General features: G+C 74.6%; 51 protein-coding genes and 4 pseudogenes (2 of these 55 only partly in view). 37 read left to right on the forward strand and 18 right to left on the reverse strand.

The annotated features are described in order from the left end of the window. Positions 1-647, forward strand: partial view of an NADH-quinone oxidoreductase subunit N gene (locus FB457_RS17820; protein ID WP_047020569.1) — the end only. The gene continues 763 nt to the left of window position 1, outside the view; only the last 647 of its 1,410 coding nucleotides appear in the window; its start codon lies beyond the left edge, outside the window; its stop codon occupies positions 645-647. Between the two features lie 81 nt (positions 648-728). Here the strand turns inward: FB457_RS17820 and FB457_RS17825 are convergent, their stop codons facing one another. The 4 genes from FB457_RS17825 to FB457_RS17840 form a co-directional block, all read right to left on the reverse strand. Beyond that, the gene (locus FB457_RS17825; protein ID WP_047019054.1) at positions 729-2,465 is read right to left on the reverse strand and encodes a VanW family protein; all 1,737 of its coding nucleotides are present in this window, start codon (positions 2,463-2,465) and stop codon (positions 729-731) included. A gap of 123 nt (positions 2,466-2,588) precedes the next feature. Next, positions 2,589-3,503, reverse strand: a complete 915-nt coding sequence (locus FB457_RS17830) for a M48 family metalloprotease (protein ID WP_145782387.1) — start codon at positions 3,501-3,503, stop codon at positions 2,589-2,591. Then, positions 3,500-3,868, reverse strand: a complete 369-nt coding sequence (locus FB457_RS17835; protein ID WP_047019056.1) for a BlaI/MecI/CopY family transcriptional regulator — start codon at positions 3,866-3,868, stop codon at positions 3,500-3,502. Before FB457_RS17835 ends, FB457_RS17830 begins: the two co-directional genes overlap by 4 nt. Before the next feature lie 221 nt (positions 3,869-4,089). Beyond that, a complete protein-coding gene (locus tag FB457_RS17840) occupies positions 4,090-4,374 on the reverse strand; it encodes a cation transporter (protein ID WP_145782388.1) in 285 nt (94 codons plus the stop codon). A 307-nt stretch (positions 4,375-4,681) separates the two neighbouring features. On the opposite strand from FB457_RS17840, the gene FB457_RS17845 reads away from it, so the two are divergent. The 3 genes and pseudogenes from FB457_RS17845 to FB457_RS17855 form a co-directional block, all read left to right on the forward strand. After that, on the forward strand, positions 4,682-7,846 hold the full coding sequence (locus FB457_RS17845; protein ID WP_145782389.1) for an amidohydrolase family protein: 3,165 nt from the start codon (positions 4,682-4,684) through the stop codon (positions 7,844-7,846). Positions 7,847-7,949: 103 nt separating this feature from the next. Beyond that, positions 7,950-8,528 (forward strand): riboflavin biosynthesis intermediates N-glycosidase, encoded by a 579-nt coding sequence (gene ybiA / locus FB457_RS17850; RefSeq protein WP_186462000.1) that lies wholly within the window; start codon positions 7,950-7,952, stop codon positions 8,526-8,528. 402 nt (positions 8,529-8,930) lie between these two features. Then, positions 8,931-9,113: pseudogene (locus FB457_RS17855) on the forward strand (4-hydroxy-2-oxovalerate aldolase); the annotation flags it as partial. A gap of 56 nt (positions 9,114-9,169) precedes the next feature. Here the strand turns inward: FB457_RS17855 and FB457_RS17860 are convergent. Both FB457_RS17860 and FB457_RS17865 read right to left on the reverse strand, forming a co-directional pair. Beyond that, positions 9,170-11,023, reverse strand: coding sequence for an alpha-L-fucosidase (locus tag FB457_RS17860; protein WP_145782391.1), 1,854 nt, complete (start codon positions 11,021-11,023; stop codon positions 9,170-9,172). Between the two features lie 160 nt (positions 11,024-11,183). Next, on the reverse strand, positions 11,184-12,596 hold the full coding sequence (locus FB457_RS17865; RefSeq protein WP_047019062.1) for a hypothetical protein: 1,413 nt from the start codon (positions 12,594-12,596) through the stop codon (positions 11,184-11,186). A gap of 151 nt (positions 12,597-12,747) precedes the next feature. Here FB457_RS17865 and FB457_RS17870 point away from each other — a divergent pair, with 151 nt between their 5' ends. After that, positions 12,748-13,203, forward strand: a complete 456-nt coding sequence (locus FB457_RS17870; protein ID WP_047019063.1) for a PaaI family thioesterase — start codon at positions 12,748-12,750, stop codon at positions 13,201-13,203. 39 nt (positions 13,204-13,242) lie between these two features. Beyond that, complete coding sequence (locus FB457_RS17875) at positions 13,243-13,626, forward strand: hypothetical protein (RefSeq protein WP_145782392.1); 384 nt, start codon at positions 13,243-13,245, stop codon at positions 13,624-13,626. A gap of 30 nt (positions 13,627-13,656) precedes the next feature. Here the strand turns inward: FB457_RS17875 and FB457_RS17880 are convergent, their stop codons facing one another. Further along, positions 13,657-14,184 carry a LuxR C-terminal-related transcriptional regulator gene (locus FB457_RS17880; RefSeq protein WP_347615127.1) on the reverse strand — a complete coding sequence of 176 codons (528 nt, stop codon included), beginning with the start codon at positions 14,182-14,184 and terminating at the stop codon, positions 13,657-13,659. Between FB457_RS17880 and FB457_RS17885 the strand changes: the two genes are divergently transcribed. The 4 genes from FB457_RS17885 (at position 14,122) to FB457_RS17900 (ending at position 17,704) form a co-directional block, all read left to right on the forward strand. Continuing rightward, on the forward strand, positions 14,122-15,258 hold the full coding sequence (locus FB457_RS17885) for an MMPL family transporter (RefSeq protein ID WP_145782393.1): 1,137 nt from the start codon (positions 14,122-14,124) through the stop codon (positions 15,256-15,258). The two genes, FB457_RS17880 and FB457_RS17885, sit on opposite strands and share 63 nt — an antisense overlap. 189 nt (positions 15,259-15,447) lie before the next feature. After that, entirely contained in the window at positions 15,448-16,077 is a 630-nt protein-coding gene (locus FB457_RS17890) for a dihydrofolate reductase family protein (protein ID WP_486589057.1), read from the forward strand. A 74-nt stretch (positions 16,078-16,151) separates the two neighbouring features. Beyond that, positions 16,152-16,475 (forward strand): YciI family protein, encoded by a 324-nt coding sequence (locus tag FB457_RS17895; RefSeq protein ID WP_047019065.1) that lies wholly within the window; start codon positions 16,152-16,154, stop codon positions 16,473-16,475. Next, positions 16,472-17,704, forward strand: a complete 1,233-nt coding sequence (locus FB457_RS17900) for an RNA polymerase sigma factor (protein WP_047019066.1) — start codon at positions 16,472-16,474, stop codon at positions 17,702-17,704. The genes FB457_RS17895 and FB457_RS17900 overlap by 4 nt, the downstream gene beginning before the upstream one ends. Positions 17,705-17,893: 189 nt before the next feature. Here the strand turns inward: FB457_RS17900 and FB457_RS17905 are convergent, their stop codons facing one another. The 3 genes from FB457_RS17905 to FB457_RS17915 form a co-directional block, all read right to left on the reverse strand. After that, a complete protein-coding gene (locus FB457_RS17905; protein ID WP_047019067.1) occupies positions 17,894-18,460 on the reverse strand; it encodes a hypothetical protein in 567 nt (188 codons plus the stop codon). Then, positions 18,448-18,909 carry a hypothetical protein gene (locus FB457_RS17910; protein WP_047019068.1) on the reverse strand — a complete coding sequence of 154 codons (462 nt, stop codon included), beginning with the start codon at positions 18,907-18,909 and terminating at the stop codon, positions 18,448-18,450. The genes FB457_RS17905 and FB457_RS17910 overlap by 13 nt, the downstream gene beginning before the upstream one ends. Before the next feature lie 259 nt (positions 18,910-19,168). After that, on the reverse strand, positions 19,169-20,614 hold the full coding sequence (locus tag FB457_RS17915; protein ID WP_145782394.1) for an MFS transporter: 1,446 nt from the start codon (positions 20,612-20,614) through the stop codon (positions 19,169-19,171). Between the two features lie 470 nt (positions 20,615-21,084). Here FB457_RS17915 and FB457_RS17920 point away from each other — a divergent pair, with 470 nt between their 5' ends. The 4 genes from FB457_RS17920 to FB457_RS17935 all read left to right on the forward strand — a co-directional run bounded on the left by FB457_RS17920 (position 21,085) and on the right by FB457_RS17935 (position 28,401). Beyond that, on the forward strand, positions 21,085-22,944 hold the full coding sequence (locus tag FB457_RS17920; protein ID WP_078898542.1) for a serine/threonine-protein kinase: 1,860 nt from the start codon (positions 21,085-21,087) through the stop codon (positions 22,942-22,944). Next, entirely contained in the window at positions 22,941-24,905 is a 1,965-nt protein-coding gene (locus tag FB457_RS17925; RefSeq protein WP_145782395.1) for a serine/threonine-protein kinase, read from the forward strand. Before FB457_RS17920 ends, FB457_RS17925 begins: the two co-directional genes overlap by 4 nt. A gap of 65 nt (positions 24,906-24,970) precedes the next feature. Beyond that, positions 24,971-26,428, forward strand: coding sequence for a DUF2201 family putative metallopeptidase (locus FB457_RS17930; protein WP_145782396.1), 1,458 nt, complete (start codon positions 24,971-24,973; stop codon positions 26,426-26,428). Beyond that, complete coding sequence (locus tag FB457_RS17935) at positions 26,428-28,401, forward strand: AAA family ATPase (protein WP_145782398.1); 1,974 nt, start codon at positions 26,428-26,430, stop codon at positions 28,399-28,401. The genes FB457_RS17930 and FB457_RS17935 overlap by 1 nt, the downstream gene beginning before the upstream one ends. On the opposite strand, the gene FB457_RS17940 is transcribed toward FB457_RS17935, so the two are convergent. Then, positions 28,323-30,227, reverse strand: a complete 1,905-nt coding sequence (locus FB457_RS17940) for a hypothetical protein (RefSeq protein ID WP_145782399.1) — start codon at positions 30,225-30,227, stop codon at positions 28,323-28,325. The two genes, FB457_RS17935 and FB457_RS17940, sit on opposite strands and share 79 nt — an antisense overlap. After that, positions 30,224-31,177 (reverse strand): TIGR02996 domain-containing protein, encoded by a 954-nt coding sequence (locus tag FB457_RS17945; protein ID WP_145782400.1) that lies wholly within the window; start codon positions 31,175-31,177, stop codon positions 30,224-30,226. The genes FB457_RS17940 and FB457_RS17945 overlap by 4 nt, the downstream gene beginning before the upstream one ends. A gap of 118 nt (positions 31,178-31,295) precedes the next feature. On the opposite strand from FB457_RS17945, the gene FB457_RS17950 reads away from it, so the two are divergent. The 3 genes from FB457_RS17950 (at position 31,296) to FB457_RS17960 (ending at position 33,834) form a co-directional block, all read left to right on the forward strand. Next, a complete protein-coding gene (locus tag FB457_RS17950; protein ID WP_145782401.1) occupies positions 31,296-32,369 on the forward strand; it encodes an NAD(P)/FAD-dependent oxidoreductase in 1,074 nt (357 codons plus the stop codon). A 112-nt stretch (positions 32,370-32,481) separates the two neighbouring features. After that, positions 32,482-32,736: a hypothetical protein gene (locus FB457_RS17955; protein ID WP_145782403.1), complete on the forward strand. Its 255-nt coding sequence runs from the start codon at positions 32,482-32,484 to the stop codon at positions 32,734-32,736. A 168-nt stretch (positions 32,737-32,904) separates the two neighbouring features. Then, on the forward strand, positions 32,905-33,834 hold the full coding sequence (locus tag FB457_RS17960; protein WP_145782404.1) for an NmrA family NAD(P)-binding protein: 930 nt from the start codon (positions 32,905-32,907) through the stop codon (positions 33,832-33,834). On the opposite strand, the gene FB457_RS17965 is transcribed toward FB457_RS17960, so the two are convergent. Next, a complete protein-coding gene (locus FB457_RS17965) occupies positions 33,770-35,275 on the reverse strand; it encodes an MFS transporter (protein WP_145782485.1) in 1,506 nt (501 codons plus the stop codon). The two genes, FB457_RS17960 and FB457_RS17965, sit on opposite strands and share 65 nt — an antisense overlap. Positions 35,276-35,383: 108 nt before the next feature. Here FB457_RS17965 and FB457_RS17970 point away from each other — a divergent pair, with 108 nt between their 5' ends. From FB457_RS17970 to FB457_RS17980, 3 genes are all read left to right on the forward strand, one after another. After that, the gene (locus FB457_RS17970) at positions 35,384-36,241 is read left to right on the forward strand and encodes a helix-turn-helix domain-containing protein (protein WP_047019076.1); all 858 of its coding nucleotides are present in this window, start codon (positions 35,384-35,386) and stop codon (positions 36,239-36,241) included. Between the two features lie 12 nt (positions 36,242-36,253). Beyond that, positions 36,254-37,036, forward strand: a complete 783-nt coding sequence (locus FB457_RS17975) for a class I SAM-dependent methyltransferase (protein WP_145782405.1) — start codon at positions 36,254-36,256, stop codon at positions 37,034-37,036. A 63-nt stretch (positions 37,037-37,099) separates the two neighbouring features. Then, positions 37,100-37,786 carry a DUF899 domain-containing protein gene (locus FB457_RS17980; RefSeq protein WP_047019078.1) on the forward strand — a complete coding sequence of 229 codons (687 nt, stop codon included), beginning with the start codon at positions 37,100-37,102 and terminating at the stop codon, positions 37,784-37,786. 10 nt (positions 37,787-37,796) lie between these two features. On the opposite strand, the gene FB457_RS17985 is transcribed toward FB457_RS17980, so the two are convergent. Both FB457_RS17985 and FB457_RS17990 read right to left on the reverse strand, forming a co-directional pair. Next, on the reverse strand, positions 37,797-38,324 hold the full coding sequence (locus tag FB457_RS17985; protein ID WP_145782406.1) for a universal stress protein: 528 nt from the start codon (positions 38,322-38,324) through the stop codon (positions 37,797-37,799). Positions 38,325-38,327: 3 nt separating this feature from the next. Then, positions 38,328-39,094, reverse strand: a pseudogene (locus FB457_RS17990) (SLC13 family permease). 76 nt (positions 39,095-39,170) lie between these two features. Between FB457_RS17990 and FB457_RS17995 the strand changes: the two are divergent. The 5 genes from FB457_RS17995 (at position 39,171) to FB457_RS18015 (ending at position 44,308) form a co-directional block, all read left to right on the forward strand. Next, positions 39,171-39,959 carry an SDR family NAD(P)-dependent oxidoreductase gene (locus FB457_RS17995; protein ID WP_047019079.1) on the forward strand — a complete coding sequence of 263 codons (789 nt, stop codon included), beginning with the start codon at positions 39,171-39,173 and terminating at the stop codon, positions 39,957-39,959. A gap of 124 nt (positions 39,960-40,083) precedes the next feature. After that, positions 40,084-40,896, forward strand: coding sequence for an SAM-dependent methyltransferase (locus tag FB457_RS18000; protein WP_047020576.1), 813 nt, complete (start codon positions 40,084-40,086; stop codon positions 40,894-40,896). A 156-nt stretch (positions 40,897-41,052) separates the two neighbouring features. Further along, positions 41,053-41,964, forward strand: coding sequence for a helix-turn-helix domain-containing protein (locus FB457_RS18005; RefSeq protein ID WP_047019080.1), 912 nt, complete (start codon positions 41,053-41,055; stop codon positions 41,962-41,964). Positions 41,965-42,060: 96 nt separating this feature from the next. Continuing rightward, positions 42,061-43,491, forward strand: coding sequence for a dihydrolipoyl dehydrogenase family protein (locus tag FB457_RS18010; protein WP_145782407.1), 1,431 nt, complete (start codon positions 42,061-42,063; stop codon positions 43,489-43,491). A 100-nt stretch (positions 43,492-43,591) separates the two neighbouring features. After that, the gene (locus tag FB457_RS18015; RefSeq protein WP_047019082.1) at positions 43,592-44,308 is read left to right on the forward strand and encodes a DinB family protein; all 717 of its coding nucleotides are present in this window, start codon (positions 43,592-43,594) and stop codon (positions 44,306-44,308) included. A 64-nt stretch (positions 44,309-44,372) separates the two neighbouring features. Here the strand turns inward: FB457_RS18015 and FB457_RS18020 are convergent, their stop codons facing one another. Beyond that, positions 44,373-44,909, reverse strand: a complete 537-nt coding sequence (locus tag FB457_RS18020; protein WP_486589071.1) for a tellurite resistance TerB family protein — start codon at positions 44,907-44,909, stop codon at positions 44,373-44,375. 205 nt (positions 44,910-45,114) lie between these two features. Between FB457_RS18020 and FB457_RS18025 the strand changes: the two genes are divergently transcribed. Further along, positions 45,115-46,014, forward strand: coding sequence for a hypothetical protein (locus FB457_RS18025; RefSeq protein ID WP_145782409.1), 900 nt, complete (start codon positions 45,115-45,117; stop codon positions 46,012-46,014). 205 nt (positions 46,015-46,219) lie between these two features. Then, a complete protein-coding gene (locus FB457_RS18030; protein WP_047019084.1) occupies positions 46,220-47,398 on the forward strand; it encodes an FUSC family protein in 1,179 nt (392 codons plus the stop codon). Between the two features lie 48 nt (positions 47,399-47,446). Here the strand turns inward: FB457_RS18030 and FB457_RS18035 are convergent, their stop codons facing one another. Next, positions 47,447-48,271, reverse strand: a complete 825-nt coding sequence (locus FB457_RS18035; protein ID WP_047019085.1) for an LLM class F420-dependent oxidoreductase — start codon at positions 48,269-48,271, stop codon at positions 47,447-47,449. A 217-nt stretch (positions 48,272-48,488) separates the two neighbouring features. Here FB457_RS18035 and FB457_RS18040 point away from each other — a divergent pair, with 217 nt between their 5' ends. From FB457_RS18040 to FB457_RS18055, 4 genes are all read left to right on the forward strand, one after another. Beyond that, positions 48,489-49,142: an HhH-GDP family DNA glycosylase gene (locus FB457_RS18040; RefSeq protein WP_145782410.1), complete on the forward strand. Its 654-nt coding sequence runs from the start codon at positions 48,489-48,491 to the stop codon at positions 49,140-49,142. A gap of 55 nt (positions 49,143-49,197) precedes the next feature. After that, positions 49,198-49,770, forward strand: a complete 573-nt coding sequence (locus FB457_RS18045; protein ID WP_047019087.1) for a GNAT family N-acetyltransferase — start codon at positions 49,198-49,200, stop codon at positions 49,768-49,770. Positions 49,771-49,851: 81 nt separating this feature from the next. Beyond that, a complete protein-coding gene (locus FB457_RS18050) occupies positions 49,852-50,886 on the forward strand; it encodes a Ppx/GppA family phosphatase (protein WP_253911503.1) in 1,035 nt (344 codons plus the stop codon). An 89-nt stretch (positions 50,887-50,975) separates the two neighbouring features. Beyond that, positions 50,976-52,523 (forward strand): MFS transporter, encoded by a 1,548-nt coding sequence (locus FB457_RS18055; RefSeq protein WP_145782411.1) that lies wholly within the window; start codon positions 50,976-50,978, stop codon positions 52,521-52,523. Positions 52,524-52,546: 23 nt separating this feature from the next. On the opposite strand, the gene FB457_RS18060 is transcribed toward FB457_RS18055, so the two are convergent. Next, positions 52,547-53,125, reverse strand: a complete 579-nt coding sequence (locus tag FB457_RS18060; protein ID WP_047019090.1) for a dihydrofolate reductase family protein — start codon at positions 53,123-53,125, stop codon at positions 52,547-52,549. Between the two features lie 164 nt (positions 53,126-53,289). On the opposite strand from FB457_RS18060, the gene FB457_RS18065 reads away from it, so the two are divergent. The 6 genes and pseudogenes from FB457_RS18065 to FB457_RS18085 form a co-directional block, all read left to right on the forward strand. Then, complete coding sequence (locus tag FB457_RS18065; RefSeq protein ID WP_047019091.1) at positions 53,290-53,967, forward strand: lytic polysaccharide monooxygenase auxiliary activity family 9 protein; 678 nt, start codon at positions 53,290-53,292, stop codon at positions 53,965-53,967. A 131-nt stretch (positions 53,968-54,098) separates the two neighbouring features. Beyond that, positions 54,099-54,616, forward strand: a pseudogene (locus FB457_RS18070) (GntR family transcriptional regulator); the annotation flags it as partial. A 75-nt stretch (positions 54,617-54,691) separates the two neighbouring features. Beyond that, a pseudogene (locus tag FB457_RS36235) lies at positions 54,692-54,844 on the forward strand (hypothetical protein); the annotation flags it as partial. A 146-nt stretch (positions 54,845-54,990) separates the two neighbouring features. After that, positions 54,991-55,260 carry a hypothetical protein gene (locus FB457_RS36240; RefSeq protein ID WP_253911681.1) on the forward strand — a complete coding sequence of 90 codons (270 nt, stop codon included), beginning with the start codon at positions 54,991-54,993 and terminating at the stop codon, positions 55,258-55,260. Between the two features lie 181 nt (positions 55,261-55,441). Continuing rightward, positions 55,442-56,638, forward strand: coding sequence for a hypothetical protein (locus FB457_RS18080; RefSeq protein ID WP_253911504.1), 1,197 nt, complete (start codon positions 55,442-55,444; stop codon positions 56,636-56,638). A gap of 29 nt (positions 56,639-56,667) precedes the next feature. Continuing rightward, a protein-coding gene (locus FB457_RS18085) for an SAM-dependent methyltransferase (protein ID WP_253911505.1) crosses the window boundary here: on the forward strand, positions 56,668-56,911 show its 5' portion. 572 nt of this gene lie beyond the right edge of the window; 244 of the gene's 816 nt are visible here — the first part of the coding sequence; it begins with the start codon at positions 56,668-56,670; its stop codon lies beyond the right edge, outside the window.

The following is a 56,911-nucleotide window of genomic DNA, read 5'->3' on the forward strand; positions in this document are numbered from 1 at the left end:
CCGTGCCGCTCGCCGGCACCGACGTGCCCTGGGACGAACTGGTCGCGGTGCTCGCCGCCGCGTCCATGACGCTCGGCAACCTCGCCGCGTTCTTCCAGACCGACGTCAAACGGCTGCTCGCCTACTCCACCGTCAGCCAGGTCGGCTACCTGCTCCTGCCCGTCGCCGTGGCCACCCGCGCCGACGGTGCCCAGCGGGCGCTGCTGTTCTACCTCGCCGGCTACGCGGTGACGAACCTCGGCGCCTTCGCCGTCGTCTGCGCGTTGCCGCACGCCCGCACCCTGGCGGACTACCGCGGCCTGCTGCGCGCCCACCCCGGCCTCGCGCTCAGCCTCGCCGTCTGCCTCCTCGGGCTCCTGGGCACCCCGCCCACCGCGGTCTTCCTCGGCAAGCTGGAAGTCCTCACCGCGGCCGTCGACGGCGGTTACCTCTGGCTCGCCGTCCTCGCCGCGGTCAACACCGTGGCGTCCCTCTTCTACTACCTGCGCTGGATCCGCCCGGCGTTCGCCGCCGCCGCAGGGTCCGGACCGCGGCCGCTCGTCAGGCCCGCCGCCCTGACCGCCTACGCCGCGGCCGCCGTCTCCGTCGCCCTCGGCGTCGCCGCAGGGCCGGTCCTGGACCTCCTCGGCGGACCGCTCACCCGCTGACCGGCCGCCCGCCGACCTGCCACCCGCCGACCTGCCACCCGACGGCCGGCCACCCGACGGCCGGCCGCGCCCGGCGCGGGCTCACTCGCAGGTGACGCTGTCGCGCGGGGTGTACGTCGTCTTGAACGACTCCCGGTCGACCTCCCGGCCGCCGGACTTGAAAATCCGCTCCACCTCGACGTCGAAGCCCTCCAGCGGGGTCTGCGGCTCGCAGGCGTCCGCGTCGCCCTTGCGGGTGCCCGCCTCCACCACGTTGGTCCGCGGGCCCTTGACCGACTCGATCTCGTCGTACTTCCGGGTGCCGAGGAAGGAGATCGTCACGGAGTCCTCCGTGGCGCTCGCCTCCACGTAGATGGCGTTGCCCGAGTCGTTCCGGAACGTGAGGTCGAGGCTGCCCCAGGCCACGGTCGCCTCCCGGCCCTCCGGGTAGCGCTCGATGTAGAACGAGTGGGCCCCGTACTCCTCGAAGTCGACGCCCGCGAAGAAGGCGGCGTTGAAGACGGTGGTCGCGACCGCCGAGACCCCGCCGCCGGTGGCCCGCGTGTACTTGCCGTCCAGGATGATGATCCCCTCGACGAACCCGTTGGCCTCCGTCCGCTCGCCCACGGTGTCGTTGAAGCTCCAGGTATCGTCCGGCATGACGACCGAGCCGTCGATCAGCTTCGCGGCCTGGCCGACGTTCTGCGTGCGGTACGGGGCCGGCGGGAACTCGACGGTGAAGGCCGACATCTGCTCCTTGATGCCCAGCCGGCCGGCGTTCTCGCCGGTGAGCTGCGGCTGGTCGACCCGGGTGGCCACCGGCCCCGTACGGGCGTCCGCACCCTCCCCGGGCAGCAGTTCCAGCACGGCCTTCGCCAGCGCCTCCTGCGTGATCTCGCGGCCCTCGGCTGCCTCGGTGGCCACCACGACCCGCTCGCCGTCCCAGCGCAGCCTGGCGTTCTCGGCCTCGCCGGAGACCTGCTCCACCTGGGCCGCCACCTCGGACGCGCGGAAGAGCCCGCGGCCGTCGAGCCGGGGCGTCAGCCGGTCCGAGCCGTCCGGCTCCATCGCGAGATGCTCGCCCAGCACCTCCGGGGCGATCTCGATCTCACCGCCGCCCCGGACGGTGAGCGTGACCGGCCCGGACATGGCCGGAGCGGCGAACCCGGCCATGGCGCGGTCGACTTCCTCCGCGCCGACCGCGGGCTCGACCTCGCGCACCGGGAGCGCCAGCGGGCCGTCCTCACGGTCCGGGGCCGCGGCCTGAAGTTCCGCCAGTGCCCCGTCCACGTCGAGCGACCTGCCGGCCCGCGGCTGCACGGCTGTGGGCTCGCCGCCGTGGAAGGTGATCGAGCCGTCGCGCACCTCACGGTCGTACGACTCGGCGAGGGAGGCGAGCGCCGCGCGGCTCTTCTCCCCGTCCACGCGGATCACCGGCTCGACGTCACCCCCGCCCCCGGAGAAGAGCCTGCCTATGACGGTGAACGGGCCGGAGCCGGACTGCGCGGCGTCGTCCACGGTCGCCTCGGCGTCCAGCGTGACGCCCGCCGCCCGGGAGCCGAGCTCGCCGGTCTCGTCGCCCATGCGCACGGGCAGGCGGTCCGGCACCAGCTCCGCCCAGTTCCGCTCCAGCTTCTCCGCCGCCTCCGCCCGGCTCATGCCGCCTATGTCGAGGTCGAGCACGCGGGTCCCCGAGGGTATGTCGTCACCGCCGACGAGCAGGCCGAGGACGTAGAGGAAGCCGAAGACGGCCGCGGCCGCGACGCCCGCCACCAGCGGGCGCCGGTAACGGCCGGCGGGCGGACTGTCGGGCGCCTCGCGACCCGGGGAAGGGAGCACGAACTCTCCTCTGCGTGGCTCGACCTCTGGCCGTCGGCTGTTTTCCGCTAATTACCTTAGCGGACGCCTGTGACACCTCGGCCCGGTGGGGTGGCGGTGGCCGGGGCTGCCGCCCCGCGCAGGTCAGCCCAGCGCCGGGGCGCAGGCGAGCAGCAGCGGCAGTAACGGTGCGGCGAGGGAGGCGGCGACCAGGCTCCAGCCGGTGACCCGGCGCGGCTTGTGCTGCGGGGCCAGCATCCGGCGCAGCCGGATCAGCGCCCCCGGGCCGCCGGCGCCGAACGCCGCCTCCGGGGCCTGGCCCGCCGCGACCTCGTACATCGCGGTCGCCAGGACGTCGCGCGGGTGCGACGACATCGCGCGGTCGTCCGCGATCATCTCCAGCAACAGCGCGGTCTGTTCGCGGCCCAGCCCGGCCAGCGGCAGACCCGGGAAGGCGCACCGGAATGCGCGGGTGGTGGCGTGCAGCAGGTGGTGGCGGCCGTCGAGGTGGGCGCGTTCGTGGGCCAGGACGGCGCGCAACTGCGCGTCGGTCAGCACGTCGAGGGCGCCCTGTGTCACCACGATGCGCCCGGACCTGCCGGGCAGGCAGTAGACGGCCGCGGCGGGGTGGTCCACCACCGTCACCCCGTACTCGGGGTCCTGGCGGCCGACGAGCGCGAGCATGTCGAGGGAGCGGCGCCGCACGCGCCCCGTCCGCCGGAGGCAGTGCAGCAGCCAGCCGGTCGGCATGAGGACGACGACGAGCGGCGGCAGCAGGAGCAGGGCGTCCGCCGTGGTCGGCGCGGGGCTGCCGGTGGCGGCCCGGGAGAGGCCGCAGACGCTGAGCAGTCCGACGAGGCCGTCGTGCATGTGCTGCTCGGCGAGGGCCAGTTGGTAGCCGGCGGACGCGGTGGTGACGACGAACGCCGCCATCAGCCCCTGCCAGACGACCACCGCGGCCTTCGGCGCCCGGTACGCCCACCGCGCCCCGGCCAGCGCGTACGGTGCCACCACCCCGGCGAGGGCGGCGTACGCGACCAGCGCGAGGACGGTGGTCAAGGACCGGCCCGCCGCTTCGCCGACCGCAGGGCGGAGCGCAGCGCGTCGACGTCCGCCGACGACATCTGCTCCACGAAGCTCATCAGGGCGCCCGCCGGGTCGGGGTTGCTGCCGAGCGCGTCCTGCATCAGCGCGGCGGTGTACTCCTGGCGGGTCAAAGTCGGCTCGTACACCCAGGCCCTGCCGTTCTTCGCGCGCCGGAGGACGCCCTTGCGGTGCAGGATGTCGGCGACTGTCTTGACCGTGCTGTAGGCGAGGGGCCGCGTCTTGTTCAGGTCCGCGAGGACGTCGCGCGCCGTCGCGGGCCGCCCCCAGCCCCAGAGGCGTTCCATGATCTCCGCCTCCAGCTCACCCAGACGTCGCACGCTCGCTCCCTTCGGGCCCGGCCCTGCGGTGGGCCGCGGCATCGGCGCGGCCTCATCGTACTCGTCGCGCCGGCAGGGAACCGGGCCGGCGCGTCGGCGGCCGTTAAGGAATTTAGCGTTTCGCGTGCGGGGGGCCGCGTCAAGCGGTCGCTCGTGCTCCGGTGTTGGGGGAGACGGCCGCGGGCCGGGCGGTGGGATCACCGCCCGGCCCGCGCCGCGGATCAGGCCCGGCCCACCAGTTCGTAGCCCGCCTCCTCGACCGCGCCGCGCACCTGCGCGTCGTCGAGCGCCGCTCCCGCCTGGACGGAGACCGTCCCGGTGGCGGCGTCGGCCTTGACGGAGGTCACGCCGGGGAGGGCGGAGATCTCCTTGGTGACGGACGCCTCGCAGTGCGCGCACGTCATGCCGCTGACGGTGAAGACGGTGCCGGTCTGCGGGGCGGCCTCGGTGGTGGCGCCGCCGCCGCAACTGCCGTCGGTGGAGCAGCAGGAGTTTCCTTCGCTCATGGTTCTTCCTCCGGAATGACAGGTGGAACGCGAGGGGCGTGTGCCGCACTCACTCGCCCGAGGCTAATACCCCTAGGGGGTATTAGCAAGTCGCTGTTCGATCTCCGCCGGAAGCCGGGAGCGGCCCCGCGCCCGGACACCATCCGCCCCACCGGCACCGGTGGCGGTCTACAACACCCGCGCTCCGCGGCGTACAACTGACGGACGGGCGTTCCGCAGGACCGCCCGCTCGATCGGTCCGTATCGACCTGAACTCCTCCGTAGCGTCCCGTACTGCTCCTGTACCGAACGAGTCCCGGGAGGACCCTTGGACGCCGAGCTCTTCGACCTCTCCCGCCGCCGCTTCCTCCAGGCCACGGCCGCCGCCACCGCGGCCACCGCCGGCGCCGTCCTCGACACCCCGGCCGCCGCCGCCCCGCGCGCCGCCGCCGGCACCCTCTCCTTCACCGCCGCCACCAACGGCTCCGCCACCCTCGCCCCGGCCGGCGACCGCCTCGTCGCCGAAGTGCAGAACGTCCTCTGGTCGATCCCTCGAAAGGGTGGCAAGGCGACCGCTCTGACCACCGCGGGACTGGAGCCCAACCGGCCGCAGTTCGCGCCCGACGGCAGCCGCTTGGTCGTGTGCGCCTACCGCGGCGGCGGCTTCCACCTGTGGACCCTGCGGCCCGACGGCTCCGGACTCACCCAGCTCACCGACGGGCCCCACGACGACCGCGCGCCCGCCTGGTCGCCCGACGGCGGCCGCCTCGCGTTCTGCTCGGAGCGCGGCGGCGACCCGGTGGCCGGCAGCCCGTACCGCATCTGGATCCTCACGGTCGCCACCGGCGAACTCACCCAGGTCACCGGCTTGCCCGACCAGCAGGGCCCCCACCAGGGCGGCGCCTGGGAGGACTTCGACCCGGCCTGGTCGCCGGACGGCGCGCGGGTGTTCTTCGTCCGCGCCGCGGTCGGCGACGGCGGGACGCTCGCGGCCCGCACCGTCGCCTCCGTGGCCGCGGACGGCACGGGTGAGGTGCGCACCGAGCACACGGAGAGCACCGGGGCGCAGGTGATGACCCCGGCGGTCGGCCCCGGCGGCCGGCTCGCGTACCTCCGTACGACGGCCGCACCTTCGGCATCGTGCACGCTCGTCGTCGACGGCGCGCCCGTCGACCTCGGCGACGCGGACGTGTCGCCCGTACCGCCCCGCTGGATCTCCGGCGACGCGCTGCTCCTCACCGCCGGCGGCCAGTTCCGCATCGTGAACCCCGCGGCCCCCGCCGGGCCGGAGACCATCCCCTTCGCCGCCGCACTGCCCGTCGACCGCCCGCGGTACCGCACCAAGGCGTACGACTTCGCCGACGGCGGCGTCCGCCCGGTACGCGCCGTCCACCTGCCCGCGCTGTCGCCCGACGGCCGCCGGCTGGCGTTCTGCGCCCTCGGCGCGCTCTGGACCGCGGACGTCACCGGCGGCGGCAGGCCGCGCAAGGTCCTCCAGGCGGAGAAGACCCGCTACGTGCTCGCCCCCGCCTGGACCCCCGACGGCCGCGGCCTTGTCTACGCCGACGACAGGGACGGCCTCTTCGCCGTCCGCCGCCGCGACCTCGACTCCGGCGAGGAGACCGTACTCGCCGAGGGCGGCCGGGTCTTCCCCGCACTCTCCCCGGACGGAACGCGGCTCGCGTGCATCGACATGACCGGCAACCTCGTCGTGACCGACCTCGCCTCCGGTACGGAGAAGGTGCTCGCCGCGCCGCTGGGTGCGGGCGGGCTGCCGGGCCGCCCGAGCTGGTCGCCGGACGGGCGCTCCCTCGCGCTCTGCGACCGCAACCGGCTCAACCAGCGCTTCCGCGAGGGCTACAACCTCATCCGCCTCGTCGACGCCGCCACCGGCGCCGCCCGCCTCCACCCCGTCTCCCCGCACACCTCGATCTCCGACCGCTACGACTCGGGCCCCGTCTGGTCGCCGGACGGCCGGTGGCTGGCGGTGGTCGCGGAGTCCGCGCTGTGGCTGCTGCCCGTACGGCCCGACGGCACCCCGGACGGCGACCCGCGGCAACTGACCGACGAGGCCGCCGACCATCCGTCGTTCTCCGGCGACGGCCGGCAGGTGGCGTACCTGTCGGCGGGGCGCGTCCGTATCGCCGACGTCGCCTCCGGCTCCGCCCGCACGGTCCGCATCCCGCTCGACTACCGCCGCCCCGTCGCACCCGACACCGTCGTGCACGCCGGGCGGCTCTGGGACGGCACCTCCGACGCCGTACGCGACGACGCCGATCTCGTCATCCGCCGCGGCCGCGTCACCGCAGTGGAACCGCACCGCGCCGGCCGCCCCGCGGAACGCCGCGTCGACGCCTCCGCACGCACCGTCATCCCCGGGCTCTGGGACGCCCACATCCACCCCTGGCAGTCCACCTACGGCGGCCGGCAGACCGCGCTGCAACTCGCGTACGGCATCACCACCGCCGTGTCGCTGGGCGGCTTCGCCTACGAACAGGCCCGCATCCGCGAGGCCGCCGACGCCGGCGAACTGGCGGGCCCCCGGCTGCTGGCCACCGGCGAACTGCTCGACGGCGCGCGCGTCGCGTACAGCATGGGCCGCGCCCACGGCACCCGGGCCGGGCTGCGGCGCTCGCTGGCGCGGGCGGAGGGGCTGGACTGGGACTTCGTCAAGACGTATGTGCGCGCGCCCGGTTGGGTGATGGCGGAGGCGGCGGCGTTCGCGCACGAGCGGCTGGGGGTACGCAGCGGCAGCCACCTGTGCTCGCCGGGCATACAGCTCGGCCAGGACCTGACGACCCATCTGCAGGCCACGCAGCGGCTGGAGTTCGGCCACGCGACGACGGCCTCGGGCCGCGCGTACGCCGATCTCGTCGACATCTACGCCGCCACCGGCGACTTCCACCTCATCGCCACCCCCTTCACCGCGCTCCCGCTCCTCGGCGCCGACCCGGCGCTGGCCGAGGACCCGCGGGTGACGGTGCTCATGCCGCCGTGGGACACCGCGGCGGTCACGCAGCGCGCCGGACAGCCGCCCAGCGAGGCGGAGTTGCGGACCCTGGCCACGGAGACGGACGTCTACCGCCGGATCCTGGCCGCGGACGGCACCGTCGCCCTCGGCACCGACCAGCCGCTCGTCCCCGTGGGCCTCCACCTCCACCTCGCCCTGCGCGCCCTGCACCGCGCGGGCCTCTCCGCGGCCGGGGCGCTCCGCACCGCCACGGTGCTCCCGGCCCGGGCCTTCGGCGCGGCGAAGGACCTCGGCACGCTGGAGCCGGGCAAGTACGCCGACGTGACGGTGATCGACGGCGACCCGTTCACGGACTTCGCCACCCTGGTACGCACCGAGTCGGTCCTGCGCGGCGGCAGGCAGTTCGCGCAGGAGGACCTGGTGCGCTCCTTCGAACCGCGGGCGACCCCGCGCGCCGGCCAGGACTGGCTGGACGTCGGCCGCCTCATGCGCCGCGACGGCTGCTGCGACACGGACCTGTAGCCCGGGCCGGAACCGGGCCCCGGCCCTCCCCGCGGGGAGGGCCGGGGCCCATCCTGGTGCGGGAACTCCGACGCGGGGTCGGGGACAGGGGAGGAGTGGGCCCGTGGGTGAACTGCCGGGCTCCGTCGCGGAGTTGCGTGCCGCTGCGGAGGAGGGGCGCAAGCTGAAGTACCTGTACTTCTGGGGGCACCGCCCCAAGCGCCAGGACGTGGTCGACGCGGCCTGCCTCAGCCAGTGGTGGCCGGTGGAGTTCGAGGTGGACGGCGTGGGGTACGCGACCGCCGAGCACTGGATGATGGCGGCCAAGGCGCGGCTGTTCGGTGACGAGGCGGCGGTGGCGCGGATACTCGCGACCCGCCACCCCGGGGCGGCGAAGGCCGAGGGCCGGAAGGTGCGGGGGTTCGACGAGGCGGTGTGGGAGGAGCACCGCTTCGCGGCGGTGGTACGCGGCAACCTGGCCAAGTTCGGCCGGCACCCCGGCCTCGGCGCGTACCTCCTCGGCACCGGCAGCCGGATCCTGGTGGAGGCGAGCCCGGTCGACCGCGTCTGGGGCATCGGCCTGGCCGCCACCGACGACCGGGCGCAGGACCCCGGTGCGTGGCGGGGGCTGAACCTGCTGGGCTTCGCACTCATGGAGGTACGGGCCACGCTCGCCGCGCGGGCCGCGGCAGCCGGGTCGTAGGCCGCCCTGACCGGGCCCTTTCCCGCTGCCGGCCGCCCGCGGGGGCGGGAGTGGGCCGCGGGACGCCGCTTCCGAGCAGCTCTCCGCGGGTGACGAGCGGGACTCTCCCGGGTGCCGGAGGTCCGGCAACGCCGTTGCAGCAGTCGGTGCCGAGCGTCTGCGCGGGCGGCGAGGCGGCGTGCACCGCCGCTGCCGTGAAAGGGCGCGGCCCCTGGAGGACCCGGGACGTCGGTTCCGCCGTGCCCGACGTGGTGCTCGTCGCGGTACGGTTCCGCCGCGGCCGGCCGGCGCCGGAGCCGTACCGCGCGGAACACCGCTGATCTGCAGGGGGAGTTGACGGAGCCGGAGGGAACGGCGCAGGGCCCCGGGCGGGCTGCGCGGGGTTGCGGAGCTGAAGCCCGCCGCGGCCCCCTGACCCTGGGCCACGCGGGCGTGTACTCCGGCTTCCTCCGCCACGCGGGGTCGGCGGCGGCCCGCTACGGCCTGGACACCCGCACGATCCTGGTGGAAGTGGGCCGCAGGGGGCTGGTCGGCGGCCAGGAGGACATGATCACCGACATCGCCCTGGACCTGGCCGGGACGTGACCGCGGGGGACGCCCCGCCGCAGCCGCGGCGGGGGCGTCCCTCTCGGCCGCGGCGGTCAGTTCGGATAGAGCTGCTGCCGCGGGATGATCTGCTGGTCCTGGCCCGGGCTGGACCAGAGGAGCTTCATGTGGGCGTCGCCCGTCTGCTCCGCGTACTCGACCCTGAGGGAGTGGCGGGTGCCCGCCTTGAGGTCGACCTGGGCCTTGTCGACGCTGACGCCGTGCGGCGTCCAGTTGTCGATGACCAGCTTGCCGTCGAGCCAGACGCGCACGTTGTCGTCCGAGACCGTGGTCAGGGTGTACGTCTCGGAGCGGCGAGGTTCGACGCTGCCGGTCCAGCGGACGCCGAAGCCGTCGGCCGGGATGTTCTTCGCCGGTGAACCGGTGTACTTCCAGCTGTGGTTGATGTCCGCGTCGGTGCGGGTGACCTTCGGCGTGCCGGTGAGCGCGGGGTTGTCGTAGACCTCCTGTTTCAGGCCGGTGCCGCGGCCCGGTGCGGCCGTCGGGCCGGGGTCGACGGTCAGCTCGATGACGGTGGCGGCCTCGTTGGTGGCGCTGCCGGCGGGGGTGAGGTCGTAGCCGTCGCCGGCCTCGGTGACCGTGACCTGCTGGCCGGAGCCGAGCACGCGGGCCGACTTCACGTCGATGTCCGTACGGGCCTTGAGGTGCAGGGCGCCGCCGCCGGCGGGCCACGTGGTGACGGAGGCGTAGAGCTTGTCGCCCTTGCGGCTCACGTATCCCCAGTCGGGCTGCTCGACCAGCCCGCCGAACCCGGCGCCGTAGACGGCGTCGCCCTGGCCGGCGGTGCGCAGCCAGTCGCCCATCTCGCCGAGCCGCTGGACCGAGGGCTCCGGAACGCGGCCGCGGGCGTCGGGGCCGACGTTGAGGAGGTAGTTGCCGCTGCGGGAGGCGGTGGAGAGCAGGTTGCGTACGAGCGAGGCGCTGGACTTCCAGTTCTCGTCGTAACGGGCGTACCCCCAGTGGCCGTTGAGGGTCATGCAGGACTCCCAGAGCTGCCCGTCGACGGGCGCGCCCGGGATCTCCTGCTCCGGGGTGCCGTAGTCGCCGTCGGTCACCCGGCGCTTGCCGACCCGGTTGTTGACGACGAGGTCGGGGTCGAGTCCGCGGAGGTACGTCTCCAGCCGCTCGCCGTCCTGCGCGGTCCAGGGGTTGTGCGGCCTGTCCGTCTCCCACTCGCCGTCGAACCACAGCAGCGCCGGATCGTAGTTGTCGACCAGCTCCTTGAGCTGGGCGTACATGCGCTTCTCGTACCGCGGGAAGGTCGCCGGGTCGGCGAAGTCCGGGTCGTGCCAGTCCCAGATCGAGTAGTAGAAGCCGAGCTTGATGCCGGCCTCCTTCGCGGCCTTCTTCAGCTCGGCCATGATGTCCCGGCGCTTGTCGAACGCCGAGTGGTCGCGCAGGTTCCACGAGTTGACCTTCGTCGGCCACATCGCGTAGCCGTCATGGTGCTTCGAGGTGATGACGATGTAGCGCATGCCGGCGTCCTTGGCCGCCCCGACGACGGCCTCGGCGTCGAAGTCGGCGGGGTCGAAGGTCGCCGCCTGCTTCTCGTACTCCTCGTTCGGGATGCTGCACTGCCGCTTGATCCACTCGGCGTCGCGGCAGACGCTGCCGTCGGGGCGGGTGTACTCGCCCTCCAGGTTGGAGTACGCGCCGAAGTGGATGAACATCCCGAACCGGTCCTGCCGGAACCAGCTCGTCCGCTCGGACGTGAAGGGGTCGTCCACGGCGTGATCGGTCCCGGGACCGCTCGCGGGCGGTGCGGCGGCGGGTGCGGCGGAGGGCGCGGCCGCCGCGCCGGCGGGCAGCGCGGCGGCGGCGAGTGCGGCGGCGACGAGCAGGGGCAGTGCGGTGACTCTCCGCGTGATGCGGGGGCGAGGGGTGTGCATCGCGGCTCCAATTCATCGGATGACCCGGAAGGTAGGAACCGATACATCGGATGTCAATGGGCGGCGCATCGATAATCTACTGGCAGGGGTGGAGAGTTGTGGGTGATAGATCCGATGTCTCGATCTGCGGGGGCCCGTTCAGGCCCCCGCAGTGCCCGGGCTACGTGAAGCGCAGCTTGTCCTTTCTGGCCAGGTGGAGGGTGAGGAACGCCTGGCCCGCCATCGCGCCGATGCGGTGCTCGCGGCCGTAGTACGTGTTCTCGCCGGACGGGCCGTACGTGCGGCCGTCGTCGAACCGGCCCATCATGGCGAGCTGCTCCTCGTTGTGGCGGCGCTCCCAGGAGGCGGCGGCCGGGTCGATGCCGGTGTCCTGGGCGGTGAGGGAGACCAGCAGGTCGAAGTTGCCGAAGTAGAAGGGGAAGTGGGTGCCCCAGTCGTTGCCCTCGGGGTAGTAGATCTCGCCGCTGCGCGGCTGGTAGATGGTCTTCATGGTGCCGTCGGGGGCCGGGAAGGGCAGGTCGACGAGGGCGGAGTAGACGCGGGTGATGTTGTGCAGGGCGGCGCGCGGTGCGGCGCGCCCCGCGAGGCCGTAGACGAAGCCCTCGTAGAGGCTCTGGTCGAACGCGACCATGTAGAGCGGGTGCAGGATGTGATGGTTGTCCAGGGTGCCGTCGTCGGCGATGTTCGTGCCCTGGAGCCAGGTGGACAGCTCGATGCCGTTGATCGTCTCGCCGCCGGTGAGGTCCGCGGGGCAGGCGGCGGCGGCCAGCAGGAGTTCGATGTTGCGCCGCGCCCAGACGGGGGCGCGCGGGTCGCCGGGCATCATGGCCTCGGCCAGCGAGAGGACGGCTGCGCTCCAGTTGTCCTCCTCCGCCTTGCTGTCGCCGGGGGTGACGGCGGTGCCGTCGCGGCGCTTCTCGTAGAGCTGTTCGCCGGAGGTGCCGATGAGGTGGACGTCGTTGCCGGTGGTGAGCCGGTCCGCCTCCCAGGCCGTCATCGCGGCGAGGTGGCCGCGCTCCTGGTCGTCCAGCTCGTCCCAGAAGAGCCAGCCGGCGAGGGCGGTGTAGTACGCCCACAGGGCGCTCTGCCAGGCGTTGCCCCAACGGGTGGCGGGATTGGTGTTGTTGGCCAGGTGGCGGGCCGCGATGGTGCGGATCAGGTTGCGGGTGCGGATGGTGGCGTTGGCGGCGGAGAGGGTGCGCGGGTCGTAGACGCCGGTGACCAGGGCGGTGGTGGCGGCGACCGCGGCCATGGCGGGCAGGCGGATGGCACGCTCGTCGGTGCCGCGGAGGTCGATGTAGCCGTCGGGGAGGTAGGAGCGGTAAGTCCCGGCGTACCAGGGGCCGATGAGATACCGCGCGCTGCCCGCCAGGATCGCCTTGACCCGCCGTCCGGCGTCGTCGTCGGCGCCGTACGAACCGATCCGGGCCCAGTCGATCGGCACCACCCCGCCGGGGGCGGCGGCCCTTCCGGCGGCCCGGGCGGCGGCCGGCAGCCCGAGGGCCGCGGCGGCGCCGGCGGCGGCGCCGGCGCCGAGGAGATGGCGGCGGGACAGACGGTGCGAAGAGGTCATGCGGCGCTCCTGCGGTCCGTGAGGTGAGTGTCTCTGTGGATTCTCACGTGGGAATGGCATCTGACAAGGGGCGGCGTCGATACGCTGCCCACCACTCGGGGCTGCCGGAGAGGAGCCGGCGGCCGCGCCGCGCCGCGTCGGGAGGAGATCCGTGGAGGACGAGTCGCAGTCGGGGGAAGCGAGCCCGGCGGTGCAGAAGCGCGTGCGGGAGAGCTTCGACCGGCAGGGGCTGATGCGCCATCTCGGGGCGCGGATCTCCCTGATCGCGCCGGGCCGCGTCCACATCGTGCTGCCGGCCCGGCCCGAAGTCACCCAGCAGCACGGCTACTTCCATGCGGGCGCCACGAGCGCGATCGCGGACAGCGCGGGCGGGTACGCCGGGTACACGCTCTTCCCCGAGGACGCCGACGTGCTCACCGTCGAGTACAAGATCAACCTCCTGGCGCCCGCGGTGGGCGAGTACCTGGAGGCGGTGGGGACGGTGCTGAAGTCCGGGCGCACCCTGACGGTGTGCGGTCTCGAGGTCTTCGGGCACCGCGCCGACGGCGTGCGCAAGCTCGTCGCCAACGGCCAGCAGACGCTGATCCGTGTGCCGCGGGAGCGATGACCCCGCGTAGGCTGGCCGTGACCTTGTGGGGGGTTCCCGATGCGCCGAGTCCCGGCGGGCTGTGCCGTTCTGATCGCTCTGCTGGCCGGGTGCTCCGGCTCCGGTGAACTCGACCCGGTCACCGGTGAGTGGGCGGCCGACGGCGCGCAGCCCGCGGGCTTCGCGCACTTCGCGGAGAACGCGACGATCAGCGTCGACGGAGGCAAGGCCACGCTCGGTACGCCGCCGTCGAGCCTGTGCGGCGGCGCGACCGTGGAGGCCGCCGGCGACGACGGCTTCCGGATCGCCTTCGCCGGGGCGAACTCGTGCGTCACGGTCAACGTGCCGGTGAGCCTGGACGTCCGGGTCGAAGGCGACACCCTCCGGGCCACCCCGACCGGCGCCCCGGGCGACGCGGTGTTCCGCTTCCGCCGCGCGGACTGAACGCGGCGCGGGAGGCGGCGGCGGTCCGCGTCAGTCGATGCGGCGGGCGAGGAGGGCCGCCTGGGCGCGGTCGCGGCAGCCGGTCTTGGCCAGGAGGCGGCTGACGTGGCTCTTCACGGTGTGCTCCGAGACGACGAGGCGGGCCGCGATCTCCGCGTTGCTCAGCCCCTTGCCGATCAGGGTGAGTACGTCGCGCTCGCGCGGGGTGAGGCCGGCGACGCGGTCCAGCTCCGTGCGGCGGGTGCGGCGGCCGGCGGCGTAGCTGCGGATGAGGCGGCGGGCGACGCTCGGGCTCAGCGCGCCGTCGCCGGCGGCCGTGGCCTCGACGGCGGCGGTGATCTGCTCGTACGACGCGCTCTTGAGCAGGAAGCCGCTGGCGCCGCCGGTGAGGGCCTCGTCCACGTACTCGTCCATGTCGAAGGTCGTGAGCATCAGCACCCTCGTACGGTCCAGGAGCCCGTGCTCCGCGAGCCGGGCCAGCACCCACAGCCCGTCGTGGCCCGGCATGCGCACGTCGAGCATGAGGACGTCGGGCGCGAGATCGCGGGCCAGCCGCAGGGCGTGGTCGCCGTCGCCCGCGGTGCCGACGACTTCGAAGCCGGGGCGGGTTTCAGCGACTCCTGGATCAGCCGGTACGCCGCGAGCTGCACGGGACGCGGCAGCGCGGCGGCCGGCTCGCCGGTCCTCACCACCCTGGCGCTGGCCGCCGGCGCGGCCGGCCTGACCGGGCTGCACACCTCCGCCGACCCGCTGGACAAGGTGCCGCCGTCCGCCGAGTCCGCCGCCGGGCAGCGGGTGCTCACCGCCCACTTCCCCGACGGGGTCTCCGCACCCCTGACCGTGGTCCTGCCCGCCGACGCCGCGCCCCGCACCCTCCCTGCCGCCGAACGCACCGCCGCCGCCCTGCCCGGGGTCGCCGCCGCCGAGGCCGGCGACCCGGTCGCCGGGCGGCCCACCGTGCGCGTGGAGCTGGACGCCGACCCGTACGGCGACGACGCCCGCGACACCATCCGCGGGCTCCGCGCCGACCTCGCCCGCGTCACCGACGGCGCCCTCGTCGGCGGCACCCCCGCCGTCCAGCTCGACTACCGCAGCGCGGCCCTGGACGACACCGGACGCATCGTCCCGCTCGTGCTGCTCGCCGTCGCCGCCATCCTCACCCTGCTGCTGCGCTCCCTGGTCGCCCCGCTGGTGCTGATGGCCGCGAACGTCCTGTCGTTCGCGGCCTCGCTGGGGCTGGCGGCGCTGGTCTTCGACCACGTGATGGGCTTCGGCGGCGTGGCCGCGGACCTGTTCGTCTACATCTTCGTCTTCCTCGTCGCCCTGGGAGTCGACTACACGATCTTCCTGATGGAGCGCGTCCGCGAGGAACGCCGCCACGCCCCCACCCGCGAGGCCGTCCACCGCGGCCTCACCGCCACCGGCGGCGTCATCACGGCCGCGGGTCTGGTCCTGGCCGGCACCTTCGCGGCCCTGGGCCAGATCCCGGACGTGACGGTCGCCGAGGTCGGCATAGCGGTGGCGATCGGCGTCACGATCGACACCTTCCTCGCACGCTCCCTGCTGATCCCGGCGGCGGTCACCCTCCTCGGCGAGAAGACCTGGTGGCCGTCCCGCCCACCAGGACGGTAGCCCCAGCCCCCGGCCCGGAACGGCCGGGCGCGGGCCCCGTGAAGGTGCGCTCGCGGCTGCGTGGTTTGTGTTCGTCGCGGCGGTAGCGTCGCTGGGCGGCAAGTCACGGCGGGATCGGTGTCGGATCCGGGCGGCCCCGTTCGTGGAAGAGGTGAGAGGGCGCCCGCGGGGCGGCCGGAGAAGGGAACGATGATGAAGCTGACGACCGTCACCAACGTCTCCGTCGACGGAGTGATGCAGGGCCTCGGCCGGGCGGACGAGGATCGCAGGGACGGGTTCGAGCGCGGCGGGTGGGCGCTGCCGTTGTTCGGGCAGGAGGCGGAGGCGTATCTCGGGGAGGTGTACCAGCGGGCCGACGCCTTTCTCTTCGGGCGCTGGACGTACGAGGTCTTCGCCGGCTCCTGGGGCGTGCTGCCCGACCCCGAGGACAACCCCATCGGCGGCCCGCTGAACCGGCAGCCCAAGTACGTGGTCTCGAACACGCTCGACGAGCCGCGGTGGGCCGGCACCCGCGTCCTCTCCGGCGACCCCGTGAGCGCCGTACGGGAGCTGAAGGCCGGCGCCGACGGCGAGGTGCAGGTGCACGGGAGCGGCAAGCTGCTGCGCTGCCTGCTCGCGAACGGCCTGGTCGACGAGATCACGCTCCTCACGTACCCCGTGGTCGTCGGCCAGGGCCGGCGGCTGTTCCCCTCCGACGGGCCCGACGCCGCGCTCGACCTGCTGGACTACCGGGCCTTCCCGGGCGGTATCACGGCACACGTCTACCGGCCCGCCGGCCGCCCGGAGTACGCCGGTGAGGACGTCGGCCCGGGGCGCTGACCGCACCGCCCCGGCTTCCCGCCACGAGCACCGTCCCCCGGCCGTACGCGGCCCGTACCCGAAAGGACCTCCCGATGCAGTACCTGATCTCCGTGATCGACGACAGGACCGCCTCCGCCACCGAGGCGGAGATGACCGCCATCGACGCCTTCAACGACCGGCTCCGCGCCGAGGGCAACTGGGTCTTCGCCGGCGGCCTCGCCGCACCCGACACCGCCACCGTCATCGACAACAGGGGCGAGCGGCCGCTGGTCACCGACGGGCCGTTCCTGGAGTCCAAGGAGTTCCTCGCCGGCTTCTGGGTCATGGAGGCGCCCGACTTCGACGTCGCCCTCGCGCTCGCCACCGAGGGGTCGAGGGCCTGCAACCGCCGGGTCGAGGTACGGCCGTTCCTGTGAGCGACGAGGGGGTACGGGACGCGGTCGCCCGCGCGCACCGCGCGGAGTGGGCGCGTATCGTCGCCGCGCTGACCCGGCGCTTCGGCGACCTCGACATCGCCGAGGAGGCCGCGGCCGAGGCGTTCGCCACCGCCGTCGAGCGCTGGCCGGCCGACGGCGTGCCGCCCGGTCCCGGCGCCTGGCTCACCACCACCGCCACCCGCAAGGCGATCGACCGGATCCGGCGCGAGAGCAAGCGCGACGACAAGCAGCGGGAGGCCCGGATGCTCCACGACGACACCCCGCCGGAGGCTGTCGGCGCCATCGACGACGACCGGCTCCGGCTGATCTTCACCTGCTGCCACCCGGCGCTCGCGCCGGAGGCCCGGGTGGCGCTGACGCTGCGGCTGGTCGGCGGGCTGACCGTGCCCGAGATCGCGCGCGCCTTCCTGGTGCGGGAGCCGGCGATGGGGCAGCGGATCACCCGCGCGAAGGCGAAGATCAAGGCGGCCGGCATCCCCTACCGGGTGCCGGCCGCGGAGGATCTGCCGGCGCGGGTCTCCGGCGTGCTCGCCGTGCTCTACCTGGTCTTCAACGAGGGCTATCTGCCGACCGGTCCGGAGGCGGGACCGGTGCGCCGCGACCTGACCGCCGAGGCGATCCGGCTCACCCGGCTCGTCCGCACCCTGCTCCCCGCGGACGGCGAGGTCGCCGGGTTGCTGGCGCTGATGCTCCTCACCGAGGCCCGCCGCCCCGTGCGGATCTCGGCGGCCGGCGAACTCGTGCCCCTCGGCGCGCAGGACCGCGGCGCCTGGGACGCCGCGCTGGTCGCCGAGGGCCACCGGCTGGTGCGCGAGCGGCTGGCCACCGGGCAGGCCCCCGGCCGCTACCAGATCCTCGCCGCGATCAACGCCGTGCACACCTCCGCGCGCGACGTGCGCGACACCGACTGGTCGCAGGTCGTCGCCCTCTACGACCAGCTCGTACGGATCGATCCCTCGCCGGTCGTCGCCCTCAACCGGGCCGTCGCGGTCGCCGAGACCGACGGCCCCGACGTCGCGCTGGCCGCCGTCGACCGGCTCGCGGACGGCCTCGCCGGCTATCACGCCTTCCACGCCACCCGCGCCGACCTGCTGCGCCGGCTGGGCCGCGGCGCCGCGGCGCGCGCGGCGTACGACCGGGCGATCGAGCTGGCGGGCAACACCGCCGAGACCGCGTATCTGGCCCGCCGCCGCGGCGAGTTGGGCTGAGGGAGGCGGGCGGTCAGCGGTCGTCCGTCTCCGCGAAGGTCTCGCTGACCATGCGGGTGGCGGAGCCGGGATCGTCTTGGCGTGGATGCTCGCGGGGAGGGGCGCGAACGGCGGTGTCAGCGCGGCTCGTTGAGGGCGCGAAGCTGCCGGCGGTACGACAGCACCGCGGTCACCGACTGAAGACAGACCCTAGCGCTGGAGCTTGCCGTCCTCGATGCGGGTCTGGCCGAGCGGCGTCGCGTCGCGGAACTCCGGCAGCGTCATCGGCTGGTCGTAGAGGAAGAAGCTCTGGTTGCTGCCGATGGTGAACTCCATGTACGCGCCCGTGGTGGCGTCGAAGCCGTAGTACGCGCTGCACTGGCCGCCCGAGTAGTAGACGCCGTCCATGCCGGGCGCCGTCTTCGTCACCATGCCGTTCTGGGAGGAGTCGACGTCCTCCGGCGGGGTGAGCATGGCGCAGTACGAGACCGGCAGCCCTTCGAGGACGAAGTAGCCGTACTCGCCGTTGGCGTTCTGCAGGTAGACGTACGACAGCTTCCCGGGCTTCTCCCAGTTGTCGACCCACTTGTTGATGGTCTCCCGCGTCGGGGAGTACCGCATCGCGTCCGCCGGCTGGCGTTGCACGAGCCGGTCGTAGCCGGACTGCTTGGTCCGCGACTCCTGGGCCTGGGAGGAGTCGTCCGTGCAGGCCGCGGCGGTGAACGCGAGGACGGCGGTGGCGGCGAGGGCGGTGAGGATACGGGTCAGGGGGCGCACGGGGTCTCCTTCGCGTCGGTGCTCAGCTCGGCGGGCAGCCCGGCGTCCTTGAACGCCTTGCGGTGTTCCTGCCGGGACTTGGCGTTGTAGTCGTTGACCAGCTCGGACCGGGCGGCGCGCAGCGCGGTGAGGGAGGTGGTGATCTGATCGGTGCGGTACTCGGACGGCTTGGTGTCCAGCTCGTCCCGGAGCGCGCCGATCTCGTCCTCCTTCGTCTGCACCGCCGCGCAGAGGTCGAAGAACTCCTCGTAGGTGGAGATGCGGAACTCGCCCGAGCCCACGGTGCGCTCGCGCGCTTCCGCCGCGCCGCGGAAGGGCGCGGTGGACCAGGCCGCCCCGCCCCAGGCGAAGACGCCGGCGACGTAGACGAGGGCGAGCAGCACGATCCCGGCGAGCGTGTAGCGCAGGGCGCGGCTGCCTTCGGCGAACACTCCTGAGTCGGTGGGCACGGGTCCTCCTCGCGGTCGGTGCGCGGCCGGGCCGGATGCCCGGTTCCGCGCGCGGCTGGCGCGGCTCGCCCCCCGCCGGTGCGGGTGGAGGGGATCCGGCCGGTACGGTCCGTGTCCGCCCGGTCACCGCCGCCTGCTCAGTTGTACTGCGCCGGTCCCGGGACTCCTCCCGAGCACGCGTGCGGGGCACGGGCCCGGCCCCGCCGTGCGGCGGGGAACCGTGACCCGTACCCCGGTGGTGCGGCGCGGTGGCCCGCCGTCAGACGCGTACCTCCTCGGCACCCGCACCCGCGTCCGCCCCGGCGGCGCCCGCCGCGGGACGGCTGCCGCGGCGGCCCATGAAGAGCGCGGTCAGCAGCGCACCCGCGGCCGCCACTCCGGCGGCCCCGGTGAACGCCGCGCTGAACCCGTCGGTGAGCGCCGGCAGGTCGCCGAGGCGGTCGGCGCCCTGAGAGGTGGCCAGCGCGGTCAGCGCCGCGAGGCCGAGGGCGGAGCCCACCTGGTACGTGGTGTTGACGATGCCGGACGCCAGCCCGGCCTGCTCCTGCGGGACGCCGGACATCGCCGCCATCAGCCCCGGGATGTACGCCAGCGACATGCCCAGCGCCGCGACGAGCGAGGCGGGCAGGACGTCGACCGCGAACGACCCGGTGGGCTCGACCGCCGACAGCCACAGCAGCCCGGCCGCCAGCGTCAGCAGCCCGCCGACCAGCAGTGGCTTGGGCCCGAACCGGCCCAGCAGCCGGGCGGACAGCAGGGTCATGACGACCATCAGCAGCCCGGTCATGGGCAGCAGGGCGGCACCGGAGGCGAAGGCCCCGTAGCCGAGGACCTGCTGGAGGTAGAGGTTGAGGAAGTACCACATCGGAATCCAGGCGGCGCCGAGCAGCACCATGGCCAGGTTCGCGGACGCCAGCCGCGGCGTGCGCCACACCCCCAGCGGCATGAGCGGCGACCGGGCGGTGCGCTGGATCACCAGGAAGAGCCCCAGCAGGGCGGCGGCGCCGGCCAGTTGGACGACGGTGGCGGCGGCGCCCCAGCCCACCTCGGGGGCCCGGACGACGGCGAAGACCGCGAGCGCGAGCCCGGCGGTGACGGCGCCGGCGCCGAGCACGTCCACGCCGCCGCGGCGGGGCTGGACGGACGGCAGCAGGCCGGTGGCGAGCAGGGTGGCGATGCCGATGGGCACGTAGATGATGAAGATCCACGGCCAGCTCAGCCAGTCGGTGAACACGCCGCCGAGGAACACCCCGGCGGTGCCGCCTGCCGGGGCCGCGGCGCCGTAGAGCGCGAGCGCCTTGCCCAGTTCCCGAGGGTCGTGGCTGAAGAGGATCACCAGCAGGGTCATCGCGGAGGGCGCGATGAGCGCCCCGCCGACGCCCTGCACGGCGCGCCCGGCGATCTCGACCGCCGCGCTCTGGGCCGCGGCGGCCACCACGGAGCCGGCGATGAGCACGGCCCATCCGGTGACGAACACGCGCCGGGCGCCGAAGAGGTCGGAGAGCCGGCCGCCGAGGAGCAGCAGACCGCCGAAGGCGACGACGTAGGCGTTGAAGACCCACTGCAGATCGCCCGGCGAGAAGCCCAGGTCGCGCTGCATCTCGGGGAGCGCGACGCCGATGATCGAGGTGTCCATGATGACCATGAACTGCGCGGCGGCGAGCACGAGCAGTGCCCACCAGCGGCGGGGGTTGACGGATGACATGGCAGTACGCCTCCTCTGAGAGAAATACCCCACGGGGGTATGCCAGGAAAGGTGTAACACTACCCCTAGGGGGTATGCAAGTCCGGGGTGGCTGAGGGTGCCGTCCGGGACGGGGCGGGGGTGATCCCTGACGCCCGGGGCGACCGCGCCGGTTGACTGCGGTCAACGGCGCGCGGCGACCGCCGCGGGCCGTACCTGACCGAGGGGGATCGACATGACCGACGGCATTCGTGCGACGGGGCGGCGCCGGGCGCTGCTCGCCGCCGTGTGGCCGCCGGTGCGGCCCGCCTCTCCCGGGGCTCGTGACGCGGTCGCCGCGCGTCGGCCCGGGCGGCGCGCAACCGCAGGTCGGGGTGCCCGCGTCCGAGAGGGGTACGGGCTGGGCGCCGCCCGCGCCCGCGCGGGTAGCCTGCTCCCGGCGCGCGCCGAACGGGCCGTGCGCCGGGACGACTTGGGGGGAGTACCGGGGGATGACGGGGGAACCACCGGCCGGTGTGCCGCAGGCGGCGCCGACCGAGGTCGGGCCGTACCGGATCGTCAGACGGCTGGGCGCCGGCGGCATGGGGCAGGTGTATCTGGCGCGCTCCGCCGCCGGCCGCCCGGTGGCGGTGAAGACGGTGGACTCCGGGGGCCCGGTCACCGACGACGCACGGCGCCGGTTCGCCCGCGAGGTCGCCCTGGCGCGCCGGGTGAGCGGGGCGTACACGGCGGCCGTCGTCGACGCCGACCCGGACGCGGCGGTGCCGTGGATGGCGACGGAGTACGTGCCCGCCCCGTCGCTGGCTCAACTCGTCCGCACCCGCGGCCCGCTGCCCGCCGACGCCGCGCTCTGGGTCGCGGCCGGCACGGCGGAGGCGCTGGCGGCGCTCCACGCCGAGGGGATCGTGCACCGCGACCTGAAGCCGTCGAACGTGCTGCTGCCCGTGGCGGGACCGCGCCTCATCGACTTCGGCATCTCTCGCCCCGCCGACCTCACCCGCACCACGGTCAGCCTCGGCAGCGTCGCCTTCAGCGCCCCCGAGCAGGCGCGCGGCGAGCCCAGCACCCCGGCCGCCGACCTCTACGCGCTGGGCGCCACGGTGTTCTACCTCGTCACCGGCCGCCCGCCGTACGCGGACACCGCCGACTTCTTCCGGCTGCTGCCCCGCGTGGCCAGGGCCGAGCAGGATCTCACCGGGCTCCCGCCCGAGCTGGCGGACGCGGTGCTGCCGTGCCTGCGGGCGGAGGCCGCCGAGCGGCCGGACGCGGCGGCGGTCGTCGCCGAGTTCGGCTCCCGGCTGGCGGCGCGGCCGGGCGCGGCGGGCGGCGGGGACTGGCTGCCGCGGGGGTGGCTGGCGGCGATCCGGGAGCGGGAGGCGCGCGAGGACGGCGCGGCACCGGGCGCGGAAGCGGGCGGTACGGGGCCGGCGGGCCCGGAGGCAGCGGCGCCTGAGTCCGTGGCGCCGGAGGCCCCGCTGCCGGACTCCGGCGGTACGGACCGGACCCGGGGCGCCGGTGACGTGGCCCGTACGGCGGCGGCGCCCGGCGGCGCCCCGGAAGTACCGGCGCCCGCGCGGCCCCCGCGCCGGCGCCGCCGGCTGGCGTGGCTGGTCGCCTCCGCCGCGGTCGTCGCCGTCGCCGTGTCCTCGATCGTGCTCGTCGCCCTGGCCGACGACGACGGCCGGAAGCTCCCGCCGACGGCCGCGGACGACGGGGCGGACGCCGACGGCGCCGCGGACCGCGACCCGCCCGCCGACGACGCGGCGGACCCTGACGGCCGGGGCGGGAAGGACGGGACGGACCGGGAGCCCGAGGATCCGTACGCCGCGCTCGAAACGAAGGAGGACGTGGCGAGCGCCAAGCTCATCGACGCCGCGCGCAAGGGCGACTGCCTGACGGTCCACTACGCCGTCGTCGGCTTCGAACCCGAAAAGGCCACTCCCGACAAGGTCCCCTGCGACTCGCCCCGCGCCGCCACCGTCGTCACGGGCAAGTCCGAGGGCACGTCCGACGACTGCACCGGGGGCCCGGACAGCGTGGAGTGGTCGCTGCTCGACTACGGGACCGGGCTCTGCCTGGACCGCAACTTCCAGGTCGGCGACTGCTTCCCGGTCCGGGAGTACGTCGGCGGCAACCGCGACGAGGGCTACGCCGTCTCCTCCTCGCGCCGCTGGGCGGCCAACCTCGCGTCCCAGACCGACTGCTCGGGCGGCAGCCCGTCGCGGATCTTCGAGCAACTGGCCCGCGTGACCGCCGTCCACCCGGCGTCCGCCGCGGACGACGGCGTCTGCGCCGACGCCTGGAAGGTCCAGAGCGGCACCCGGGCCATCTGCACGGAGGTGATCGCGTGAGCGCGGGCGAAGAAGCGGGCCCCGGCGACCGGTTCGGCCCGTACGAGGTGCTGCGGCTCCTGGGCCGCGGCGGCATGGGCGAGGTCTTCCTGGCCCGCTCGCCCGCCGGGCGGCCGGTCGCGGTGAAGACCCTGCTCTCCGAGACCGCGCCGCTGGGCGCGGCGGAGCGCGCGCGGTTCGCCCGCGAGATCGCGCTCGCCCGCCGGGCCGGCGGCCCCCACACAGCCGCGGTCATCGACGCGGACCCGGAGGCGGCGGTGCCGTGGATGGCGACGGAGTACGTCGCCGCCCCCTCGCTCGGCGAACTGGTCCGCGACTGCGGGCTGCTGACCGGCCCCGCGGCGGTCGGCTGGGTCGGCGCGGGCGTGGCCGAGGCGCTGCTCGCGCTGCACGCCGTGGGCGTCGTCCACCGGGACGTCAAGCCGTCGAACGTGCTGCTGCCCCCGGCGGGGCCGAAGGTCGTCGACTTCGGCATCGCGCACGCCGCCGACCTCACCCGCACGCAGGTCACGCTGGGCACCATCGCCTTCACCTCGCCCGAGCAGGCCCGCGGCGAGCCCAGCACGGCGGCGTCCGACGTGTACGCGCTGGGCGCCACGCTCTTCCACCTCGCCACCGGGCACCCGCCGTACCCCGAGAGCGAGCCGCTGCAACTGCTGGTCAGGGTGGCCGAGGCGCGCGTCGAACTCGCCGGACTGCCCCCGCAGCTCGACGACCTGATCCGCCCCTGCCTCCGGCTGGCGCCGGCCGACCGGCCCGCGGTGCGGGAGCTGCTACGGGACCTGACGGCCCGCGTCGCCGACGCGCCCGGCGCGGTCGGCGGCGCGGGGCTGCTGCCGGGGGAGTGGCGGGAGCGGATCGCGGCGTACGAGCGCACGGGCGCCGCCGCGGCGGCGGAGGCGGAGACGGCCCCGGCGCTGGCGGACGCCCGCCCGGCACCGGCGCCACCGGCTCGGAAGCCCGTCCCGCCGGAGCCGGCGGGACGGCCCGAGCAGGCCGAACGAGCCGGACCGACCGAACCGCCCGAGCAGGCCGAACCGCCCGAGCAGGCGGAACCGTCCGAGCAGGCCGGACCGGCCGCGGAGCGCGGGCCCGCCGCCGCGGCGGCCACCGGGACCCTCCCCCTGCGCGCCGGCGCCTCCGAGCCCGGCCCGGGCCCCGGCGACCCGGGCGCCGCCACGACCGCGCCCGCCCCGGTCCGTGCCGGCGGCAAGAGGGCCGCCACCGCGCCGCTGCTGTCCTCCCGCGCACCGGCCAGGCTCGCCGCGTTGACGGTCCTGCTCTGCCTCGGCGTCGTCGTCGCCCTCCTCATCGACCGGCTCCCCGACGACACCCCCGAAGCCCGCGGTTCCGCCCCGCCCGCCTCCCCCGCCGCCGGTACGCCCGCCGCACAGGACCCGGCGCCGCCCACCACCCCGGCCCCCGTCGCCACCCCGCCGAAGAACGAGATCGCCGGGGTGGAGAAGGGCGACTGCCTCAGCATCAGCCAGCCTGCCGACCGCAACCTGGCCATGTGGGACCCGTGGTCCGGAGTGGAGGAACTGGACCCCGTGCCCTGCGACTCCGGCAGGGCGTACATGAAGGTGACCTCGCTCCGCTGGACCGAGACCTTCGCCGACCCGGTGTGCCCGCGCAGCGAGGCCCGCGACGAGTTCTCCGTCGACTACGACCCCGGCGACGGGAGTTACAGCGACGCCGCCGTCGCGGTCTGCGTCGCGCGGCAGTTCCGGGCGGGGCAGTGCTTCCCCGGCCTCTACGCGGCCGACGACATGTCGGAGAGCGCCGCGAGCCTGCTGTCCGTGACGCGCTGCAGCAAGAGCGAGATCCCCGGGATCGACAACCGCATGTACCGGATCACCGGCGTGGAGCCGCTGGCGGAACCGCAGACCTGCCCACCCGGCTCGGACACCTACTGGGCCTTCACGGAACGCGGCTTCGCGCTCTGCGCGGGCATGCTCTGAACCCGCCGCACGCCGCCCGCGCAGCGACCGGTAGCGTGCCCGCGAGCGGCGAGGGGAGACCACTGGTGCGGGGGGACGGGCGGGGCACGCACGGCGCGCCCGACCTGCGGCGGTTGCCGGCCGCGGCCGCCGCGACGGTTGCGGAGGAGCCGGCGGACCCGGAGGTCGTGGCGGAGGCGCGGCGCCGCAAGGAGGCCGCGCTGCTGGACTTCGGTACCGGGCAGAGCGTCGTGGCCTCGTGGCTGTATACGAAGTGCCACCGCCACCTCGCCACCACCGTGATCCCCACCGCCGCCGTCACGGCCACCGGCGACGGCCGCTGCACGTTGCTCTACAACCCGTACTTCTTCGCCTCGCTGGACTTCGAGGGCGTCAAGTTCGTGCTGTTCCACGAGGCGCGGCACCTCATGCACCGGCACCTGTACGTGGACGAGGAACTGCGCTCCGACCCGGTGTTCACGCTCGCCGCCGAGGTGGCGATCAACCACGTCGCGCTGCGCCGGCTGGGCCGCACCGCGTTACCGGAGGCGGTGCCGGAAGGCGGCGGCCCGCCCGAGCCGGTGGGCGTCGACCCGGCCGCGGTGTACCGCGCGTACCGGGACGACCTGCGGGAACAGGGGCTGGCCCCGCTGCCGTACGACGAGTTCATCCGCACCGACCTGACGGCGTACGGCGAACTCCGCCGCATGAAGGCCCCCGGCACGCCGCCGTCCGGCTACTGCGTGCACCTCGCCGGCGGCGCCGCCGGCACCGAAGTCCCGCTGGACCCCGAGACCGTCGGGCAGGTCGGCGACGACGTGCTGCGCGAGGTGATGCAGTCCGCGCTGCGCGGCGGCCGGCCGGCCCGCGACGAACTGCTCGGCCTCGCCGACCGCACCGCGGACGGCGGCGAGCGGTTCAGCCGGCTGTGGGGCCGCCTCGGACTCGACAAGCTGCGCGGCAGCACGCCCCGTACGCGCCGGGTCGACTGGTGGCAGCGGTGGCTCACCGACGTGCTCGCCTCCAAGCTCACCGAGAGCGAGCGGCTCGTCTACCCGAAGAAGCAGGGCGCGATCGTCCTCGCGCTCGGCCACGAGCCGATGCTCACCCGCCGCGGCCCGGAGCGGACGAAGGTGGTGCTCGTCGCGTTCGACACCTCGGGGTCCATGCCCGACGCGGTGGTCGAGTGGCTGACCACCCTGGTCGGGCAGACGGACGGGGTGGAGAGCCACTGGCTCTCCTTCGACGGCACCGTGATGCCGTTCGTGCCCGGGGAGCGGGTGGCGGGCGGCGGCGGCACGGACTTCCGCTGCGTCGTCGACTACGCGGAAGGCCGGCTGGAGGTCGCGGGGAAGCCCTTCCCGCACGAGCCCGACGCGGTGATCGTCGTCACCGACGGCTACGCGCCCCACGTGACCCCCGCCGACCCCGACCGCTGGATCTGGCTGATCACCGACGGCGGCGACGACTGGCCGGAGCGGCACCACCGCCCGATGGCGTGCCACCGGGTCACGTCCGAACGACAGCAGAGGAGAAACGCCTAGTGGCCGCCGCGACACCGCCCGCCGCGACACCGCCGGAACCGTCCGCCGCGGGCAGGCAGTGGAGGGCGAACGCCACGTATCCGGAACCGCCCCAGGAGGGGCCGACCGCCAAGCTGGAGAAGTTCATCGACGCGATGATCGCCACCGGCCAGACCGGGCAGATCTTCGGCGAGCACGGCATCGGCAAGACGTCCACCTTCGTCTCGTACGTGCCGAAGCGCTACCCCGGCACCGGCCTGGTGGTCCTGCCCGCGGCCAACCTCGCCCCGGACGACTTGCTGATCAACGCCCCCGTACGCGACGAGCGCAGCGGCGAACTGGCCCTGCGGCAGCTCGTGATGCGCCAGCTCACCCCCGGCACCCCGTTCGTCCTCCTCGTCGACGACTCCCTCCAGGCGGGCAACACCGTCCAGTCCCAGCTCATGCAGATGGCCTGCAACTGGACCCTCGGCGAGTACGACCTGCGCGAGCTGGGCTGCGTCGGGGTGTTCCTCACCGACAACGAGTCGCTCGCCGAGACCAGCGTGCGCCGCTCCGACCTGGCGATCCTGGACCGGATGGTGACCCTCCGGCTGTCCGCCAACGACACCGCGTGGCGGTACGCGCTGGCCGCCCGGTTCCCCGACTGGGACCTGCGTGAGGTGTTCCGGCAGTGGGCCGCCCTCGACCCGCACCTGCGCGGCCTGCTCTCGCCGCGCACCCTCCAGCACGTACTCGACTGCGCCCGCGCCGGCTTCCCGCTGGCCTGGGGGCTGCCGCTGCACAACGGCCGCCGGCTGGCGCTGGTCGGGACCGGCGCCGAGGGCGCAGGCGGCGCGCCGGGCCGGGACCGTACGGACGAAGTCCTCAACGCCATCGCCGCGGCGGTCGGCGCAGCCAACCCCGCCACGGTGACCGACCCGGTCCGCCGCATCCTCAGGGCCGCCGCGGCACACCGCTGGGCGGTGCTGCTCCAGGGGCCGCCCGGCTGCGGCAAGACGGAGATCGCCAAGCAGGTCGCCCGGGAGGAGACCGGCCGCGAGCCGGTGTACTTCTCGCTGCCGGTGACCAACGTCGAGGACCTGTGCGTACCCGTGCCGACCGCGGACGGCGCGCTGGAGGCGATGCTCGCCAGGTCGCTGCTCGACCCCGAGCCGAAGGTGCTCATCTGGGACGAGTACAACCGGCCCAAGGACAAGGCGACGTACGCGAAGCTGATGGAGATCACCCAGGAGTGGACGCTCGCGGGCCGCGAACTGCCCGGGCTGCGCGCGCAGGTGGCGCTCCAGAACCCGCCCTACCACCTGGGCCGCAAGATGCTCGTCAGCAGCAACAACGTCGCCCAGGCCAGCCGGTTCACGGTCAGCTACGAGGTGCGGCCGGAGGACATCCCGGCCAACGAGTGGCTGATCTCGACGTACGGGGAGACCGCCGAGACCGTCCTCGAATGGTGGAAGAACGACATCGACGACGAGGGCCGCGACTGGGTCACCAAGCGCACCCTGGAACGGCTCATCAAGCTGCACCGCGCCGGCATGCCGCTGGAGCAGGGGCTGATCTACCTCGGCGACGGCGAGTACGCGCCGGTGCCGCTCTCCGGCCTTGAGTCGCGGCTCGCGGAGCGGCCGCAGATCGGGCTGGCGGAGCTGGCCGCCGACCTGGCGGGCTGGCAGGCCCGGCTGGCGGCGGCCGCCGAGACGTCCGCGGAGGGCACCAACGACACCGACCTGGTGCACCAGGTGTTCTCCCACGCGGAGGTGTCGCAGCTCGAACGGCACCTCGACGTGGTGGCGCGGCTGCTGCCGCACCTGCCGCCCAAGCTGCGCGCCACCTACCTCGTGGGCCAGGCGCAGGCGCGCCAGCGCTTCTGGATCACCGCCCTGGCCAGGATGGGCGAACTGGCCGCCGGCCCCGCCTACTCCTTGTCCTCAGCTTCCTCTTCCCCCTCGCCTTCCTCTTCCTCTTCGTCCTCGTCTTCGTCTTCGTCTTCGTAGTAGTGGTCCTCCCAGTTCTCGTCGATGTCGTCCTCGCTGAACGGGCGGACCATCGGCACCGCGACGGTGGACTGCTCGTGGTCCACCGTCCAGGAGTTGCGGAAGAAGTCGAACTTCAGGTGGAAGAGGCCGTCGTGCTCGGTGAAGAGGATCGGCGGCACGAGGAAGTGCGCCACGTCCACGGTCGCCGCCGTGGTGACGAAGTCCTCCGCCGGGGGCACGGGCGGACCGCCCTGGCAGGACGCGAAGTTCACCGGCTCCGGCGCCTTGCCGCCCAGCACGTGAATGCGGTTGCCCTCGACGACGAACCGGTCCGGGTCGAGCACCACGTCCTCGCCGAGCATCATCACCGGCGCCGGCAGCACCTCCGCCTTGGCGGCGTCCTGCGCCCGCACGTAGTGCCCGATCACGTCGGCGTTGCGCGAGGTGTCGAAGTGCGGTCCGAGGAGGCCGCCGTCGCAGATGCCGCACGCGCAGTCGGGCATGTCCTCGGTGGCGGGCTGCTCGGGCTCCGGGAACAGCATGCTCTTGTCGAACGGCGCGACGGGTGACGTGCCGCCGCTCTCCTCCAGGAACGCCGGTATCCAGTCGGTGCCCTCGGCCTCGACCACCGTCGTCTCGCACGCCGCGCGGAACGCCTCGTCGCCGACCTTGCAGTTGAAGTAGTCCAGCAGCGTGATCGCCGCGCACGCGGCCGGCGACAGGTCGCCGGACGCGGGGAACCAGAAGTCGTGCCCGTTCGCGACGAAGTCCAGCCCGCGGAACCTCTTGTGCAGGAACGGCTCGCCGGCCGCGCCCGCGCCGAGGTCGCCGCTCCAGTGCGCCGCGGCGACCCGGTTGTAGTAGTCGTCGGCGTACCGGGCGAGTTCGGGCGCGAAGACGCTCTCGCCGGTCAGGTAGCACGCCTTGGCGAAGAGGGCGCCGATCTCCGGGTCGTGCGCGGCGTCCGGTGCGGTGAAGACCAGCTCCGTGCGGAGGAAGACCTTGCGGCCTTCCAGGTACGGGGCGCCTTCGTGCTCGTACCGCTGATCGAAGATCACGCAGGTGAAGGGGGCGATGTCGGTGAGCGCGGCACCGCCGGTGAGGTCCAGAGCGGGGCTGCCCGTGCCGCCGGTGAGGTACAGCAGCACGGTGTAGCGGGAGACGTGCCCGCGCGACCGGTCGTAGTACGGGGTGTCGCGGTGGCGGTGGAAGTTGGCGTCGTCCGGCTCGAAGCGGTTGCACCGGAAGACGGGGTTGACGTGCGCGAAGCCGTCGAGCCGTGTCCGGGGCAGGGCCTCCGTCACCGCCTTGGTCAGGGCCTCGGCGAGGAGGGCCGAGTGGAAGATGAAGCGGTCGCCGCCGCGGGAGCCGCTGTTGAGCGGCGGCACGTAGAGATCGAGGCCGTCCAGGCCCGCCAGCCGCGCCCGCGCCGCCGCGGGCAGCCCGATCGAGAAGGAGTAGGCCCCCTCCGCGAACTCCGTGCGGTCCGTCAGCTCGAACTCCAGCCCGGCGTCGGCGAAGAGCCGGTCGAGCGGGAGGATGTTCTCGTACGTACGGAAGGACATCTCCCGCGGGTCCGCGAAGACGGCGGCCAGATACGGCGCCGCCTCGCTGGGCCGCGCGAACAGGTCGCGCACGCCCGCGTCGATGCGCTCGGCGTCGACGAAGCGGACGGCCTTGAACCGGGCCGTCGGATGCCAGGAGACCGCCAGCCCGTCGAGCACGGCGGCGGGCTCGGCGTCGGTGGCGTCGACCAGCGTGCGATACCGGTCGACCTCCTCGGCGGGCGCCCGCCCGGCGGCGGTGGACAGGGCGAAGAACCGGTCGCGGAGCTCGGTGCTCACACGCTCCTCCAATAACTGCGCAGTACGGGCGGGAGTGCGGACGCGGCGGCGAGCCGGCGTGCGCCGGCTTCGCCGACGTCCGCGGCGTAGAGCAGGAGCCGGGTGAGCGAACCGAGGAACGGCGCCGCGAGCAGCGCCTCGGCGCCCTCCTCGCCGATCGCGTTGTAACGCAGGTCGAGTTCGGTGAGGTCGCCGAAGGCGTGCAGGGCACGCACCCCCTTCACGGTGAGCGCGTTGTGCTGGAGGTGCAGGCGGCGGGCGCCGGTGAAGAAGGGGTTGGCCGCCAGCGCGGCCAGGCCGCTGTCCCCGACGTGGCAGTACCGCAGGTCGAGCGCGCCGATCCGGCCGGGCGCCGCCGGCGCCGCGAGGGTCCGGCCCCCGGCCGCCTCGGCGCGGAAGTACGAGGACACCGCCAGCGCCTTGGCACCCAGCGCCCCGACGCGGAGATAGGACAGGTCGACGGAGGTGAACGCGGCCAGGTCGAGCGTCGCGAGGGTGCCCGCCTCGACCTCGGCGGACGGCAGCGGCTCGCCGTCCTCGTCCGTGTCGTCGTCCCAGTAGTCGAACTCCGCCGGGTCGCTCTCCGGCGGCACGATCTTCAGCGTGGTCGCGAACGGCGCGACCCGCAGGGCCTGTTCGATCAGCATGGGCGCGTCGTCGTCCCATTCGACGGCGATCGCGGTGGCGAACCCGTGCCGCCGCTCCCGGGCGCTGACCCCCTCCGGCAGCTCCGCGTCCCAGCTCTCCCGGTGCTCCGCCACCAGCGCGTCGATCTCCCGCTCGACCGCCTTCCGGCGGCTGCCCGGCGCGACGCGCGCCCGCCGCTCCGCCAGCCGGATCAGCTCCGCGCGGGGGTCGCCGCGCTCCTGCAGCCGGTCGCCGTAGACCAGCCAGGACGCCAGGTCGTCCGGGCGCTCCCGCAGTGTTCTCTCAAGGGCCCCTAAGGTCATTGCCGGAGGCTAACAGCGGGCACTGACACAGCGGTTCGCCCCCCGCACGGGCACGCGGACGGGCGGCCGAGCGGGGCGGCTCCGCGCCCGGATGCGACACTGCCGGGGAGGTGGTCGCATGGTGTCCGGGAGCCCGAGCCCGCCGCGGGACGGTGTCGTCGTCGTCGGCGCGGGGGTCGTGGGCGCCTCCGTGGCGTACCACCTTGCGCGCCTCGGGGTGCGCGTGACGCTGCTCGACCGGGAGGCGGCCCCGGCCGCGGGCGTCACGGGTGCCTCCTTCGCCTGGATCGGCGGCACCGCCGGCGACTGGCCCGGCGGCGCCGAGGACATGCGCGCGTCCGTGCTCGCCGACCACAGGCGGCTGGAGGCGGAGGTGCCGGACTACGCGGTCCGCTGGACGGGCTCGCTGACGTGGACCGGCGAACAGAGCACGGACGGCACGCCCGCGGTGCCGGGCAGGCACCGGGTCGTACGGGACGGCATCGCGGCGCTGGAGCCCCACCTCCGCGACCCGCCCGCGCACGCCCTCCACACCCCCGGCGACGGGGGCCTCGACCCGGAGGCGATGACCCGCGCGCTGATCGCCGCCGCCCGCGCCCGCGGCGCGACGGTGCTCCTCGACACTCCGGTGACGGCGCTGGAGACCGAGGCGGGCAGGGTCACCGGAGCGCGTTCCGCGACCGGCTCCCACCCGGCGGCGACGGTCGTCCTCGCCGCCGGCACCGGCGTCGCCGCGCTGTCCGCGGCGCTGCCCGCCGAGGTGCCCGTACCGGAGTCCCCGGCCTTCCGGGTCCGGGTCGCGGCACCGCCGGGCCTGGTCAGGACCATCGTGTCGACACCGGAGTTCGAGGTGCGCGAGGTGCGCGACGGCGAACTCCTCATGACCCTGCCGCGCGTCGACGGCACCTCACCCCCGGCGCTGGCACGGGCTGCCGAGAACGCCCTCCGCCACCTCAGGAACACCTTCCGGGGCGCCGAGGCGTGCCGGCTGCTCGACCACCGCCTGGGCCGCCGCCCGATGCCGCCCCGCGGCCCGCTCATCGGCTACGCGGCACCCGGCCGCTCCGCCTACGTCGCCGTCATGCACGCGGCCGTCACCCTCGCCCCCACCGCCGGCCGCCTGATCGCGGCCGAACTCACCACGGGCGAACCGCCCCCCGAACTCCGCCGCTGCCGCCCGCCGGCCGCGTAAGGGCGCGACTGAGCGCGGACGCCGGCGTCCTGGCATACGCGGATCCGAGTAGCGGAGGTGTCTCCCCGCGGAGGACGCGGCCACACCCCCGCGGGCACCAGGCCGGCCACCCGTGAGGATCACCGGAGTGCAGTTCGGCGACGCCGCCCTGGCCGCCGCGGTCACCGCGGCCGGGCTCGCCGGCACGCACGTCGCCGGCGGAGCGGAGCGTGCGGACGCCGCCGTCGACGGCCCGGCGGCGGACACGGTGACGGACGTGACCCCGGCCGGCCGGGTCCTGGGCTGGACCGTCAACCTGGCGGTGGCGCAGCTGCTGATCCGCCGCCGCAGGGCCCGGGCCCCCGGCCCGGCGGCGGCACCCGGGTAGGCGCGGGCCGGGCATACCGGGCATAGGCGCCGGGACGGCGAGGCGTCCGCTACGGCGGCCGTGCGGCGATGCGGCGATCATGCGACCACGCCGGGCGAAGGAGGTCCGGAACCGTCCTCCTTCTTTCCTACGGTGGCGGGGAGCCCGGCAAACGAGAGGCACCGCCCCATGAGCATCGTCGTCACCACCCCCACCGGCCGCGTCGGATCCCGCGTCGTCCGCGTCCTGCTCCAGGCCGGCGTACGCCCGCGGGTACTCGTCCGCGACCCTGCGCGTCTCGACCCGGCGACGCGCGGGCTCGTCGACGTACGCACCGGCGACATGACGGACACGGCGTTCGTCCGCGAGGCGACGGCCGGTGCCCGGACCGTCTTCTGGGCCGACCCCACCCAGCCCACCGGCCCGGACCCCAACGCCGCCTCCGAGCGGACCGCCGCGGGACTCGTCGACGCCGCCCGCGCCGGTGACGTGGCGCGGGTCGTGCTGCTCAGCAGCATCGGGGCGGAACTGCGCGGCGGCGCCGGGCACATCGACGCCCTCGGCCGGATCGAGGAGTGCCTTGACGCCACCGGGGCCGACACCCTCCACCTGCGCTGCGCCTACTTCTTCAGCAACCTCCTCTTCTCCCTGGACGACCTGGCCCGCGGCGTGCTCCCCACGCAGTTCCACCCCGAGCGCCCCATGGCGTGGGTCGACCCGCGCGACATCGGCGACGTCGCCGCCGCGCGGCTGCTCGCCGGCGAGTGGAAGGGGCGCGTCGTCCAGGCCGTGCACGGGCCGGAGGACCTGAGCTTCCTCCAGGTCGCGGAGATCCTCACCGGGGTCCTGGGCCGCCCGGTGCGGGCGGAGGCCGTCAGCGACGCCGACGTACGCGCCGCGCTGGGCTCGGCGGGTCTGCCGCCGGGCGCGGTGGAGGCCGTCGCCGGCATGGCCGCCGGCACCCGCGACTTCACCCCCGAGCAGCCGCGCGACGTGCTCACCACCACGCCCACCACCCTCGCCGCCTGGGCGTACGCGCACCTGCGGCCCCGGGTCAGCGAAGCGATGCGGGCAGCGGCGGCGCGGGGTGGCGACGGCGCGGCAGGTGCCGCAGCGTGAACAGCCCGAGCGCCGCGTGCAGCAGCGCCGCGGCCAGCGCCGCCGCGTGCAGCCCCGTGACGAACGCGGACTCCGCCTGACCGGCCGCCGCCGCCGTGATCCCCGGCGCCTGCAACGTCTCGGTGAGCGTCCCGGCCAGGTCGGGACCCCGCAGCCGGAAGACGAGCGCCGCCAGCGAGCCGAGGAGCGCGATCCCGAGGGCGTTGCCGAGTTCGTTGCTCGTCTCGGCGATCGCCCCGGCGGAGCCCGCGCGCTCCGGCGGCACCGCGGCGACGGCGGTGTCCGCGACCACGCTGAACGAGATGCCGTAGCCGACCCCCGCGACGACGGTGGCCGCGACGTACCAGCCCGTGCCGCCCGAGACCCCCGTGGGCAGGAGCAGCAGCAGCCCGCCGGCGATGACGAAGTGGCAGGCGAGCAGCGCCGCCCGGGTGCCGGTGCGCGCGACCACCGCCGGGGTGACGACGCAGGTGACCGTGAGCACCAGCGCGCCGGGCAGCGTCACGAGGGCGGCGTCGAAGACGCCGAGCCCGCGTACGGACTGCAGGTAGATGCCGCCCAGGTACGCCACCGCCGACCAGGCCGCCAGCGGCAGCAGCCCGGTGACCGCGGCGATCGCGAACACCCGGTCGCGGAAGAGCCGGAGGTCGATCAGCGGGAGTGCGAGCCGCAGTTGGCGGCGTACGAACCACCACAGCAGGACGACGCCGGCGCCGGCCGCGACCAGCGGGACGGCCGCGGGACCGTGGGCCGCCGCGCGCTTGATCCCGTAGACGGCCAGCAGAATGCCCGCGGCGGACAGCGCGACGCTCGGCACGTCGACCCGGCCCTGCCCGCCGGCACGTACCTCGCGCAGCAGCCGCGGGGCCAGCAGCAGGAAGAGCGCGACCACCGGAACGTTGATGAGGAACACCGAGCCCCACCAGAAGTGGGCGAGCAGCTGCCCGCCCACCACCGGGCCGATCGCGAAGCCCGCGGCGAAGGCGGCCGCGAAGATCCCGATGGCCTGCGCGCGCCGCCGCGCGTCGGCGAACAGCTCGCTCAGCACCGCGAGCGCGGAGGGCAGCAGCGTGGCGCCGGCCACGCCCATCAGCACCCGGAACGCGATCAGCAGCTCCGCGGACGGCGCGAACGCCGCGCCCGCGGAGGCGGCGCCGAACACCGCCGCCCCGGTCAGCAGCAGCCGGAGCCTGCCGTACCGGTCGCCGATGCCGCCGAACGCGATGAGCAGGGAGCCGACCGCGAACCCGTAGCCGTCGAGTATCCAGAGCGCCTGGTCCGCCGACGGCGACAGCTCCGCCGAGATCGAGGCCATCGCCAGGAACAGCACCGAGCCGTCCATCGCGACCAGCAGTACCGGGCCGAGCACCACGAGCAGGCCGAGCCAGGCCCGCGCGCCGGGGGCGGTAGGGGGAGATGTCCGCTGTACGTCCATGGCCACGACGGTGCTCCGGCGCACGGCCGTCAGCCATCCCCGCACCGTGGGTACACCCGGCGGGGATACCCGGGGCCGCCGCACCCGCGCCCGCCCCGACGTAGCCTCGGGACCATGGAGCTGGAGAACCTCGGGACGTACCTGAAGACCCGCCGCGGCCGCGTCACGCCCGCCGCGGCCGGACTCGGCACCTACGGCGCCGCCCGCCGGGTGCCGGGGCTGCGGCGCGAGGAGCTGGCGCAGCTCGCCGGGGTGAGCGCCGGGTACTACACGCGGCTGGAGCAGGGGCAGGCCGGCACCGCCTCCCGGCAGGTGCTCGACGCGCTGGCCCGGGTGCTGCGGCTCGACCCGGCCGAGACGGCCCACCTGCACAACCTCGCCCGCCGGCCGGCCGCGCCGCGGCTGGCCCGGCCCGCGCCCGAGGCGCCGCACCCCCGGGTGCTGGCACTGCTGACGTCCCTGGCCGAGACGACGCCGGCCGTCGTGCTGGGCCGCCGCGGCGACGTGCTGGCCTGGAACCGCACCGGGCACGCGCTCGTCGCCGAGCACGTCGACTTCGACGCCCCCGGGGACCCCGCCCGCCGGCCCTCGGTGCCCCGGATGTTCTTCCTCGACCCGCTCGTACGGGACCAGCACGCCAACTGGGCGGAGCTGGCCCGCATCCACGTCGCGTACCTGCGGCTGACCGCGGGCCGCTACCCCACCGACGCCCGCCTCGCCGAGCTGATCGGTGAACTCGCCATGGGCAGCGGGGACTTCGCGGAGCTGTGGGCCGCGGGCGATGTCGCCGACTGCACCGTGGGCACGATGCGGCTGCGGCACCCCACCGTCGGCGCGCTCGACGTCGGCTACCAGGTCTGGCTGCAGCCCGACAGCCCCGGCCACCGGCTGGAGGTCTACACCCCGGACGACCCCGCCTCCGCCGACGCCCTCCGGCTGCTGTCCGCCCGGTCGTACCCGGCGGGCGCCTGACACGATGCGGGCATGACCTCCCCGAACGAGCACGGTGGCCCCGGCGGCCGGAACCGGCGGGAGCGAAGCGAGCGGGAGCGGCGCGAGCGGAGCCGGCAGGCCGGCTCCTTCGGCGCCGCCGCCGGCGCCTACGAGCGCGGCCGCCCGCCCTACCCGCCGGAGGCGACCGCCTGGCTGGTGCCGGAATCCGCCCGCGCGGTCGTCGACCTCGGCGCCGGCACCGGCAAGCTGACCCGCGCCCTGCGCGCACCAGGGCGCGAACTCGTCGCCGTCGAGCCCTCCGCCGGCATGCGCGAGGAGTTCGCCCGCGTCGTGCCCGGCATACGGGCCCTCGCCGGCACCGCCGAGTCGATACCCCTGCCCGACGCGAGCGCCGACACCGTCGTCTGCGCCCAGGCGTGGCACTGGGCCGACCCCGAACGCGCCGTCCCCGAGGTCGCCCGGCTGCTGCGCCCCGGCGGACGGCTCGCGCTGGTGTGGAACAACCGCGACGAGTCCGTGCCCTGGGTCGCGGAGCTGGGCCGGCTGCTGCGCGAGTACGCCCCCGCACCCGCGGAGGACCGCCAGACCGACCGCATCGGCGCGCCGTTCGGGCCCGTCGAGCGCCGGGACTTCCGCTGGCGCCACCCCGTGACCGAGGCGGAGATCGTCGACATGATCGCCTCCCGCAGCTACGTGATCACCCTGGCGCCCGCCGTACGCGACCGGCTGCTGGACCGGGTACGGGCCCTCCTCGCGGTGGCGCGACCGGGTGAGATGCCGTACGTGACCGAGTGCCATCGCGCCGCGCGATGAGTTTCGCCGGGCCGGCCGGTCCATCCGTACAGAAAGGCAATCCCCGAACGCCGGAGGAGCACCATGACCGCCCACGCACTGCCGCCCGTCGTCGACACCGGCACCTGGCGGCGCGAGCTGGACGCGCTGCGCGTCCGCGAGAAGGCCGCGACCCGGGAGCTCGACGCCATCGCCGCGCAGCGGCGCCGGCTGCCGATGGTCGAGATGCCCGACTACACCCTGGAGGGCGAGGAGGGGCCGGTCCGGCTCGTGGACGTCTTCGACGGCAAGTCGCAGCTCATCGTCTACAACCACATGTGGTTCGAGGACAAGGAGTGGCAGTGCGGCGGCTGCACGAGCTACACCGCGCAGTTCACCCGGTTCGGCTTCCTCGAACCGTACGACGCGCGGTTCGTCATCGTCACGCAGGGCCCGATCGACCAGGCGCTGGCGTACAAGAAGCGCGTCGGCAACAAGATGACCTGGTACTCCACCGCCAACAGCCCGTTCGGCGCCGACGTCGACGCCCCGAAGGGCGGCGGGTTCGCGCTCAACGTCTTCCTGCGCGACGGCGACACCGTCTACCGCACCTGGCACTCCAGTGGCCGCGGCACCGAGCAGTTGAGCCACACCTTCCCGCTCGTCGACGTGCTGCCGTACGGCCGGCAGGAGGAGTGGCAGGACTCGCCCGAGGGCTGGCCGCAGTCGCCCGCGTACAGCGGCTGGCTCGACTCGAAGGACATCGCCCGCCTCTACGGCGAGGACGCGTAGGCCGGCCCGCCTACGGACCGGGAGGGGGCGGCGGAGGCGGCGGGAGCGTCGCCGTGCTCGGCGCCGACTCGGGCCACACCAGCAGCAGCGGGCACGGCGCGTGGTCGACGACGAACCGGCTCTCCGGCCCCAGGCTGCGCGGGCCCAGGTGGGCGCGGTCGCCGTCCCGGGCGACGACCAGCAGCTCGGCGTCCGCCGCCGCCGCGACGACCTCCCGCTCGACCCGGTCCGTGCGCTTGGCCAGGGTGCAGGGCCGGCCCAGCCGGGCCGCGGCCTCGGCCAGCAGCTCGTCGGCGGAGGCGTCCGCGAGCCGCGCGACCCGCTCGCCCGGGTCGGGTCCTGGGCCCTCGTGCCCCGGCCGCCCCGGCGCGGGCCCGCCCCGGCCCAGCAGCCCGGCGAGGGCACCGTGCGCCGCGCCGGGCACGTCCGCCGGGGCGACGTGCGGGAGGACGACCTCCGCCTCCTCGGGCGCCTGCGCGCCCGCGGCGGCCACGCAGGCGGGCCACGTGCCCTCGACGATCCACACCACCACGGCCACGGGTCATCCTCCTCCGATCACGGTGAGCGAGACCCACAGTGCCAGCACCGCGGCGCCCAGGGCCGCCGGTACGGCGTACACGCCGAGGCGGGTGAACTCCTTCAGTTCCACCTCCGCGTCGTGCGCGTGCACCACGCGCCGCCCCAGCAGGGTCGCGAGCGAGCCCGTATAGGTGAGGGTGGGGCCGATGTTCACGCCCAGCAGCACCGCCAGCACCGCGGCGGGGCCCGACGGGGCCGCGAGCGGCAGCTCAGCCCGCTCGCGGCGAAGGCGAGCAGGTTGGTGAGGTTGGAGACGGGCAGCAGCAGGGACGCGGAGTTCGACAGGTGCGTGCAGGCGTACACGTGCGGCCGGGGCCGCGCGCCCAGCCGCGCGGCCGTCGCGAACACCACCGGCGTCAGCAGCACCACCGTCGCGTCCAGGCTGAGCACCGCGGTGTTCGCCGAGGCGAGGACGAAGACCTGCGCCAGCAGCCGGCGCGGCCGTCCCGCGGCGGTACGCGCCATCCACGCGCCGCACGCAGTGAACAGCCCGTCGTCGTCGCACAGCCGGGCGAGCACCAGCACCGCCGCCAGAAACCCGGCGACCGGCCCCAGCCGCGCCGCCTCGTCGGCCGCGTGGCCGGTGGAGAGCGCCCCGGTGGCGAGGGCGACCCCCGCCGCGGGCACCGCCACCACCGCCTCCGGCAGCCCCCACGGCCGTACCACCGCGCAGGCCAGCACCGCCGCCAGCAGCATGACGGACAGGGTCTCGGCCACCGCAGCACTCACCGGCTCATCCTGGCCGCTGCCGGCCCGCCGCCGCGCGAGGCGAGGCCGTGTCAGACCGGCCTTCTAACCTGGTCCGATGGAGCGATTCGAGGGATACGGGGTGCTGGTCACGGGCGCCGGACAGGGCATAGGCGAGGCGGTCGCCCGCCGCTTCGCCGCGGAGGGCGCGGGCGTGCTGGTCACCGACCGGGACGGCGAGCGGGCCGAGCGGGCCGCCGCCGCGATCGGCGCCGCCGGCGGTACGGCCGCGGCGCTCGCCTGCGACGTGACGGACGGCGCGGCGGTCCGGGCGGCGGTCGCGTACGCGGCCGAGTCCTTCGGCGGGCTGCACGTCCTCGTCAACAACGCCTACGCCGTCCACCGCGACCCGCCGCGCTTCGAGGACTGGCGGGAGCCCGACTGGTACGAGGACTTCGAGGTCACCCTGCACGGCGCGGCGCGCTGCGCCCGCGCGGCGCTGCCGCTGCTGGCCGCCGCCCCGGGCCGGTCCGCGATCGTCAACATCGGCTCGGTCAACGCCGAACGCCACTACGGCGAGCACGCGTACAGCGCCGCCAAGGCCGCGCTCGTCTCCCTGACCCGCACCCTCGCCGTGGAGAGCGCGGCGCGCGGCGTGCGCGTGAACCTCGTCGAGCCCGGCACCGTGCGCACCGCCGTCTGGGCCGGCCGGCCCGGGGTCCTGGCCCGGGTCGAGGAGCACTACCCGCTGGGCCGGGTCGGCGAACCGGACGACATCGCGGCGGCGGTGGCGTTCCTCGCCTCCGGCGACGCGGCGTGGATCACCGGGGTCAGCCTGCCGGTGGACGGCGGGCTGCTGGCGAGCCACCTCGCGATGTCCCGGAGCATCGCGGGCGACGGGGCGTGACCGGCCACCCGGCCGGCGCGGCGGCCGGGCCTCCGGGAGGCGGTGACGACGGGCGCCGGTGACGGCGGGCGCCGCCTCGGTTACGTTGTCCGGGCCGCGCCCCCGACCCCGGACGGTGGAGATCATGTCAGAGGAAACCTTCAGCGACGGCACGCAGCGGGTGGTCATCGACACCTCGGTGCCGCACTCGGCGAGGATCTTCAACTACTGGATCGGCGGCAAGGACAACTACGAGCCGGACCGCGCCGCCGGCGCCCGGTTCCAGCAGGTCTTCCCGGAGATCGTCGATCTCGCCCGCAGCGGGCGGCAGTTCCTGCGCCGGGTCGTCGGCCACCTCGCCGGGGAGGCGGGCGTGCGGCAGTTCCTGGACATCGGCACCGGACTGCCCACCGCGGACAACACCCACGAGGTGGCCCAGCGCGCGGCCCCCGACTCCCGCATCGTCTACGTCGACAACGACAAACTCGTCCTCGCCCATGCCCGCGGCCTGCTCACCAGCACCCCGGAGGGCGCGACCGCGTACATCGACGCGGACGTCGAGGACCCCGAGGCGATACTCGCGGGCGCGGCGCGCACCCTGGACCTCGACCGCCCGGTCGCCGTCATCCTCATGGGCATCCTGGCGCACGTCGACGGCTACGAGCAGGCCAGGTCGGTGGTGCGGCGGCTGATGGACCCGCTGCCGTCCGGCAGTTACCTGGCGATACGCGACGGCGTCGAGGGGAACGAGAAGTACAGCCGCGCCATCGCCGGCTACAACGCCTCCGGCGCCGTGCCGTACCACCTGCGCAGCGCGGCGCAGATCGCCGGCTACCTCGACGGCTTGGAGCCGGTCGAGCCCGGTGTGGTGTCCTGCCCGCTGTGGCGGCCCGAGCCGGTGGAGGTGGGCAGCCCGGTGGAGATGGCGGTCCTGGGCGGAGTCGGCCGGAAGCCGTAGCCCGCGGCGCGGGCCGCGGGCCGCGGGCACGTCTGCCGCTCGGAGAGATCGGGCCAGGGTGCGCTTTCGCCCCCTGTGGCGCGTTACGCTTCCGTGGGTAGCGTGAGTCTCGACGGCGAAGGACCACCCCGGAGAACGGATGCCTGCGGAGGACCGATGACGGTGCCCACGGCGGCGGTGCACGACCCCGGGATCCCGCTCGCCGGCGAACACGAGCGCGGCGGCCGGCCCGTCTGCAGGTCCGTCCTCGGCTCCCGGCTGCGCCGGCTCCGCCAGGACCGCGGCATCCAGTTGCAGGCGGCCGCCCGCGAGATCGGCGCCTCGGTCGCCAAGCTGTGCCGGCTGGAGCTGGGCCAGGGCGGCTGCAAGGACCACGACGTCGCGGCGCTGCTCGACTTCTACGGCGTCACCGACGAGGACGTGCTCGACGAGTTCGCGGCGCTCACCCGCGGCGCCAACGCGCCGAGCTGGTGGCAGGAGTACAGCGACCTGATACCCAGTCAGGCGGAGACCCACCTCGGCCTGGAGGAGGCTGCCACCGTCATCCGCAGCTACCAGTCCCAGCGCATCCCGGACCTGCTGCAGACGGCCGCGTACGCCCGCGCGATCACCCAGCTCGGCTTCCCGCGCGACCCGGTGCAGACGGTGGAGCGCCGGCTGCACCTGCTGGAACGCCGCCAGCAGGCCCTGACCCGCGCCGACCCGCCGCGCTGCTGGGTGCTGCTCGACGAGGCCGCGCTGCGGCGCTCCGTCGGCGCCCCGGGGGTGATGGAGGGCCAGTTGCGGCACCTGCTCCGGCTGCACCTCGAACACCCCACGGTCACGCTGGACGTGGTGCCGCTGGCGGCCGGCGGCACGGCCGCGGTGGCGCAGCCGATGACGATGCTGCGGTTCGCCGAGCCCGAACTGCCGGACGTGGTCTGCCTGGACCAGCTCACCGGCACGGTGCGCATCGACAAGCCCGGCGAGGTCGACCGCTACCGGCTGGCGCTGGACAACCTCGCTGCGGCCACCAGCACCGGCACCGACGCCGCCGTTTTCCTCACCCGCCTGCTGCACGGCCACTGACGGCGCCGTACGGCCCGGGCGCGGTGACCGCGGCCGGGCGACACACCCCGCGGGGCGCTGTGCCGCCCCCGCGTAGCCACGAGCCACACTGACCCCATGGTGAAAACGGAATCCTTTGCGTACGACGTGGTGGTCATCGGCGGCGGTCCCGTGGGCGAGAACGTGGCGGACCGCACCCGGGCGGCCGGCCTGTCCACCGCGGTCGTCGAGAGTGAACTCGTCGGCGGCGAGTGCTCGTACTGGGCCTGCATGCCCAGCAAGGCCCTGCTGCGGCCGGTGCTCGCCCGCGCCGACGCCCGCCGCCTCCCCGGGCTGAGCGGCCTGGTGGCCGGCGGCCTGGACGCGGCCGCGGTCCTCGCCCGCCGGGACGCGTTCACCTCGCACTGGGAGGACGACGGCCAGGTCGCCTGGCTCGACGGCATCGGCGCCGACCTCTACCGCGGCCGGGGCCGCCTCGCCGGGCCGCGCACCGTGGAGGTGACCGACGCCGACGGTGTGGTGCGCACGCTGACCGCCGGGCACGCCGTCGCCGTCTGCACCGGCAGCCGCGCCCTGCTGCCCCGGCTGCCCGGCCTGGCCGACGTCAAGCCGTGGACCAGCCGGGAGGCCACGAGTTCCGCGGTCGTCCCCGGGCGGCTCATCGTCGTCGGCGGCGGCGTGGTGGGCGTCGAGATGGCCACCGCCTGGCAGGCGCTCGGCTCCCGGGTCACCGTCCTCGTCCGCGGCGGCGGCCTGCTGGACCGCATGGAGCCCTTCGCCGGCGAGCTGGTCACCGAGGCGCTGACCGAGGCCGGCGCCCAGGTGCGTACCGGCACCTCCGTCACCTCCGTGGTCCGCGAGAACGGCACGGTCCTCGCGACCACCGACGCCGGCGACACCCTCGAGGCCGACGAGATCCTCTTCGCCACCGGCCGTGCGCCCCGTACCGACGACATCGGCCTGGAGACCGTGGGCCTGGAGCCCGGCTCCTGGCTGGCGGTGGACGACAGCCTGCGGGTCGAGGGCAGCGAGTGGCTGTACGGGGTCGGGGACGTCAACCACCGCGCGCTCCTCACCCACCAGGGCAAGTACCAGGCGCGCATCGCCGGTGCGGCCATCGCCGCCCGCGCGCAGGGCGTCCCGCTGCTGGAGTCGGACCCGTGGGGCGCACACGCCGCGACCGCCGACCACGGTGCCGTCCCGCAGGTCGTCTTCGCCGACCCGGAGGCCGCGGCCGTCGGGATGTCGCTGGCCGAGGCGGAACGGGCCGGGCACCGGGTGCGCGCGGTGGACGCCGACCTGGGCTCGGTCGCGGGCGCCGGGCTGTACGCGGACGGCTACCGCGGGCGGGCGCGCATGGTCGTCGACGTCGACGAGGAGATCCTGCGCGGCGTCACCTTCGTCGGCCCCGGGGTGGGGGAGCTGATCCACTCGGCGACCATCGCGGTCGCCGGCGAGGTGCCGGTGAGCCGGCTGTGGCACGCGGTCCCGTCGTACCCCACGATCAGCGAGGTGTGGCTGCGGCTGCTGGAGGCGTACCGCGGCTGACCGCGCCCCGGCCCCGGAAAATCCCGTCGCCCTCCGCGCCCTGCGGCCGCTAGCCTCCGCAGCGCCGCCGCGAGACTCGCGGCCGCGGAGGGAGACGGGGATGGCGGAGGGGCGTGCGGGAAGCGGGCGGTTGAGCCTGCTGCTCGACCAGTTCGACATGGCCAGTCAGGCGGCGGAGCTGCGGCTCGCCGGGCTCGGCGACGAGGAGTTCCGCTGGGAGCCGGTGCCCGGCTGCTGGTCGGTGCGGCGCCGGTCGGAGGCGGTCACGCCGCGGGCGTACGGGCCGGGGGAGTGGGTGCTCGACAAGGGCGCCGCGGACATCCCCCACAGCGAGTACGCCGGGGTGGCGCAGGACGTCGCCGGGGGCATGTCCGTGGAGAAGGTGGCCCGGGACTGGGACGTGAGCGTCGAGCGGGTCCGCGAAGTCCTCGCCCACACCGGCCCGCTGGAGCCCGACGAGACCCCGGTCACCACCATCGCGTGGCGGCTGGGGCATCTGCACTCGGGCATCGCAGGCGGCTGGGAGTGGACCTTCGGCGAGCGGCGCCGGGACCCGAAGCTGCTGGTCGACTTCACACCCTCCGCCGAACTGGCGCTCGCGCGGTTCTGGGCGGACGTCGACCGCTGGCGCGACAGCGTCGCCGCCGTCACCGAGGAGCAGTTGGACACGGTCGGCTTCTCGCAGAACCCGTACGCCTCCGACGCCGACAACGCCTACGTCGAGGTGCTGTGGGCGGGCAACCTGGAGTTCATCCACCACATGGCGGAGATCGCGCTCCTCCGCGACCTGTGGCGGGCCCGCGGCACCGGGACCTGAGAGTGGCGCGTGCCCCGTACGCCCCCGCAACGTACGAGGCACGCGAACCGCCGGGCGTCCGGCCTCAGATGCCGAACTCCGAGGGCGGCAGCCCGAGCGCCGAGCACGCCTCGCGGAGCACCTGCTGCTCGGCCGGGTCGATGTGGCCGTCGGCACCGGCGATGACGAACCCGGTCTGGATCACCGCCCGCGCCTCCGCCGCCTTCTTCTTGGCCTTGGCGATCTCCTGCAGCGCCTCCGCCTTGCCCGCATGGAAGTCGACCGTGAGCCGGTCGAGGTGCTTGGTGAACCGCTGCCGCAACTGCTCCGGCGGGAAGTTCTGCAGCACGTCGTTGGTCATGATCATCGACTCCATGCGCTCCCGCTCGGCGGGGTGCACGTGCCCGTCCGCCGCGGCCACGAGCGCACAGACCGCCATGGTGGCGTCCCGGTACGCGCCGCTCTTCAGCTCCGTCTTCATCGAGCTGAGCTGCGACTTGAACATGCTCACGAGCTGGGCCCTGGAACCACCGCCCGAGCCCGTCGAGCCCTGGCTCCCCGACCGCGCTCCGCCCCGGGACTGCTGAAGTCCCTTCGCCTGGTCCTTGATCCGATCAAACATCGACACTGAATGCCACCTCGGGTTGCGGGCGTCCGCCCGGCTCGTCGGTTCCGGTCGTCGTACCGAAGACCGCGGTGCCGCGGTCAGTCTCTCAACGCCTCGGCGGGACGCGGGGGTTCCGCATGTACCCGTCCGGGGGAACGGGGGAACCCCGGGGGGCGGGGCGCCGTCCGAGAGGCGTACGGGGGAACGAGGGGGGAACGGCATGACGGGGGCTCGGACAGGCGTACGGCCGCGCGGCGGCACGTGGCTGATCACGGCGGCGATCGTCGTGGGCGCGCTGCTCGCGGGCTGCGTGTGGTGGGCGGTGGCGGGCCGGGACGGCGCACCCGGCTCCGGCCCCGGCGGCGCCGACGGCGCGGTGGTGCCCGGGGCAAAGACCGTGCACTTCGAGCAGGGGCACGGACTCGCGGCGGTCCGCACGCTGCTGCGGACGCCGGCGGACGTGCGGGCGTTCGCCGGCTGGTATCCGCAGGAGGGCATCGGCGGCGAGCTGCGCGGGAAGCTGCTCGCCCGCGACCTGGACGCCGAGGTCCTGGTCGCCACGGGCTGGAGCAGCGGCTGCACCAGCGCCGGGGGCGCGGTGCTCACGTACGACGAGAACACCGGCTACGCGGCGCGGCTCACCGATACGAGGACGTACGAGACGTGCGACAGCCCGTGGGACGTGCTCGCGGTCTTCGCCGTCCCGGAGAAGGACGCCGGGACGGACCCGAGGATCGGCGGCGCCCCGCCGGGGCCGCCGGGACCGGCGGAGCTCCTCGCGTTCGCGCCGCTCGGCGGCGCCGCGGCGGGGCGTGCGCCACGGGCGGCCGAGGTGAGCCAGCCGGACCAGTTCGGCGCGTTCGCGCGCCCATTGCCGGCGGCGGCGACCGCGGCGCTGGAGAGCAGGCTGGGGAGCCTGTACGACTCGGTGCTGCCGGGTCCCGCGCGGCGCTTCGCCTTCACGGGGCGGGGCTGCGGCGAGGATCTGCTGCTGGAGATCACGTCGCGGCGGCTGCGGCCAGTGAGGGCGGGCGGCGCGTGCCGGGATCCGCGGCCGTACGTCGCGGTGTTCTCGGTGCCGGCGGACCGGGTGCCGTCGAGCGCGGTGATCGGCGGCTGACCCCCGCCGGACCACCCCGCGCCACCCCCTCGGCCTACGCGGACCCGAGGGGGTGGCTCCGCGCGCCGGGCCGGGGCGCTCGCTGTGAGACCTTGGCCTTGAGCACCGCCGCCGCGGCGGACCGCCGCGGCGCGCGCAGCGCGCGACGTCACCGGGAGGAGCGCTGAAGTCGTACACCGCCGACGCCCTCAAGGGGCGCCCGCGCATGGCAGGACTCGTCGAGCGGCTCCGCGCGCCCGCCGTGGCGCAGACGGTGCGCGCCACCATGGCCGCCACGATCGCGTACGTCGTCGCCCTCCAGCTCACCAACGGCCCCAAGCCGCTCACGGCGCCGCTGACCGCGCTGCTCGTCGTCCAGGTGACCTTCTACGCCACCCTCACCACCGGCATCCGGCGTGTCACGGCCGTCGTGGTCGGGGTGCTGATCGCCAGCGGGTTCAGCGCGCTGGTCGGGCTGAGCTGGTGGAGCCTCGGGCTGATCATCGTCAGCTCGCTGGTCGCGGGTCGCATCGTGCGGGTGAGCGAGTTCGTGCCCGAGGTGGCGATCAGCGCGATGCTCGTCCTGGGCGTCGCCCACGTGGAGGACACGGCGTTCACCCGGATCCTGGAGACGCTCACCGGCGCCGCCGTGGGCCTCACGTTCAACCTGGTGCTGGCGCCCCCGGTGTGGGTGGAGAGCGCGGGCGACGCCATCGAGGACCTGGCCCGCCGCATGCGCCGCCTGCTGCTGCGCAGCACCGAGCAGCTCACCGAGGTCACCCCGCCGTCGGTCGCCGCCGACCGGCTGGAGGCGGCGCGCGAGCTGGACGAGTTCGTCGGCGAGGTCGACACCTCGCTGCGCCGCGCCGAGGACAGCCTGCGGCTCAACCCCCGGGTGCGCGAGGGCCTGATGCACCGGGCGGTCCTGCGCACCGGTCTCGACACGCTGGAGATCTGCGCGGTGGTGCTGCGCGTCCTCACCCGGAGCCTGTCGGACCTCGCGCACGCCCGGCGGAAGGGGGAGCCGCTCTTCCCGCGCGACGCGGGCGCGGCGCTCCAGGACCTCTTCGCCTACCTGGGCGACGCGCTGGTGAGCTTCGCGCAACTGGTCGCGACGGAGGTCTCCGAGAGCGCCGAGACCGCGGCCGGCCGGCTGGAGGCGGACCTGTCCGCGGCCCGTTCCGTACGGGACCGGGTGGAGTCCCTGCTCCTGGAGACCGTGGGACGCGACGAGGAGAACTGGTTCCTGTACGGCGCGCTCCTCGCCGACGTCAACCGGGTCCTCGACGAACTCGACACCGAACACCGCTCCGCACGCCTGCTGGAGGCGCTCGACCGCAGCAGCCGCGACTACCGCGAGCGCATCCCGCGGCTCTCCCGCCTCAGCGCCTGGCTCACCCGCTGACCACGCGGCAGCGCGGCCCGGCGGCCCTTTCGGCCCGTACCGCCCGTGTCAGCGGTACGCCGCGGCCGCCGACGCCAGCTCGTCCAGCGCCCGCAGCGACTCCGCCTCCGGCAGCGTCGGCAGATCGAGCAGCACCCGCTCGAGACCCAGCTCCGCGTACGTCTCCAGGGCCGCCGGCTCGTGGGACGCGGAGTACGGCACCACCGGCGCGTCGCCCGCCACCTCCCGCAGCCGCCGCATCCGCCCGCCCAGCTCGCCGGGCGGCACCCGGCTCGGCAGCCACGTCGCGCCGAACGCCGCGACGCGCTCGAAGGCGGGCTCGCCGCCCCCGCCCACGTAGACCGGCGGATGCGGGCGCTGCACTGGCTTCGGCCAGCAGAACACCGGGTCGAAGTCGACGAACTCGCCGTGGAACTCCGCCTCGTCCTGCGTCCACAGCGCGATCATCGCGCGCATCCGCTCGTCCAGCAGCTTTCCGCGGGTGCGCGGCTCCGTGCCGTGGTTGCGCATCTCCTCGCGGTTCCAGCCCGCGCCGACGCCGAAGGCCACCCGGCCGCCCGAGACCAGGTCGAGCGTGGCGACCTCCTTCGCGGTGACGATCGGGTCCCGCTCCACGACCAGCGCGATGCCGGTGCCCAGCAGCAGGTTCCGGGTCACCGGGGCCGCCGCCGCCAGGGCCACGAACGGATCGAGCGTGCGGTAGTACTTCCGCGGCAGCTCGCCGCCGGCCGGCAGCGGCGAGCGCCGGTCGACCGGGATGTGCGTGTGCTCGGCGACGAACAGCGCGTCGAAGCCGCGCTCCTCCAGCGCCCGCCCGAGCACCGCGGGCGCGATGCCCTCGTCGGTCAGGAACGTCGACACCCCGAACTTCACGGGCGGCCACCTCTCTCGGGTACACACGTCGCGTACCCGCTGGGCTACGCGCGCCACGCACGGTCGCACACCGCGGAGGCGGGCCGCAAGATCGGCAGCCGCCGGCCACCGTCCGGCGGGCGGTCCCGGCGCCGCGATGGCACAGTTGGCTGCAGAGGACCGCCGCGTCCCGCGGCCCGCGCGGCCGGCGGTACCCGCGAGCCCGGAGGACGGAACGGTGACCCAGAACCAGCAACGTACGGTGCACGCTCTCCTGGACGGCTACGGGACCACGTACGCCGAGGACGCGGGCATCCGGCTTCGCAACACCCCGCAGCCCCTCTACCAACTGCTCGTGCTCTCCGGCCTGCTCAGCGCCCGGATCCGGGCGGGCGTCGCGGTCGGCACGGCCCGCGCGCTGTTCCAGGCCGGTCTGGGCAGTCCGCAGCGGATGGCCGACGCCACCTGGCGGCGGCGGGTCCGGGTCCTCGGCGAGGGCGGCTACCGGCGCTACGACGAGAGAACCGCGACCCAGCTCGGCGACGGTGCCCGGCTGCTGCTCGACACCTACGGCGGCGACCTGCGCGGGCTGCGCCGCGAGGCGGACGGCGACACCACCCGGATGGGTGCGCTGCTCCGGCGGTTCCCGGGCCTCGGCCCCGCGGGCGCGGCGATCTTCCTCCGCGAGGTCCAGGGCGTCTGGCCGGAGGCCGCCCCGTACATCGACGCCAAGGTCGTGCAGGGCGCCGGCAAGGTGGGCCTGCCGGAGGACCCCTCCCGGCTCGCCCGGCTCGTGGGGGAGCCGCAGCTCCCGCGGTTCACGGCGGCGCTGGTGCACTGCGCGCTGGACAAGGGCGCGGCGCAGCAGGTCAGGGAGCTCACGCACGCGTGAGGCCGGGCGCCACCGCCGCCCGGGCGGGCGGCCCCCGCATGGCATCCTCGGTGGCATGACCATCGACGTCCGCCCCGCCTCGGTCTTCGAGGACGTCCGGGCGGTGCTCGGGCCGAAGTCCCCGGACGCCAGCGTCTGCTGGTGCCTGAGCTACCGGATCCCCTCCCGGCTCAACCAGGAGCTGCGCGGGCCCGCCCGCGGCGAGTACGCCGCCGGGCTCTGCGCCGCCGAGCCGGCGCCCGGGGTGCTGGCCTACGACGGGGACGAGCCGGTGGGGTGGGCGGCGGTGGCGCCGCGGGCGGAGACGACCTTCGCGCGCAACCGCAAGATCCCCCGCCTCGACGACCTGCCGGTGTGGGCGCTGTGGTGCGTACGGGTACGCCCCGGCCACCGCAAGAAGGGCATCTCGCACTCCCTCATCGCCGGCGCGGTCGACTTCGCCCGCGCCCACGGCGCCCCGGTGGTCGAGGCGTACCCGCTGGACAACGGCACCGCCCGGGTCGACCTGACGATGGCGTACGCCGGGCTGAGGAAGAACTTCGAGCGCGCCGGCTTCACCCACGCCGCCGACACGACGTCGGTGCTGGCCGGCCACCCCCGGGTCCTGATGCGGCTCGACCTGCGCTGAGCGCGCACGGCGAGCCCGGGGCACCCGGGTCGGAAGAGGAGGGATGTCTAAAATGCCGCCGAATGGGGTACGTGAGGCCGAATGAGAGTCGGCGTGATCGATGCGGGATCCCACACGGTGCGCCTGGTGGTCGCGGACGCGGACGGCCAGGTGCCGCTGCCCCTGCACACGGCCAAGCGGCAACTGCGCCTCGCGGAGCTCGCCGGCCCCGACGGGCGGCTCGGCGACCGGGCGGTCGGGGAGCTGGCCGCCGCCGTGGGCGCCGCGCGTGAGGAGGCCGCGCGCTGGGGGGTGGCGGAGCCGTTCGCCTTCGCCACCGCGGTCGTACGCGACGCCCCCAACGCGCGTGACATCGTCCGCGCCGTCCGCGAACGCACCGACGTGGTCCTGCAACTGCTGCCCGGCGAGACGGAGGCCGAACTGACGTTCCTGGCGGCCCGCCGGTGGATGGGCTGGCGCGCCGGGCCGATGGCCGTGCTCGACATCGGCGGCGGCTCCTTCGAGGTCGCCTGCGGCCGCAGCCGGCTGCCCGACTTCGCCGTCGCGCTGCCGCTGGGCGCCGCCCGGCTGACCCGCGAGTTCTTCGGCAGGCACGACCCGCCGCCGCCCGCCGCCGTCAAGGCCGTACGCCGCCACGTGCGGCACCGGCTGCGCGACGTGGCCGCGCGCATCCGCTGGGAGGCGCCCCGTACCACCGTCGTCACCTCCCGCACGATGCAGCAGCTCGCCCGCCTCTGCGGCGCCGCACCCGGGCGGCACGGCCCGTTCGTCCCCCGCACGATGGCGCAGGAGGACCTCCGCCGCGCGGTCAAGCAACTGCGCGGGCTGCCCGCCGCGGAACGCGCCCGGCTGCCCGGCATCTCGCCGGCCCGCGCGCGGCAGTCGCTGGCCGGCGCGGTCGTCGCGCACACCGCCATGAAGCTGATGAGTATCGACGTGGTCACCGTCTGCCCCTGGGCGATCCGCGAGGGCATCCTGCTGCGCACCGTCGAGGAGGGCAGCATGAGCTGGTGGACGGCCCCGCCCGGCGACGAGCCGCGCGTACCGGGCCAGCGCAAGGCGCACCCGGGCCTCGGCCTCGACGCGATCAGGACGCAGATCAACCTGGCGAACTGAGGCCGCCCCGGCCGACTCCAGGGCCGAACCGGCGGCTGCGGCGGCGCGTTGACGACGATGGCGGCGGGCGGCGTGGTACCCCGGATCTCATGGACGCAGAGGCCCAGGACAACGACGGCAGCACGGCCCGGGATCCCGCGGCCCGAAGACGCCACCCCCTCCTCTTCCGCGTGGCGCAGGCCAAGCTCCGGCCCCGGTGGCGGCTGAGCGAGATCACCGTCACCGAGGAGCCCGAGATCCGCCGCGCCGTGCGCGCCGCCGCGCTGGGCAACGCCATGGAGTGGTTCGACTACGGCATCTACGCCTACCTCGCGGTCACCCTCGGCGACGTCTTCTACTCCGGTGCCAGCGAGGGCACCCGGACGATACTGTCGCTGGCGACCTTCGCGGTCTCCTTCGCCGTACGCCCCCTGGGCGGTGCCTTCTTCGGCCCGCTCGGCGACCGCGTCGGCCGCAAGCAGGTGCTGGCGCTGACGATGATCCTGATGGCGTCGGCGACCTTCTCCATCGGCCTCATCCCCAGCTACGACACCATCGGCCTGTGGGCGCCCCTGCTGCTCATCATCGCCCGGCTGGCGCAGGGCTTCTCCACCGGCGGCGAGTACGGCGGCGCGGCGACCTTCATCGCCGAGTACGCCCCCGACAAGCGGCGCGGCTACTACGGCAGCTTCCTGGAGATGGGCACCCTCGCCGGCTACATCGGCGCCTCCGGGCTCGTCCTCGTGCTCACCGCGGGCATCGGCGAGGACGGCATGGCCTCCTGGGGCTGGCGCATCCCGTTCCTCATCGGCGGCCCGCTCGGCGCGATCGGCCTCTACCTGCGGCTGCGGCTGGAGGAGACACCCGCCTTCGTGAAGTCCGAGGCGGGCCGGGCCACCGTGGCGGAGGTGACGGGCGAGGCCGAGCCCGCCCTGGGCCGGAAGGCCGAGGGCGGGAGGGCCGAGGGGAAGCAGACACCGGGGGAGCTGCGGCGGATCATGGCGGGGCAGCGGCAGACGATGCTGCTGTGCATCGCGCTGGTGGCGGCGTACAACGTGGCGAACTACATGCTGCTCACGTACATGCCGACGTATCTCACGGAAATCCTGGACTGGCCGCGCGCCGAGCAGCTCGCCGTGGTCATCGCCACGATGGTCGCGATGATCTCTGTGGTCACGCTCGTCGGCCGCGCCAACGACAGGATCGGCCGCAAACCGCTGCTGATGATCGGCATGGCCGGCTTCTTCGTGGTGAGCGCGCCGGCCTACATCCTGGTGCGCGAGGGGGCCGTCCTCGCCGTCTTCGGCGGCATGCTCCTGCTGGGCGCCTGCCTCATCTGCCTCCAGGGCACCATGTCGGCTACGCTGCCGGCGCTCTTCCCCACGGAGGTCCGCTACGGCTCGCTGGCCATCGGCTACAACCTCTCCGTCGCGGTCTTCGGCGGCACCACCCCCGCGGTCATCGAGGGGCTGGTGCACGTCCTGGACACGCCGATGGCGGCGGCGTACTACACGATGGCCTTCGCCGTCGTCGGCATCGTCTCCGTCTCGCTGCTGACGGAGACGGCGGGCCTGCCGCTGGAGGGCTCACCGCCCGCGGTGGCCACGGCGGCGGAGGCGGAGGAGGTCGTACGCACCCAGCGCCGGAACCCGCTCTGACCCCGCCGGGGCGGCGGCCGGGCTCAGCCGTGCAGGGTGGGCCGGTAGATCAGCTCCTGGATGGAGCCGTCGAGGGTCCGGGTCTCGATCAGGTCGAGGTCGAAGTCGGCCGCGCCCTCGAAGATCGGAGCGAGCCCGGACCGCCCGGTGATCACGGGGAAGAGCGTGACGTGCACCAGGTCGACCAGGCCGGCGGCCATCAGGGCCCGGTTCATCGACAGGCTGCCGTGCGAGCGCAGCGGCACGTCCGACTCCTCCTTCATCCGGGCGACCACGTCGACGGCGTCGCCGCGCGCGACGGTCGCGTCCGGCCAGTCGAGGGACTCCGCCAGGGTGGTCGACACGACGGTCGCGGGCAGTTGGGTCATCCGGGTGACCCACGGGTCGCGCACGTCGTCGCCCTCGGAGCTGTCGGCGACCATCTGCGCGAAGAGCCGGTGGGTGTGGGCGCCGAAGACCATCCGCTGCTCCTCGCTGTAGAGGCCGAGGCGGCGGTCGAGCAGTTCGGGGCCCTGCTTGCCCCAGTAGCCGGTCCAGTCGCCGCCGGCGGCGCCGTAGCCGTCCAGGCTGCTGAAGACGTCGAACGTGTACGTGGCGGTCATGATGCGCTCCTCGGAAGGACGTCGATCGGGTACGGGGTAGGACGGGGCGGGGGACCGAAACTCATCGCCGCGCAGGTTTCGTACGGGCGCCGCCGGGCAGGGTCCGGAACATGGGAGCGCTCCCATTCCCATGTCCCCCACCCCCTCCCGGAGGAGGAGTCGCAGTGTCACCGCCATCGAACGATCGCACCGACGCGCGGAGCCTGCCCGTCCGCGCCCTCCTGGCCGTCCTGGCCGCCGCCGCGCTCCTGCTGACGCCCTGGACCGGCGGCACCGCCCAGGCCCATGGCTCCGCCGCCGACCCCGTCTCCCGCAACTACGGCTGCTGGCAGCGCTGGGGAAGCGATTTCCAGAACCCGGACATGCAGCAGCAGGACCCCATGTGCTGGCAGGCGTGGCAGCACGACACCAACGGCATGTGGAACTGGAACGGCCTCTACCGCGAGGGCACCGGCGGCAACTTCCAGGCCCACATCCCCGACAACCAGCTCTGCAGCGCCGGCCGCACCCAGGACGGCCGTTACGACTCCATGGACACCCCGGGCCCGTGGAAGACCGACTCCCTCGGCACGAACTTCACCGTCGACGTCCTCGACCAGGCGTACCACGGCGCCGACTACCTGTACGTCTACGTGACCCGGCAGGGCTACGACGCGAAGACCGACGCGCTCGACTGGGCCGACCTGGAGCGCGTGGCCACCGCGGGGCCGTACGGTCCCGCCAACCACTACACCGCGAACGCCAGCGCGCCCGGCCGCAGCGGGCACCACATCGTCTACACCATCTGGAAGGCGTCGCACGCGGACCAGATCTACTTCTTCTGCAGCGACGTGACGTTCTAGCCGCGCCCCTGGCTGGCGGAAGTCCGTAGCCGCCCGGCGTCGTCCCGGCTCAGGCCCGTACCGCGGGCGCTCGGGGATGGCGCAACACTGCGGCAGCACACTTCCGCGCGGCGCGCGCCTAAGGTGCCGTCATGCCTTCCGCAGCATGCCTGGGAGAGCAGCCCGCCGCCGGCCGTCCGAGCCCGGCCGGCGGCGGTGCGGGCGGGCACGGCACGGCCGCCGCGCGGTGCCGCGGGCTGCGCGCGGACCGGGCGCGGCAGTTGGCCGACCTCCTCCGCGGCCAGGTGCTCGGCGGCGCGTACGCGGGCGGCGTACTGCCGCACGAGTCGGACCTCGGCGCCGACTACGGCGCCACCCGCAACACCGCGCGCCAGGCGCTCGACCTGCTGCGCTCCGAGCGGTTGGTGGAGCGGGTGCCGGGGGTGGGCACGGTGGTCGTCGCGGAGAAGTACGCGCACGGGCTCGACCGGCTGCAGGGCCTGGCCGGGACGCTCCACGAGCACGGCCGCGTCACCCCAACGAGATCCGCACCGCGAGCCCCGTCGCCGCCCCCGCCTGCGTCGCCGAGCGCCTCGGCGCGCCCGAGGGCGGCGGGGTGCTGCACGTGGAGCGGCTGCGGCCGCTCGCCCTGGACCTGACGTACCTGCCCTCGCTGGCGCTGGAGAGCTTCGAGCGGATGCGCACGGAGATCGCCGCGATGGGCGCGCGGACGCCGCACGAGCTGATGCGCTGCGCCGAGGTCACCTTCATCCGCGACTGCGCCGAGATGGCCGCGCGCGCCTCGCCGGCCCGCACCGAGTCCCGCTGGGGCTTGCACCATCGGCGCACCGACCACCCGGAGCGCGACGACAAGCGCTGGCTGCACCACCTTGACCTGCGCAGGTCGCCGTCCGGCGCGATGGAGTTCACCGCCCGCCCGGTCGAGCCGTACGTGGTTCCGGCCGCCGGATACGAGCCCCCGCGGCGGGCCCGAGCGGCACCTCGGCGAGGTCCGCGGCGAGGCCGCGCCGGGAGCCCGCGCCGGTGGCGCGCCGCGCGCCGGCCGCGGCTCACGCGCCCGCGGGCGACCCGCGGATCCTCGGCGTACTGGCGCTCGCCGAGGAGCAGTTCGCGCTCGACGAACGGCGGCCCTACCTCGCCGACCCCGACGCCGCGGTACGCCGCGCCCCCGTCCTCGCCCTGCTGGAGCACCGGGCCGCCGGCGCCTTCGTCGCCGCCGCGCTCGCCACCGTCGCCGCCGACCCGGACGCGGACGTCCGCGCCTGCGCCCGCCGCGCCCTGCCGCACGGCTGACGCGGGCGGCCGCACGGAATGACAGGGCTCCGGCGCGCCAACGCCGATGTTGCAAAAGGAACTCGACCGGGGAGCGCGCCGAACGTATGCGCGGAAGGCATGTCTATGATCAGTCATCAGTCAGTCCGGCCCCCCGTCAGCCCGACCGGCCCCCGGCCGCCCGATCGTCGATGGATCTCACATGTCTCTGCACCACGTGCGTAGAAAGGCGGTCCCCCTCGCCGCCGCCGCAGCGATGCTGTCCGTGCTGGCCGCCTGTGGCGACGGCGACGACGACGGCGGCGATGACGGCAAGAACAGCGCCTCCCCGGCCGCCGAGGCCGGCGGTGCCACGGACCTGAGCAAGGAGTGCCCGGAGACGATCGTGGTCCAGACGGCATGGTGGCCGGACATCACCTCCGCCGGTGCGATGTACCAGCTCCTCGGCGACGACATGGACGTCGACGCCAACGCCAAGAAGGTCACCGCGCCGCTCGTCGCCTCCGGCGGCAAGGACACCGGCGTGAAGCTGGAGCTGCGCTCCGGCGGCCCGGCGATCGGCTTCAACCCGACGTCCTCGCAGATGTACACGGACGACAGCATCCACCTGGGCATCCCCCAGGGCTTCGACGAGGCGATCCAGAACTCCGGCAGGCAGCCGACGCTCGCGGTGATGTCGCTGCTGGCGAAGAACCCGCAGGTCATCATGTGGGACCCGGAGAAGCACCCGGACGTGAAGTCGATCGAGGACATCGGCAGGACCGACACCACCGTCGTCTACGTCCCCACGCCCTACATGGACTACCTGACCAGCAAGGGCATCCTGAAGAAGGACCAGGTCGACAGCTCGGGCGACGGCTCCCCCGCGCGCTTCGTCGCCGCCGGCGGCACCATCGCCACCTCGGGGTACGCGACCGAGGACCCGTACATCTACGAGGAGGAGCTGCCCGACTGGGGCAAGCCGGTCGCGTCGCAGCTCGCCTACGAGTACTACCCCAACCCCGGCCCCTCGCCGGTGATCCGCCCGGCGGACAAGGCCGAGCTGGCGCCGTGCCTGAAGAAGCTCGTGCCCGTCATCCAGCAGGGCGCGGTCGACCTGATGGAGAACCCGGACCCGGTGATCGACAAGGTCATCGAGCTGCGCGACACCTTCAAGGCCGACCAGCCGTTCTCCAAGGGCGTCGGGAAGTACTCGGTGGAGCAGATGAGGGCGCTCGACCTCGTCGCCGACCCGGGCAAGCCCGTGGGCGAGTTCGACACCGGGCGGGTGCAGGAGCTGATCGACCTCGCCGGGCCGGTCTTCGAGGCGCAGAAGAAGCCGATCAAGGACGGGCTGGCCCCCGGGGACCTGGTGACCAACGAGTTCATCGACACCTCGATCACACTCGGCGGCGAGTGAGACCGGTGGCCGGGGGTACGGAGGCGGACATGGCGGTTGACGGGAACGAGGCCGGGCGTGAGGGGAGAATGCCGCTGCCGGACGCGCGCAAGCCCCACCCGTCGCGCTTCTGGGACTACGCGCTGGGCGGCCGTGACAACGTGCACGCCGACCGCGACCTGCTGGAGGAGGCCGAGCGCATCATGCCCGACCTCAAGGTGCTCACGCGGGAGCAGCGGCTCTTCGTCGACCGCACCGTCGAGTACTGGGTAGGCGAGGCCGGGGTGCGGCAGA

Source organism: Streptomyces sp. CNZ287 (assembly GCF_007827615.1).

Excerpts from the sequence above, each read along its gene's own strand:
- FB457_RS17915 (WP_145782394.1), bottom strand. The coding sequence starts at position 20,614 with ATGTCATCCGTCAACCCCCGCCGCTGGTGGGCACTGCTCGTGCTCGCC.
- FB457_RS18050 (WP_253911503.1), top strand. The coding sequence starts at position 49,852 with ATGAGAGTCGGCGTGATCGATGCGGGATCCCACACGGTGCGCCTGGTG.
- FB457_RS18005 (WP_047019080.1), top strand. The coding sequence starts at position 41,053 with ATGACGGTGCCCACGGCGGCGGTGCACGACCCCGGGATCCCGCTCGCC.
- FB457_RS18010 (WP_145782407.1), top strand. The coding sequence starts at position 42,061 with ATGGTGAAAACGGAATCCTTTGCGTACGACGTGGTGGTCATCGGCGGC.
- FB457_RS18045 (WP_047019087.1), top strand. The coding sequence starts at position 49,198 with ATGACCATCGACGTCCGCCCCGCCTCGGTCTTCGAGGACGTCCGGGCG.
- FB457_RS17960 (WP_145782404.1), top strand. The coding sequence starts at position 32,905 with ATGAGCATCGTCGTCACCACCCCCACCGGCCGCGTCGGATCCCGCGTC.
- FB457_RS18015 (WP_047019082.1), top strand. The coding sequence starts at position 43,592 with ATGGCGGAGGGGCGTGCGGGAAGCGGGCGGTTGAGCCTGCTGCTCGAC.
- FB457_RS18020 (WP_486589071.1), bottom strand. The coding sequence starts at position 44,909 with ATGTTTGATCGGATCAAGGACCAGGCGAAGGGACTTCAGCAGTCCCGG.
- FB457_RS17975 (WP_145782405.1), top strand. The coding sequence starts at position 36,254 with ATGACCTCCCCGAACGAGCACGGTGGCCCCGGCGGCCGGAACCGGCGG.
- FB457_RS17970 (WP_047019076.1), top strand. The coding sequence starts at position 35,384 with ATGGAGCTGGAGAACCTCGGGACGTACCTGAAGACCCGCCGCGGCCGC.
- FB457_RS17890 (WP_486589057.1), top strand. The coding sequence starts at position 15,448 with ATGATGAAGCTGACGACCGTCACCAACGTCTCCGTCGACGGAGTGATG.
- FB457_RS17895 (WP_047019065.1), top strand. The coding sequence starts at position 16,152 with ATGCAGTACCTGATCTCCGTGATCGACGACAGGACCGCCTCCGCCACC.
- FB457_RS18080 (WP_253911504.1), top strand. The coding sequence starts at position 55,442 with ATGTCTCTGCACCACGTGCGTAGAAAGGCGGTCCCCCTCGCCGCCGCC.
- FB457_RS18000 (WP_047020576.1), top strand. The coding sequence starts at position 40,084 with ATGTCAGAGGAAACCTTCAGCGACGGCACGCAGCGGGTGGTCATCGAC.
- FB457_RS17995 (WP_047019079.1), top strand. The coding sequence starts at position 39,171 with ATGGAGCGATTCGAGGGATACGGGGTGCTGGTCACGGGCGCCGGACAG.
- FB457_RS17945 (WP_145782400.1), bottom strand. The coding sequence starts at position 31,177 with ATGACCTTAGGGGCCCTTGAGAGAACACTGCGGGAGCGCCCGGACGAC.
- FB457_RS17865 (WP_047019062.1), bottom strand. The coding sequence starts at position 12,596 with ATGACCTCTTCGCACCGTCTGTCCCGCCGCCATCTCCTCGGCGCCGGC.
- FB457_RS17860 (WP_145782391.1), bottom strand. The coding sequence starts at position 11,023 with ATGCACACCCCTCGCCCCCGCATCACGCGGAGAGTCACCGCACTGCCC.
- FB457_RS18055 (WP_145782411.1), top strand. The coding sequence starts at position 50,976 with ATGGACGCAGAGGCCCAGGACAACGACGGCAGCACGGCCCGGGATCCC.
- FB457_RS17920 (WP_078898542.1), top strand. The coding sequence starts at position 21,085 with ATGACGGGGGAACCACCGGCCGGTGTGCCGCAGGCGGCGCCGACCGAG.
- FB457_RS18030 (WP_047019084.1), top strand. The coding sequence starts at position 46,220 with ATGGCAGGACTCGTCGAGCGGCTCCGCGCGCCCGCCGTGGCGCAGACG.
- FB457_RS17875 (WP_145782392.1), top strand. The coding sequence starts at position 13,243 with ATGCGCCGAGTCCCGGCGGGCTGTGCCGTTCTGATCGCTCTGCTGGCC.
- FB457_RS18025 (WP_145782409.1), top strand. The coding sequence starts at position 45,115 with ATGACGGGGGCTCGGACAGGCGTACGGCCGCGCGGCGGCACGTGGCTG.
- FB457_RS18060 (WP_047019090.1), bottom strand. The coding sequence starts at position 53,125 with ATGACCGCCACGTACACGTTCGACGTCTTCAGCAGCCTGGACGGCTAC.
- FB457_RS17980 (WP_047019078.1), top strand. The coding sequence starts at position 37,100 with ATGACCGCCCACGCACTGCCGCCCGTCGTCGACACCGGCACCTGGCGG.
- FB457_RS17840 (WP_145782388.1), bottom strand. The coding sequence starts at position 4,374 with ATGAGCGAAGGAAACTCCTGCTGCTCCACCGACGGCAGTTGCGGCGGC.
- FB457_RS17950 (WP_145782401.1), top strand. The coding sequence starts at position 31,296 with ATGGTGTCCGGGAGCCCGAGCCCGCCGCGGGACGGTGTCGTCGTCGTC.